At 66.3% G+C, this 42,327-nt stretch carries 35 protein-coding genes and 2 pseudogenes; 16 read left to right on the forward strand and 21 right to left on the reverse strand.

Annotation, left to right across the window (positions count from 1 at the left end):
• The 7 genes from J8I34_RS28445 to J8I34_RS28475 all read right to left on the reverse strand — a co-directional run.
• Window positions 1-317, reverse strand: a 317-nt coding sequence (locus J8I34_RS28445; RefSeq protein WP_209807576.1) for a porin, incomplete at its 3' end; no start/stop codon positions are given.
• Between the two features lie 257 nt (window positions 318-574).
• Window positions 575-805 (reverse strand): YMGG-like glycine zipper-containing protein, encoded by a 231-nt coding sequence (locus J8I34_RS28450; RefSeq protein WP_029049432.1) that lies wholly within the window; start codon window positions 803-805, stop codon window positions 575-577.
• A gap of 9 nt (window positions 806-814) precedes the next feature.
• On the reverse strand, window positions 815-1,195 hold the full coding sequence (locus J8I34_RS28455) for a hypothetical protein (RefSeq protein WP_209768546.1): 381 nt from the start codon (window positions 1,193-1,195) through the stop codon (window positions 815-817).
• 111 nt (window positions 1,196-1,306) lie between these two features.
• Window positions 1,307-1,465, reverse strand: coding sequence for a hypothetical protein (locus J8I34_RS28460; protein ID WP_245176199.1), 159 nt, complete (start codon window positions 1,463-1,465; stop codon window positions 1,307-1,309).
• A gap of 235 nt (window positions 1,466-1,700) precedes the next feature.
• Complete coding sequence (locus J8I34_RS28465) at window positions 1,701-3,044, reverse strand: nucleobase:cation symporter-2 family protein (protein WP_209807577.1); 1,344 nt, start codon at window positions 3,042-3,044, stop codon at window positions 1,701-1,703.
• A gap of 498 nt (window positions 3,045-3,542) precedes the next feature.
• Window positions 3,543-3,710, reverse strand: a complete 168-nt coding sequence (locus J8I34_RS28470) for a hypothetical protein (protein WP_198030868.1) — start codon at window positions 3,708-3,710, stop codon at window positions 3,543-3,545.
• A 211-nt stretch (window positions 3,711-3,921) separates the two neighbouring features.
• Window positions 3,922-5,880 (reverse strand): cytochrome-c peroxidase, encoded by a 1,959-nt coding sequence (locus J8I34_RS28475; RefSeq protein WP_209807578.1) that lies wholly within the window; start codon window positions 5,878-5,880, stop codon window positions 3,922-3,924.
• A gap of 624 nt (window positions 5,881-6,504) precedes the next feature.
• On the opposite strand from J8I34_RS28475, the gene J8I34_RS28480 reads away from it, so the two are divergent.
• Both J8I34_RS28480 and J8I34_RS28485 read left to right on the forward strand, forming a co-directional pair.
• Complete coding sequence (locus tag J8I34_RS28480; protein WP_209807579.1) at window positions 6,505-7,476, forward strand: Bug family tripartite tricarboxylate transporter substrate binding protein; 972 nt, start codon at window positions 6,505-6,507, stop codon at window positions 7,474-7,476.
• A 347-nt stretch (window positions 7,477-7,823) separates the two neighbouring features.
• On the forward strand, window positions 7,824-8,537 hold the full coding sequence (locus tag J8I34_RS28485; RefSeq protein WP_209768553.1) for a PA4824 family protein: 714 nt from the start codon (window positions 7,824-7,826) through the stop codon (window positions 8,535-8,537).
• On the opposite strand, the gene J8I34_RS28490 is transcribed toward J8I34_RS28485, so the two are convergent.
• The 7 genes from J8I34_RS28490 to J8I34_RS28520 form a co-directional block, all read right to left on the reverse strand.
• Entirely contained in the window at window positions 8,494-9,450 is a 957-nt protein-coding gene (locus J8I34_RS28490; protein WP_209807580.1) for a carbohydrate kinase family protein, read from the reverse strand. The two genes, J8I34_RS28485 and J8I34_RS28490, sit on opposite strands and share 44 nt — an antisense overlap.
• Window positions 9,451-9,471: 21 nt before the next feature.
• On the reverse strand, window positions 9,472-11,112 hold the full coding sequence (gene pgi, locus J8I34_RS28495) for a glucose-6-phosphate isomerase (RefSeq protein WP_209807581.1): 1,641 nt from the start codon (window positions 11,110-11,112) through the stop codon (window positions 9,472-9,474).
• Window positions 11,113-11,123: 11 nt separating this feature from the next.
• The gene (zwf, locus tag J8I34_RS28500) at window positions 11,124-12,614 is read right to left on the reverse strand and encodes a glucose-6-phosphate dehydrogenase (protein ID WP_051320647.1); all 1,491 of its coding nucleotides are present in this window, start codon (window positions 12,612-12,614) and stop codon (window positions 11,124-11,126) included.
• 56 nt (window positions 12,615-12,670) lie between these two features.
• Window positions 12,671-13,651 (reverse strand): ABC transporter substrate-binding protein, encoded by a 981-nt coding sequence (locus J8I34_RS28505; protein ID WP_084402578.1) that lies wholly within the window; start codon window positions 13,649-13,651, stop codon window positions 12,671-12,673.
• A 26-nt stretch (window positions 13,652-13,677) separates the two neighbouring features.
• Window positions 13,678-14,709 carry an ABC transporter permease subunit gene (locus tag J8I34_RS28510; RefSeq protein WP_029049443.1) on the reverse strand — a complete coding sequence of 344 codons (1,032 nt, stop codon included), beginning with the start codon at window positions 14,707-14,709 and terminating at the stop codon, window positions 13,678-13,680.
• Between the two features lie 142 nt (window positions 14,710-14,851).
• Window positions 14,852-16,450 carry a sugar ABC transporter ATP-binding protein gene (locus J8I34_RS28515; protein ID WP_245176200.1) on the reverse strand — a complete coding sequence of 533 codons (1,599 nt, stop codon included), beginning with the start codon at window positions 16,448-16,450 and terminating at the stop codon, window positions 14,852-14,854.
• Window positions 16,437-17,699 carry an ROK family protein gene (locus J8I34_RS28520; protein ID WP_209768574.1) on the reverse strand — a complete coding sequence of 421 codons (1,263 nt, stop codon included), beginning with the start codon at window positions 17,697-17,699 and terminating at the stop codon, window positions 16,437-16,439. Before J8I34_RS28520 ends, J8I34_RS28515 begins: the two co-directional genes overlap by 14 nt.
• Window positions 17,700-17,910: 211 nt before the next feature.
• On the opposite strand from J8I34_RS28520, the gene J8I34_RS28525 reads away from it, so the two are divergent.
• A complete protein-coding gene (locus tag J8I34_RS28525) occupies window positions 17,911-18,252 on the forward strand; it encodes a hypothetical protein (RefSeq protein WP_209807582.1) in 342 nt (113 codons plus the stop codon).
• Between the two features lie 15 nt (window positions 18,253-18,267).
• On the opposite strand, the gene blaOXA is transcribed toward J8I34_RS28525, so the two are convergent.
• Entirely contained in the window at window positions 18,268-19,131 is an 864-nt protein-coding gene (gene blaOXA / locus J8I34_RS28530; RefSeq protein ID WP_209807583.1) for an OXA-1206 family carbapenem-hydrolyzing class D beta-lactamase, read from the reverse strand.
• Between the two features lie 168 nt (window positions 19,132-19,299).
• On the opposite strand from blaOXA, the gene J8I34_RS28535 reads away from it, so the two are divergent.
• A complete protein-coding gene (locus tag J8I34_RS28535; RefSeq protein ID WP_209807584.1) occupies window positions 19,300-20,940 on the forward strand; it encodes a hypothetical protein in 1,641 nt (546 codons plus the stop codon).
• Between the two features lie 56 nt (window positions 20,941-20,996).
• Here the strand turns inward: J8I34_RS28535 and J8I34_RS28540 are convergent, their stop codons facing one another.
• On the reverse strand, window positions 20,997-21,311 hold the full coding sequence (locus J8I34_RS28540) for a TFIIB-type zinc ribbon-containing protein (protein ID WP_029049449.1): 315 nt from the start codon (window positions 21,309-21,311) through the stop codon (window positions 20,997-20,999).
• A gap of 148 nt (window positions 21,312-21,459) precedes the next feature.
• Here J8I34_RS28540 and J8I34_RS28545 point away from each other — a divergent pair, with 148 nt between their 5' ends.
• From J8I34_RS28545 to oxlT, 7 genes are all read left to right on the forward strand, one after another.
• Complete coding sequence (locus J8I34_RS28545) at window positions 21,460-22,125, forward strand: M23 family metallopeptidase (RefSeq protein ID WP_209807585.1); 666 nt, start codon at window positions 21,460-21,462, stop codon at window positions 22,123-22,125.
• A 78-nt stretch (window positions 22,126-22,203) separates the two neighbouring features.
• On the forward strand, window positions 22,204-22,761 hold the full coding sequence (locus J8I34_RS35535; RefSeq protein ID WP_209807586.1) for a hypothetical protein: 558 nt from the start codon (window positions 22,204-22,206) through the stop codon (window positions 22,759-22,761).
• A 238-nt stretch (window positions 22,762-22,999) separates the two neighbouring features.
• A complete protein-coding gene (gene pgaA, locus J8I34_RS28555; protein ID WP_232232515.1) occupies window positions 23,000-25,510 on the forward strand; it encodes a poly-beta-1,6 N-acetyl-D-glucosamine export porin PgaA in 2,511 nt (836 codons plus the stop codon).
• Window positions 25,511-25,523: 13 nt separating this feature from the next.
• Window positions 25,524-27,542, forward strand: a complete 2,019-nt coding sequence (gene pgaB, locus J8I34_RS28560; RefSeq protein WP_209807587.1) for a poly-beta-1,6-N-acetyl-D-glucosamine N-deacetylase PgaB — start codon at window positions 25,524-25,526, stop codon at window positions 27,540-27,542.
• A complete protein-coding gene (gene pgaC, locus J8I34_RS28565) occupies window positions 27,539-28,891 on the forward strand; it encodes a poly-beta-1,6-N-acetyl-D-glucosamine synthase (protein ID WP_209807588.1) in 1,353 nt (450 codons plus the stop codon). Before pgaB ends, pgaC begins: the two co-directional genes overlap by 4 nt.
• Window positions 28,873-29,367 carry a poly-beta-1,6-N-acetyl-D-glucosamine biosynthesis protein PgaD gene (gene pgaD / locus J8I34_RS28570; RefSeq protein ID WP_209807589.1) on the forward strand — a complete coding sequence of 165 codons (495 nt, stop codon included), beginning with the start codon at window positions 28,873-28,875 and terminating at the stop codon, window positions 29,365-29,367. The genes pgaC and pgaD overlap by 19 nt, the downstream gene beginning before the upstream one ends.
• A gap of 828 nt (window positions 29,368-30,195) precedes the next feature.
• A complete protein-coding gene (gene oxlT, locus J8I34_RS28575; protein ID WP_209768604.1) occupies window positions 30,196-31,518 on the forward strand; it encodes an oxalate/formate MFS antiporter in 1,323 nt (440 codons plus the stop codon).
• 297 nt (window positions 31,519-31,815) lie between these two features.
• On the opposite strand, the pseudogene J8I34_RS28580 reads toward oxlT, so the two are convergent.
• Window positions 31,816-32,064: pseudogene (locus J8I34_RS28580) on the reverse strand (integrase core domain-containing protein); the annotation flags it as partial.
• A gap of 165 nt (window positions 32,065-32,229) precedes the next feature.
• Here J8I34_RS28580 and J8I34_RS34905 point away from each other — a divergent pair.
• Window positions 32,230-32,652: a sensor histidine kinase gene (locus J8I34_RS34905; protein WP_256441874.1), complete on the forward strand. Its 423-nt coding sequence runs from the start codon at window positions 32,230-32,232 to the stop codon at window positions 32,650-32,652.
• 146 nt (window positions 32,653-32,798) lie between these two features.
• On the opposite strand, the gene J8I34_RS28590 is transcribed toward J8I34_RS34905, so the two are convergent.
• Together J8I34_RS28590 and J8I34_RS28595 are read right to left on the reverse strand one after the other, a co-directional pair.
• Window positions 32,799-33,260, reverse strand: coding sequence for a methyltransferase family protein (locus J8I34_RS28590; protein WP_029049019.1), 462 nt, complete (start codon window positions 33,258-33,260; stop codon window positions 32,799-32,801).
• Window positions 33,247-33,717: an anthrone oxygenase family protein gene (locus J8I34_RS28595; protein WP_209807590.1), complete on the reverse strand. Its 471-nt coding sequence runs from the start codon at window positions 33,715-33,717 to the stop codon at window positions 33,247-33,249. The genes J8I34_RS28590 and J8I34_RS28595 overlap by 14 nt, the downstream gene beginning before the upstream one ends.
• Before the next feature lie 253 nt (window positions 33,718-33,970).
• On the opposite strand from J8I34_RS28595, the gene J8I34_RS28600 reads away from it, so the two are divergent.
• The 4 genes from J8I34_RS28600 to J8I34_RS28615 all read left to right on the forward strand — a co-directional run bounded on the left by J8I34_RS28600 (window position 33,971) and on the right by J8I34_RS28615 (window position 41,135).
• Window positions 33,971-35,194: an efflux RND transporter periplasmic adaptor subunit gene (locus J8I34_RS28600; RefSeq protein WP_209807591.1), complete on the forward strand. Its 1,224-nt coding sequence runs from the start codon at window positions 33,971-33,973 to the stop codon at window positions 35,192-35,194.
• Window positions 35,195-35,221: 27 nt separating this feature from the next.
• Window positions 35,222-38,374, forward strand: a complete 3,153-nt coding sequence (locus J8I34_RS28605) for an efflux RND transporter permease subunit (RefSeq protein WP_209768611.1) — start codon at window positions 35,222-35,224, stop codon at window positions 38,372-38,374.
• A complete protein-coding gene (locus J8I34_RS28610) occupies window positions 38,371-39,831 on the forward strand; it encodes an AdeC/AdeK/OprM family multidrug efflux complex outer membrane factor (protein ID WP_209768612.1) in 1,461 nt (486 codons plus the stop codon). The genes J8I34_RS28605 and J8I34_RS28610 overlap by 4 nt, the downstream gene beginning before the upstream one ends.
• Window positions 39,832-39,989: 158 nt before the next feature.
• Window positions 39,990-41,135 (forward strand): zinc-binding dehydrogenase, encoded by a 1,146-nt coding sequence (locus tag J8I34_RS28615; RefSeq protein ID WP_209807592.1) that lies wholly within the window; start codon window positions 39,990-39,992, stop codon window positions 41,133-41,135.
• A gap of 261 nt (window positions 41,136-41,396) precedes the next feature.
• On the opposite strand, the gene J8I34_RS28620 is transcribed toward J8I34_RS28615, so the two are convergent.
• Entirely contained in the window at window positions 41,397-41,873 is a 477-nt protein-coding gene (locus J8I34_RS28620; RefSeq protein WP_245176201.1) for a DUF3455 domain-containing protein, read from the reverse strand.
• A gap of 337 nt (window positions 41,874-42,210) precedes the next feature.
• Window positions 42,211-42,327: pseudogene (locus J8I34_RS28625) on the reverse strand (LysR family transcriptional regulator); the annotation flags it as partial.

Raw genomic sequence — 42,327 nt, forward strand, 5'->3', positions numbered from 1 at the left:
AGCCGGCCGCTTTGCTGCGACAAGCCGTTGTCGATGCCGAAGCCGCTTTCGAGCACGAAGAGAGCCTTGATGCCGCCACCAAGGTCTTCGTTGCCGCGCAAGCCCCAGCGCGAGCCGGAGAGTCCGCCGGAAGTCAGCCGGTAGGCATCGTTGCCCTGTCCCGGGTTGAATCCGTTGGCGGCCGTCGGCACGACGCCCGCGTGGTTGACGTATTCCAAGTTGGCGTCGATCACGCCGTACAGCGTGACGCTTGACTGCGCAAGGGTCGCCAGCGGCCATCCCAGCAGAGACGCCAGGGCCGTCCTTTTCAGTGACATGCTGTTCTCCTCTCTTCTCTCTTTTCTTGGGTGCAGCCACAACTTCATGCTTTGCATGCCGGACCTTGCAGCATGCTGCCGGACAACCGTTCGAGCTTAGGAGCGCAGCCCGTTTCCCGCCAGCAACTGATGACCGGAAGCCGTGGGAAACACACAGTAATGTCGGCTAATTGCGACAGTCGCCGGCCGGGCGCCATCAAGAGCTGGCAGGGGAACGGGCTTGAACGCGATGGGCGCAGGCAGGGCGCCAGGGCGACTTACCACTGCTGCTGCTTGCTGCCCTTGATGTTGCCCGCTACGCCGCCAGCCACGGCGCCGATCGCCGCGCCGGTCCAGCCGCTACCTCCCGCTATGGCCGCAATGCCCGCACCCGCGGCGGCGCCGATGCCGGCACCGGTCACGGTGCCTTGCTGCTGCGGTGTCATATTCGTGCATCCGGCAGCACCTGCGACGACCAGCGCCGCACCAATCAGTTGGAGTCGTTTCATGGCGTCACCTTACTTCTTGGTCTGCAGACCGGGAACAACCATTTCGAACCAGATCGTTTCAATGACCGGCCGCTGCAACTGGTCAGGATGTGTCGCGTACCAGCGATCCACGCCCTGGCGCACGGAGTCGAGCGAATGGCCCCTGAGCCCTCTTGCAAAGCGCGGAACGATGCTTTGCGAGTCAGGCGGCGGCTTGCCTTCGTGATAGGCGATATCGACCTGGACCACATTGGCAATGCCTACGAGGTAGGCTTTTTTTGTCTGTTCGGAGGAATCTGTCCACTGCTTGCCGGTGATCAGCGGGACTTCATCCGCGCGGGAGCCAGTCGCCAATGTCAACGTCATCAGTGCCGCAGCCGTCACTGCGAGCCGGCTCAGTCTTCTCGCCATTGCAGTCTCCCTCAGCGGTTGCCGCTACCCCACGGGGCGGGTGCGTTTCTTCATATTAGTCTCTGTATGGTGTCTGCAGGGCCACCGTGTCTGCTGGGGGCGCCTGACGCTTCAGTACAACACGTCCAGCTCTTCGAACAACTCACTGTCCTTTTGCGCCGCCGAGCGCGCGCGGCGCCGGATCTCCTGCAGCAGGCAGTCGGTGAAACACTGCGCCGCGGGACTGCGTACCGCGTTGTGGCGCGGCTCGCAGCCAGTGCCGAGGTGCACTACGACCGCCGCTACCCGGTGCTGGTCAACGATCCGGCCACCACGGAGCTGGCCCGCGAGGTTGCCCGCGAGCCGCCGCTGCGGCGACGGGCCACGAACGCGCCGGCCTGACAGAGATTTGCCGCACGCACGGCCGCGTGGTGGTGGCTGGCGTCCTGTTGACGATTGGCGGAACCTCCGCCAGACTGACGCGGTCAGGCAAGGTCGCCCGACCGCGTCGCCGCAGCGCTTGCGTTCAGGCCAGTTCGCCCGAAGCCTGCGCCACCTCCGCGTGCTGCCCCTCCTCGGCATGTTCAGCCTTGCCACCCGGCAGCACCAGGTTCAGCGTCACCGCCACCAGCGATCCAACCGAGATACCCGAGCCGAATACTTCCTGCACGAACAGCGGTAGCTTCGACAGCAGCTCCGGCCGGAAGGTCACCGCCAGTCCGCAGCCGATCGACACGGCCACGATCAGCGTATTGCGCTGCGTGAACTCGATCCGGCTCAGCATGTTGATACCGCCCGAGACGATCATCGCGAACATCATCAGGCCGGCGCCGCCGAGCACAGGCTGGGGAATCGTCACCACCAGTGCGCCCAGCACCGGGAACAGCCCGGCCAGCAGCAGCATCACGCCGGTCAGCGCCACCACGTGGCGGCTGGCAACGCCGGTGAGCGACACCACGCCGACGTTCTGCGCGAAGGTCGACAGCGGCGGGCTCGAGATCAGCGCGGCAAAGGCGGAGCCGAAACCGTCGCACAGGATGCCGCGCGACAGCTTGTTGCCGGTGATCGGCGTCTGCGTGGCCGAGCCCAGTGCCATGAAGGTGCCGGTGGATTCCACCGTCGTGACCAGGTAGGCAATCGCCATCGCAACGATGCCCGACACCGGGAACGACAAGCCGAAATGCAGCGGTTGCGGCAGCGCCAGCACCGGCGCATTGCGCATCTGCGTGAAATCGACCAGTCCCAGCGCCAGGCAAAGCACGTAGCCGCCGAGGATGCCGATGACGATGGCCGAAGCCGAGATCATGCCCTTGCCCCACTGCACCATCGCGATCACCAGCGCCAGCACGAAGGCCGCAATCGCCAGGTTGCCGACCGCGCCATATTGCGGGCTGCCGCGGCCACCGGCGGCCCAGTCCACCGCGACCGGGATCAGCGACAGGCCGATCATGGTGACGACGACGCTGGTGACGGTATGGGGGAAGAGCTTGCGGATGGTCGGCATGAAATGGCTGCCGACGATCATCAGCAGAGAACCGACCAGCGCCGAGCCCAGGATGCCGGCGACGCCGTGCTCGGCGCCAACGCTGATGGCGGCGCCGACGAAGGAAAAGCTGGTGCCCATCACGCACGGCAGGCGAATGCCGACCGGCCCCACGCCCTTGCACTGGATAATGGTCACCACACCCGAGCCGATCAAGGCGGCATTCACCAGCGCAATGATTTCCGCGGTCGGCAGCTTTAATGCCCCGCCGATCACCAGCGGCACCGCAATAATGCCGCCAAGGGCGGCGAGCAAATGCTGAAGCGCCAGCAACACGGTAGTGATGCGCGGCGGACGGTCTTCCACCTTGAACAGCAAAGGTGCCATTAACGTCTCCTGTTTATGCGGGTGGATCTTTCCACCTTTTTCGTTTGTTCCGGGCCGGCCGGCATTTGCCGCCGGGAGGGGCAATGCGTGAGCGCGGAAGCATCGAAGCGGCTTCCGCGGCGCGCCCGGCATGCTATCCGGAAAGTAAATGAAAAATCAATCCGTTTGATTATTCTGGCGCCGTGATGCTATTGGGTTGCGAAATGGTGTATATAAGCTTCGTCCGGCAATATTTTGTCGGCCGATAATAACGGAAGCGGGCTCTTGTTGAAGGGAGACGGTAATCGCGAGTGACTGCGGCGGGCAATTCCGGCAGTCTTTCCTGTAGAATGAATAATCGGCGTGGATAATCGGCGCCGACATATATCTCCAGTGACAATGTCAGCGCCGCTTTGCCGGCATCGCGGCATTGGAGATCCTGCTACGACAATCTGTGTCGACAATGGTCCGGCCCGGAGAGTCAAGGCTTGCTTGCCGCTGTTGTCGCAGGCCGGCTGCTCAGAGCACGTCCGCCACCGCCATGGCGGCGGCGCAGCATGTGAGCGACAGAAGCGTCCACAATGCCAGCAGCAGGAAGTCGTCTGCTACCCGCGTGGCGCGATGCGGATGCTTGCCGGGGAAGGAGCGGGGTACGGCGTCGGCTGGCCGATAGCTGGTGATCTGCACGATGGGCTCCATGCGCTTTCGCGACGGTCGGGCTGGCCGCCGACTGCAGTCATTCACGGCAGTTGAGCGGCGCGGCTCCCGTTAGAGGAAGCATACGAAAGCGCCGCGCTCGCCGATCCCCGTTCGGCACTGATAGCCGCGTCGGCGTCCGTCTGACAGCAGTCCATCCCGCCCCAACCCACGGGATGGACCCCGCTATCAGCGCTCTCCGCTAGCGTTGGAACGGATCGAGATTGAGGAACGGCTTGAGGCCGCTGCTCGCGCCGCCCGCACCGACCGCGCCTATACATTCCGTGTTGTCCACGCCGTTCCCGGTGGTTCCGTCTTGCTCCAAGCCTCCGGTACCGTTGACCTTATGCCCTTGGGGGAAGCACAGCGAGGGGTGGTCGAACGGCGCTTTGCGATAGCGCACGCGGTCATCACCCAGGGCAAGCAGAAAAGCCACCAGGTCTAACTTTTGCTGCTCCGTCAGGCCGAGCGGTGCGATGCCACGATCCAGATTAGCCCTGTTCACGTCCGCGAAATCCCCACCGCGGTTGTAGAAGTCGACCACCTGCATCAGGGTAGATTTGCCGCCGTTATGGAAATACGGGCCGGTAAATTCCAGATTGCGCAGACCTGGTGTCTTGAAGGCACCGTCAACAGCCACACGCTGGGTTGGGTCGACTGCCGTCTCCTTAGCGGTATCGAAGCCGTTGCCCAGCAAATGGGTCTTGCCCTGCTGCGCCATCCGCGTTTCAGAGAGCGGATTGCCGAACGGATCTGTGCCGCCTACACCGAGATCTTCTGTGGTCGGTTGCACGCCGATGTTGTAGAAGCCGTTGTCATAGACAGCTTCCAGCCCATCCCCCATCGGCATCCGCCTGAGCCGCTGCCTGGTCACGCTGGAGAATGAGGCGGCAGTGAATTCAGAACCCGAGTGACAGAAGCCGCAACGCCCGGCCCCGGTGAAGACTCTTGCGCCGCGCAACTGCTGCTCATTCAGGGCTGTGGTCTGGCCCTCGAGGTAACGGTCCACCGGCGTGTCGTTGGCAATCAGGGTGGATTCGTAAAGATGAACGGCGAGGCCGAAGAAGAGCGCAAAGTTGGCCTCCATCTGGCTTACCTCGAATTTCCCGGTACTGCGCTTGAACTGGCGCGGAGGCAACAGATCCATCGAGGCGAACTTCGCCTCATCCGCACCCGACATCTTCAACAGCGTCGGCGAGTTCCAGTACTCGGAGCGGAACGCCTTCTTGATCATCTCGGAGTAGGTCGGTACCTGATCCTTGCTGCGCAGTAACACCAGCGGGCCAAGCACGCTGTCGTCAGCCGCGATGACCTGGCCGGACAACGGCCGCTGGCCAAGCAGCTTCTTGCCGAGCTTCATGAATGACCGTCCATTGCAACTCATTTCGACCGAACTCAGGGGAGGGCCGTCACTTTGCGACGCCAGGGAGGCGCCTGGAATGGCCAACTTGGCTTGCTTCACCACGCCGCCCTCATTCTTCCACACCAGGGCTTCCGGATTGCGCATGCCAAACGGGTCGCCGCCGTTGTACATGTTGTTGGCGCGTCCGTCCCAGAAGTTGCGGAAATTGAATACCGCATTGATGACAGTGGGGGTATTGCGTCCGGTCACCTGGCGAGTGTTGATGCCGTTGATGTTGAAGCCCGTACCGCCGTGGAAGATGTCGTCGGAAACATTAGCGCAGGCATCGCCCGTGCTGCCTGTACCGAATTCAACGAAGTTCGCCGTGAACACCCCTTGCGAGCCGGAAACCTCGTTGACGTTCGAGAGTTGCGGCTGCGACTGGTTCACATCCACATGCTTGGTGAATCCGAAGTCTTCCGGCCTGAAGGTGTAGTTCGGCCGGCCGAGCTGGAAAGTTTTATCGCCGCCCAGCAGGCCTGGAGACAGCTGGTTCGTGATGCGGTTGTCGACACCGGCATGGAAGTGGCAGCTTGCGCAAGAGGTCTTGTTGTCGCTGCCCACCTTCATGTCCCAGAACAGCGCCTTGCCGAGCTGGATGGCGGCCGCCTTGTCCTTGACGAAATCGTCCAGGACTTCGGCGGGCGGACCCGGAACCGTAACGGTCTTGAGCGAACGCAGACCCGCCAATGGATCTACCACCTGGGCGTGCGGTGTCCGCGACGTCAGGCTTAGTGCGGCAGCCAGGATGGCAGCCATTAGCACTGGCCTGGCTAGGCCATTGCTGTTGTCATTGTTGAGCATATCTCTCCCCTCACCGTAGGCAATTGCACCCCATGAATTCGAGCGGCCGTGTCGTGGTTCCCTTCCTCAACTGACCGCCTCCTGCCAGCATTGCTGTCGGTCTCTCCGGCATTGGCATGCAGCCTGCAAGAGGCCGCCGGGGGGATCCGTCGCTATTAATTTTTAGGGGCCGCGGGATGTTCCATGGATTGCGTTATGTGCGGTACCGCACATAACTTTGTTAGCCAATTGAAACGCTCGCCAGCTCGCTGGCATGGCATGGTCCCGCGCCGGAAAACGTTGTCGCAAAAGGCGAGACGGGGGGGTGCCTGGCGCTGCGCGATGGTTGCGATGGCCAGCGAGATGGGATTCAAACTGGGAGTAGGACGCGACACCCAGCTTGAATCAGACCAGAATGGCCTGGTTTTTGCTTTAGCTCTGCCGCGCTTCCATGCTGCGTGAGATTTGGGGCCGTCCACATCGTCCGTACATTCCCTCAGTTGACGAGTAAATTCATAGGCATAAAATCCGATTTATTATTGTGAATAACGGCGGAGCCATGCGATCTGCTGGCACAGCCCGCAAACCGGAGACAGCCCCATGACCCTCAACCTGCGCCGCCGCGTGCTGCTGTGCGCCGCCGTGCTGGGCACCCTGCCCACGCTGGCCTGGAGCGACACCTATCCCAGCAAGCCGATCCGCATGGTGGTACCGTTTTCGCCCGGTGGCGCCACGGATGTGGTGGCGCGGCTGATCTCGCAGAAGCTGGGTGAAGCACTGAAGCAGTCGGTGGTGGTGGAGAACCGGCCCGGTGCCAACGGCATCATCGGCACCGATATCGTTGCGCGCGCGGCGCCGGACGGCTACACGCTGCTGCTCAACACGGCCGGCGCGCAGACACTCAGCCCGCTGTTGTACAAGGCCGGCTACGAGCCGCTGAAGAGCTTTGCGCCGATCTCGCTGATCAGCAATATCGGCTTCGTGATGGTGGTGCACCCGTCGGTGCCGGCCAGGACGGTGCAGGAGTTCGTGGCGCTGGCCAAGTCCAAGACCCGGCCGCTGAGCCTGTCGGCAGGCAGCAGCATGATCGAGCTGATCGGCGCGAGCTTCAAGGCGAACGCGGGCATCCCTGATGTCGTCAGCGCCTCGTACAAGGGTACCGGTCCGCAGATGCAGGCGGTGGTGTCGGGCGAGGTCGATATGACCATCGATCCGTTCAACTCGATGGCGATGATCAAGGCGGGCAAGCTGCGTCCGCTGGCGGTGTTCTCCGCCAAACGGTCGCCGGCGCTGCCGCAGGTGCCGACCATGCAGGAGGCGGGCTTCGACGGCATGGTGTTCAACTCGTGGGCCGGCCTGCTGGCGCCTGCGGGGACGCCCAAGGAGATCGTCAACCGGCTGAACCAGGAGGTAACGCGCATCGTCGCGCTGCCGGAGATCAAGGAGAAGCTCGCGGCGATCGACTACGAGGCGGTCGGCAGCACGCCGGAGCAGTTCGCCACCACCATCGCCGAAGATACGGCGCGTTGGGCCCGCATCGTCAGGGAAACCAACTACAAGGCGGGTTCCTGAGCGGCCACGAAATCCGTGGCGCATGTGGGTTGACCCGCTTCCGGCGCAGGCACTACACTGCGCCCGGTTCTGATAAACGGAGCTATCCGTGGACAGTTGTTCCAGTCATTCTCGCGGAAGGGGATCGCCCCGGGCCGCCATGGCGCGCTGAGCAACTGCAGTCTGAGGCTGCAGGCGCGGCATCGCCGCCTGCAGGTTTCCATCGACGTCAATCCCGGTGAGCGCGCGTGCAGCGTGCGCGCGCTGTCGCTGAGCCGGCGGCGCCCCTTTCCTGTCCATCGAAATCGTGTCACGACCGTCGTGTATCGTCGTCGGCCGTGTCCCCGCATGTGTCCAGGAGGGTTGCCATGGCATGGCACCATGTCTTTGTCCGTCTCGCCGCGGTGGCCTTGCTGGCCGCAGCCTGCCGACCCGCGCTCGCCGCGCGGCCGCTGATCACCGACGATGCCCGCATTGTCGATCCCAAATCCTGCCAGCTTGAATCGTGGATGCAGCTCCAGTCCGCTGGCAATGAGTTCTGGGCGTTGCCGGGCTGCAATCCGACCGGAAATCTCGAACTGACACTGGGCGGCTCGCTGCAGCGCGTGGACGGTGGCACGGATTTCACCAACGTGCAGTTCCAGGGCAAGACGCTGCTGCGGCCGCTGGAAACCGGCGGCTACGGTGTCGCCTTTACGGCTGGCGTGATCCACCATCCGACTGCGGAGCAGCGCAAGCTGTTTGGCAACGTCTATGTCAATGTGCCGGTGTCGTTCTCGTTTGCTGAAGACCGCTTCCTGGCGCACCTCAACGTTGGTGCCAACCGCGATACCGAAGCGAAGCAGACGCGCATGACATGGGGTGTAGGCACGGAGACCCAGGTGCATGCGCGCGTGGCCATCGTGGCCGAGACCTTCGGCGAGAATCGCGGCAAGCCATCGTTCCAGGCGGGTCTGCGCTTCTGGGTCGTGCGGGACCGGGTTCAGCTCGACACCACCTATGGCAATGTATTCGGCGGCGGGACCGGCGAGCGGTTTTTTACGATCGGGCTGCGGTTGTTGCCGCCGGCGTTCTTGCCGTAGCGTTCTGCAACGCCTCGACTTCCTCGCGCGACGGCGGATACGCCCCGGCCCGCGTCGCGGCGACCGCCGCGGCAGCCGCAGCAAGCCGCGCCTGCGCCGCCAGATCGTGCGCGGCGCCCGACAACACACCGGCCATCCACCCACCCATCGCGGCATCGCCGCAGCCGACCGTGTCGGCGACCTCTACACGCAGCGCAGGCTGTTCGATGCTGGCGCTGCCTTTGAACAGCGTCATGCCCTGGGCACCGCGCGTCAGCATCACGGTAGCGTCGGGCGCCATGGCGCGTACCTGCGCGAGTGCAGTGGAGGTGTCGAGGCTGGGAAACAGTCCTGCCAGGTCTTCGTCGGAGATCTTGACGTAGCTGGCGAGGCGCAGCATATGCGCCAGCACCGCGGCGTAGTCCGGTGTGCGCATCAGGTCGCGAAAATTGGGATCGAAGGCGATGCGCTTGCCGGCCTGAGCGGCCTGGGTGGCCTCTTCGCACAGCCGTGCGGCCAGCGGCTGGCGCACCAGGCTGATCGAGCCGAAATGCACCACTTCCGCAGCCTGGCGCCAGCCGGCAGGCAGCGCGGCGGGATCGAAGTGCAGGTCGGCGCTGTCGTCGCCGACAAAGAAATACTGCGGCGGATGGCGCGAGGCAACGAAGGCAAGGAACGGCGAGCGCGGCACGCGCTGCAGGAAACGCGCATCGAGCCCGGCCGTGGCGCTGGCGTGCGCGAGGTCGTCGCCGAACAGGTCCTGGCTGACGGCGCCGGCGAACGCGGTGGCAATGCCCAGCCGCGCGCCGGTGCGCGCCACGTTCCAGCAAGAGCCGCCAGGCAGGCCCAGCCAGCTGCCGTCGGGCTGGCGCACCATGTCGGTCAGGGCTTCGCCAAAGACGACGTAGCGGGGCAGGGATGTAGGCGTGGACATCGGTTGTCTCCGGCGGAAAACTCAGGCAGCGGCGCTTTGCGCGGACTGAGCTGCCTGCGCGCGGCGGATCAGGGCGGCGGTTGATGCATCGTGCGGGGCCGCGGCCGCGGTGCCTTCCAGCTCGCGCTGGATCGGCGCGGCCAGCTTCTTGCCCAGCTCCACGCCCCACTGGTCGAAGGAATTGATCTGCCACAGCGCGCCCTGCACGAAGGTCCGGTGCTCGGCCAGGGCGAGCAGCGCACCAAGGTGCCAGGGATCCAGCCGCCGCAGCAGCAGCGTATTGCTGGGACGGTTGCCTTCGAACACCAGGTGCGGCACCAGCGCTTCATCGCTGACGCCTTCTGACCGCACTTCTGCCGCAGTGCGGCCGCGCAGCAGCGCCTCGCCCTGCGCGAAGCAGTTGGCCAGCAGCTTGGTATGGTGCCCGGGCAGGTCGCTGACCGGCTCCAGCGTGGCGATGAAGTCTACCGGCACCAGCTGCGAGCCCTGGTGCATCATCTGGAAATAGGCGTGCTGGCCGTTGGTGCCGGTCGTGCCCCACACCACCGGGGCCGAGCCCGCCTGGATGCTGCCGCCGTCGAGCCGTACCGACTTGCCATTGCTTTCCATCTCCAGCTGCTGCAGGAAAGCAGGCAACAGTTCCAGCGGTTCGCAGTAGGGGGCCACGCAGCGGCTGCCGGCGCCGAGGAAGCTGCGGTACCAGACATCGAGCAGCCCCAGCAGCATTGGCAGGTTCTGCGCTGCCGGTGCGCTGGCGAAATGCAGGTCCATCGCGCGCGCGCCGTCGAGCAGTTCGCGGAAGCGCGCGAAGCCCACCGCCACCGCGATCGACAGGCCCACCGCCGACCACAGCGAAAAGCGACCGCCCACCCAGTCCCAGAACGGGAACATATTGGCCGGATCGATGCCGAACGCGGCCACCGCGTCGCGGTTGGTCGAGACCGCCACGAAATGGCGCGCCAGGTCCGCGCGCGACGCACCCTGCTGCACGAACCAGTCGCGCGCGGTGCCGGCATTGGCCATGGTCTCCAGCGTGGTGAAGGTCTTGGAGCAGACGATCACCAGCGTGGTGGCGGCGTCCAGCGGCGCCAGCGTGCGCGCCAGGTCGCTGCCGTCGACATTGGCGACGAAATGCATGCGCGGCCGGGCGCTGTCGGCGCTACCCAATGCACGGCACACCATGCGCGGCCCCAGGTCAGAGCCGCCGATGCCGATGTTGACCACATCGGTGATCGCGCGGCCGTCAAAGCCGGTCCACGCACCGCTGCGCACGGCATCGGCAAATCGTTCCATCTGGCCCAGCACCGCGGCGACGTCCTCGCCTACCGGCATGCCAAGCGCGCGGTAGCCGTCCTCGGGGTAAGCGCGCAGCGCGACATGCAGCGCGGCGCGGTGCTCGGTAGTATTGACCGGCTCGCCGGCAAACATGGCATCGCGCCGCTCGCACACGCGTGCCTGTGCCGCCAGGTCGAGCAGCAGTTGCAGCGTCTCGCCGGTGATCCGGTTCTTGGCGTAGTCGAGCGTCAGGCCGCAGGCCTCGGCGATGAAGCGGTCGGCACGCGCCAGGCCATGCGGGCCGTCGAACCAGTAGCGCATATGGGTGTGGTGCATCGTCTCGGCATGGGCGCGCAGCGCTTGCCAGGCGGGAAGGGTGGTGGTCATGTCGATGGCTCCTACATTTCTTCGTGCCAGGCCTGGCCGTCGCGCGACAGCAGGGCGCTGGAGGCCGCCGGGCCCCAGGTGCCGGCGGTATATGGCTTGGGCGGCGCGGTGGTGTTCTCCCACGCCTGCAGGATCGGCGCGACCCAGCGCCATGCCTGCACCTGCTCGTCGCGGCGCACGAACAGGCCCAGCCGGCCGCGGATCACGTCGAGCAGCAGCCGCTCATAAGCGCCCACGCGCCGCACGCGCGGCGCGGCGCTGTTCAGCTGCAGGTCGAGCGAGGCGGGCTGCAGTGCCTGCGTGTCGCCCGGCTGCTTGGTCAGGAAATAGAGGCGGATGCTCTCCTCCGGCTGCAGCGTGATCACCAGCCGGTTGCCGGCCATGGTGCCCAGCGGATGCGGGAACAGGGGGTACGGCACGTCATGGAAATGGATCACGATCTCCGCCACGCGCGACTGCATGCGCTTGCCGGTACGCAGGTAGAACGGCACGCCGGCCCATCGCCAGTTGGCGATCTCGGCGCGGATGGCGACGAAGGTTTCGGTGCGGCTGTCGGGGGCAATGCCAGGCTCGCTGGCGTAGCCGGGCACCGGGTTGCCGCCCGCGGCGCCACGGCAATACTGGCCGCGTACCACTTTCTCGGCCACGTCCTCGGTGCGGATCGGGCGCAGCGCCTTCAGGATCTTGAGCTTCTCGTCGCGGATGGCGTCTTCCGACAGGCTGGTGGGCGGCTCCATCGCCACCATGCACAGCAGCTGCAGCAGGTGGTTCTGCACCATGTCGCGCAGCGCGCCGATGCCGTCGTAGAAGCCGCCGCGGCGCTCCACGCCCAGCTCCTCGGCAATGGTGATCTGCACCTGCCGCACCCATTCGCGCCGCCACAGCGGCTCGAACAGCACGTTGCCGAAGCGCATCGCCATCAGGTTCTGCACCGACTCCTTGCCGAGGTAGTGGTCGATGCGGTAGATGCGGTCCTCGGCGAAATGCCGCGCCACTTCGGCGTTGATGGCCTCGGACGAAGCCAGGTCATGGCCCAGCGGCTTCTCCAGTACCACCCGGCTGCGCTCGCCGGCCAGCCCCACGCGCGCCAGCTGGGCGCAGATAGTGGCGAACAGGTGTGGTGCCGTCGCCAGGTAACACACCACCACCGGCGCGGCGCGGGCGTTGACCAGTTCGGCCAGCGCGTCGAAGCCGGCATCGGCGTTGGCATCCACCTGCAGGTAGACGATACGGTCCAGGAAGCCTTGCCAAGCCGATACGTTGCCGGCCAGCGCCGGCAGCACCTCGTCGTTCAGCATGGCCACGTAGGCGTCGTGCGACAGCGGCTGGCTGCCCAGCGCCAGGATGCGCCCGCGCGCGTGCAGCGCCCCGGCGGCGTGCGCGTCGAACAGCGCCGGCAGCAGCTTGCGCCGCGCCAGGTCGCCGGTGGCGCCGAACAGGACGAAGTCGAATTCGGGCGCGTGGGCAGCGGCCGGAGCCGCGGCGGAAAGGCTGTCCATCATATCGGGAAGAAACGGTGCGTTCGGCAAAGAGATTGGAAAGGTGGCGGGCCTGTCGCTCATCGCGGCGTGGCCCAGCCCTTGTACTGGCCGACGTTGGCGCGCGTCACCAGCGTCGACGGCAGCAGCACGGTCGGGATGGCGGGACGCTGGCCGTTCATCATGCCGACGCCCAGTTGCACCGCCGTGCGGGCGATGGCCCACGGGTCCTGGCTGGCCGAGGCCTGCACCAGCGTATCGGCCTTGAGCGCGGCTTCGATATCGGGCGCGCCATCGACCGAAGCGATCAGGATGCCGCGGCGGTTCAGCTGGCGCGCTGCCAGGTCCGCGCCCACGGCCTGCGGATCGTTGATGGTGAAGACCGCGTCGACCTTGGGAAAGCGCGTCAGGTACAGCTGCATCACGTTCAGTCCGCCCTCGCGCGAGCCCTTGGCGTCCTGGTCGTCGGACAGGATGCGGATGTCGGGGTGCCGCGCCAGCACAGCCTTGCAGCCCTTGACGCGATCGAGCACCGCCGACACCGGCGGCCCGTTCTGGATGATCACGTTGCCACGCCCCTTGAGCCGCTCGGCGATAAAGCCGCAGGCCAGTTCGCCGGCCTGGGTGTTGTCGGTCTGCACCGTGGCATCGGCACCGGCGGCGGCCACGTCGACAGCTACCACCACGATGCCGGCCTTGCGCGCCTTGCGCACCGCGGGCTCGATCGCGCGCGCATCGGCCGCGTTGATCAGGATCAGGTCGACCTTGGCGACGATAAAGCTGTCGATATGGGTGAACTGCTTGTTCAGGTCATAGTCCGCCGACAGCACGGTGACCTTGACGTCAGGATTGGCCTGCCGGGCCGCGGCTTCGGCGCCGCGCGCCAGCGCGACGAAGTACGGGTTGCCGAGCGAGCCCAGCGTTACGCCGACCTTCTTGAGCTGGCGCTGCGGGGCTTGTGCGGCAGGCTGCGACGGCGTCTGCGCGGCGGCCGGCAGCGCGCTGAGCGCGGCCATTGCGCTTGCCGCCAGGGCGCAGAGGAAGGGAAAGGGCTTGATCATCGGTCTGTCTCCTGTCAGTGCATTGCTCAGGTCCGCGCCGAGCCCTTTTGCCGGTAGCGGTCCAGCGCCACCGCGCCGATGATCACCAGCCCCTTGATGATGTATTGCCAGATATCCGACACGCCCAGCAGGATCAGCCCGTTGGACAGCACCGCGATAATCAGCGCGCCCACCAGCGTGCCGGCAATCGAGCCGACCCCGCCGACGAAGCTGGTGCCGCCCAGGATCACCGCGGCGATGGCATCGAGCTCATAGGACTGGCCCAGCTGCAGGCCGTTGGCCGCGTACAGCCGCGACGCCGACATGACGCCACCCAGCCCCGACAGCAGCCCCGACACGGCATAGACGAACAGCAGCACCACCCAGACCTTGATGCCCGACAGGCGCGCCGCTTCGGCGTTGCCGCCGACGGCGTAGATCTGCAGGCCCAGCACCGTGCGGCGCAGCACCAGCCACGACACCGCCACCACCGCAGCCGCGATCACCACCAGCCAGGGCACGCCCAGCAGGTCGCCGTTGCCGATGAAGGCAAAGGAGATGTCGGGGTTGTAGACGGTGCTGTCATTGCCCACCAGCCGGGCCAGTCCGCGCACCGCGGTCAGGCTGCCCAGCGTCACGATAAAGGGGGGCAGTTTCATGAAGGCGATCAGCGCGCCGTTGACCAGGCCAAACAGCAACCCGCACAGCAGTGCCGCCGGCACGCTCAGCGCCGCCAGCTGCGGCATCAGCGAGACCAGCATCGCTACCACCGCGGACACCGACAGGATCGAGCCCACCGACAGGTCGATGCCGCCGGTCAGGATCACAAAGGTCATGCCCGCCGCCAGCACCAGGTTGATCGATGCCTGCTGCGCGATGATCGACAGGTTCTGCAGGCTGGCGAAGTTGTCGGTCAGCAGCGTGAAGCCGAAGCAGAGCAGCACCAGCACCGGCAGCATGCCGAGCGCGCGCAGGCGTTCCTGCGTGGTGGCGCGGCCGGCGGCGCCGGGCAGGGCGGGGCCGGTGGAGGGAGCGACCACGGCGGTGGCGTGGGCGGTGGGGTGGAAGGGGTTGCGCATGGTGTCTCCTTGTCGGAACGTCGTGCCTGCGTGGGCCAACGTGCCTATGTGCGTTTATGTTTTAGCGATTGGCGACTGCCGAACCGATTGTTTGCTCCCCTCTCCCACTTCGCGGAGGAGAGGGAGCAAACCGCCGGCCTCGTCAATGCAGTGTGGTGTGTGGAATGTCCCCACCCGCGCCTGTCGCCAGCGCAATGATCCGTTCCTGCATGCCGGCGGCATCGGCACAGCCGGCCACTTCGCCGACCAGCTCGCCTTCGCGCATCACCAGCACGCGGTCGCACAGGCCGACCACCTCAGGCAACTCGCTGGAAATCAGCAGCACGGCCACGCCCGAGCGGGCGAGTTCGTCCACCAGGCGGTAGATCTCCGCCTTGGCGCCGATATCCACGCCGCGCGTCGGCTCATCCAGGATCAGCACGCGCGGCCGCGTTTCCAGCAGCCGCGACAGCATCACCTTCTGCTGGTTGCCGCCCGACAGCGCGCCCACGTTGACTTGCGGGTGCGCCACGCGGATGCCGAGCGAGCGGATCGCCTGCGTGGTGCGCTGGCGTGCGCTGGCGCGGTTGAGCCGGCCGCCGCGCAGCGCGTCGCGGGCCGCCACGATCAGGTTGATGTTCTCGTGCACGCTCTGGTCCAGGAACAGCCCCTGCAGCTTGCGGTCCTCGGTCAGGTAGGCGATGCCGGCGTCGATCGCCTGGCGCGGGCTGGTGATCGCCAGCGGCGTGCCGGCGACGAACACCGCGCCATCGCTGCGCGCATCGGCGCCGAAGATCAGCCGCGCCAGCTCGGTACGGCCGGCGCCGACCAGGCCTGCCAGCCCCAGCACCTCGCCGGCGCGCAGGTCGAAGCTGCAAGGCCGCACGCGCCCGCCATCGGACATATTGCGCACCGACAGCATGATTTCGCCCTGGCGTGTCTCGCCATGGGTCTTGGTGTAGAAGCCGGACAGGTCGCGGCCCACCATCATCTTGACCAGCGCGGCCCGGGTCAGGTTGTCGCGCTCCAGCGTGCCGACGAAGCAGCCGTCGCGCAGCACCGTGACGCGGTCGGCCAGCTCGTCGATCTCTGCCATGCGATGGCTGATGTAGATGATCGCCATGCCTTCGGCGCGCAGCTGGCGGATCAGCGCGAACAGGCGGTCGGTCTCGCGGGTGGACAGCGGCGTGGTGGGCTCGTCCATCACCAGGATGCGCGTCTCGAAATGCACCGCGCGCGCAATCTCGACCAGCTGACGCTGCGCGATCGACAGCGTGTGCACCGGCGTGGCCGGCGTGAAATCGGCACCAAGCCGTGCCAGCGTGGCTTCGCACGCGCTGGCCATGGCGGCCCGGTCGACCATTCCGCGGCGGTGCAGGTGACGGCCGAGGTAGATGTTCTCGGCCACGCTCAGGTTCGGCGCCAGGCTCAGCTCCTGGTAGATCACCGCAATGCCGTGCTCGCGTGCCGCGGCCGGGCCGCCGAAAGCGACCGGCTCGCCGGCGATGCGGCACTCGGCGCCGGGATCGGCGGTGTAGGCGCCGGACAGGATCTTCATCAGGGTCGACTTGCCGGCGCCGTTCTCGCCCATCAGCGCATGGACTTCGCCTGCGTAGACGGTCAGCTGCACGTTGCTGAGCGCCTTCACGCCGGGAAAGGTCTTGGAGATATTGCGCAGCGCCAGCAGCGGCGCGGCAGCGGGGACGGCGTCATGGGGGCGCTGCGGCGTGGGCAGGGTGCGCGATGCTTCAGACCATGGCATGGCTGGCCTCCGGGACAATGGCCGAGGCGCCCTTGAGCAGCTCGGCACGCGGCGAAAAGTTCATGAACATCGGCAGCGACGCAGCGCCGACCGCGCCGGCATTGGCGCCGAAGCAGCCGCGCACCACGGTGGCGGGCGTGCGCGCTTCGGGGGCGCTGTCGTTCAGCGCCTGCTGCAGCCGTTCGATCAGGGCCGGCACCAGCCCACCGTCGATGTCGGCGTCGAAGATCACCAGCGGCACGTCCAGCACCGCCAGCGCCGATTGCAGCGCAGGCGCCAGCGCATCGACGCAATCGTCGATCCATTCCGCCACCGCCGGGTGGCCCAGCTCGGCCTGGCGCTGCAGGTCGGCATGACCGTTGACCGTCACGCCGTGGTAGCGCAGGTGGCGCGTCAGCGCGTTGAGCGATGCCCGCGACAGCAGCAGGTCGCGGCGCTTGCCGCCGGGGGGCGGCGCGGAGGGCAGGGCGCTGGGCGGCACCGGCATCATCGCGATATCGCCGGCATTGCCGGAAACGCCGCGCACGCAGTCGCCATTGAGCACCACGCCGCCGCCGATGGCCGGCCCCAGGAACACGTAGAGGAAATGCTGCGCATGGTGGCGCCCGTAGAACAGCTCGGCCACCGCGGCCGCGGTGCCGTCGTTCTCACCGAACACCGGCAGGCCGGTGGCGGCATTCAGCATCGCGGCGAAGTCGGCTTCGTCCCAGGCGCGGAAGCTCGCGTGGAAGTCCTCGCCTTGCACGTCCAGCTCGCGCAGCCACGCTCCCAGGTTGTAGGGCTGCGCCACGCCGATTCCCAGCAGCCGCTTCTGCTCGCCCGGGCCGAGCCGGGCGCGCATCGCCTCGATATCGCGCCGCACCAGCGCCAGCGCCTGCTCGGGGTGGGGCAGGACCAGCTGGTGAGCCTGGCTGGCGAGCAGCTCGCCGGCAAAGTCCACCATCACGGTCTCAATGCTGCCACGGTCGAGCCTCACGCCAATGCCGAAGGCGCCTTTGGCCTTGAGCCGGATCAGGCTGGCAGGCTGCCCGCGCTGGCCCTCGGTGCGGCGGCCGGCCTGCTCGACCAGGCCTTCGTCGGCCAGGGTTTGCACAATGCTGCCGACCGCGGTGTTGGTCAGCTGCGCCATCCGCGCCAGATCGGCCTTCGACGCCTCGCCGGCGCGGCGCAACGCCAGCAGCAGCGCGCGTTCGTTGTACAGGCGCAGGCTGGCGGAATTCACGCCACGGCCTGCCTTGGATGCGGTCATGTTGTCTCCGTCCTCTGGCCGACGCGGGGGGCGCCGGCTCGGTATTAATTAATTCAGACTGAATTAAAGAATACTCGACGTCAGAACTCAACCGCGGGAAAACCCGCAGGATGAAGCGTTGTCGCTGCCGTGAGGTAGCTCAAGGAGCACTTCGCTTGCGCGCAGGTCCTTGGCTGGCTAGCGTAGAGACCGGACTACCGAAGGGGAAACGATGAAGGCCCGCAGCGAAACTGGCCACTGGAGCCGCTACTTCGTGCTGGACTTGAAGAACCGGCCGGTGGAGGCGGCACGTGGGGAATGGGAACGCTGGATGGCCGAAAACGATCCGGTGTTCCGCCGCACGCTGCTGCAGGAAAGCGGCGGCGTGGTGACCACGCGCTTTCGCGGACTGGCGCAGGCATCAGGCGACGCGCGGCTGTTCGTGACCCGCGTGACTGGCATGGGCGAGGAGGACAACGAAAGCTACGGCGCGCCGACGCTCGCTGCCGCGCTTGCGCTGCACGATGAAATCGTGAAGAAGCTGTTGCGGCAGCTCGGCGGGACGGTGCCGTAGCGCGTCAGGTACCCTTCAATCCGGCAGCGCCCCCGCCTGCCGCAGCGCCGCGCGCGCAATCTCCATCCGCGCCTTGGCGTGCTCGGGCTTGAGCAGGTCGAGATTGAGCGCGAACAGGTAGTTGTCGCCGCCGCGCTCCACCCACCCCACCAGCCATCCCACCGCCGGCTGCGCGGAATCGGCCCAGCCGGTCTTGCTGTGCAGCGTATAGCCTGCGGTGCGTTCGATCACCGTCAGCCGGTCCACGCCATCGAACGCGGCCGGCGAGAACGGCAGCGTGCGCTGCACCAGCCCCTTGAGGAAATCGATTTGCTGGTAGGCGGAGATCTGCAGCCTGCCATTGAGCCAGAAGCGGTCGACCGGCCCCGAGCTGTCAGCATTGCCGTAATGCGAGGCGGTCAGGTAGCGCTGGTAGGCCTTGCTGCCGACCCGTCGCGCCAGCGCCTGGTAGGCGGGCACGCATGAGTTGGGGAAGGCCACGCGCAGCGGCACGTCGGCATTGCAGGCTTCGGGCAGGACAGCCTTGCCGCCGACCAGCCAGACCTTGCCGTCCCACGGCAGCTTGTCGTGGTCGATGTCGGCCACGGCGCCGCTGTCCAGGCCGATCAGCGAGTTCATGATCTTGAAGGTCGACGCAGGCGAGTACGGCGTGGCCGCGCGCGCAGCGTTGTAGGTCAGCACGCGGTCGCGGCGCAGGTCGTGGATGACGATGGTGCCGGTGGTGCCGGCCTGGCGGAACAGCGCGTCCGCATCGAGCGGAGCCGTTTTTGGTGCGGCTGGCGGTGCAGCTTGCGGTGCGGCGGTCGAGGGCAGCGCGGAAGAGAGCAGGGCGAGTCCCACGGCCATCGGGGACAGCAAACGGGCGATTCGGATAGGCATGGCAGTAGCGCGTTGGGTTGGATAGATATCTCTGGTGGCAATCCGGGCCCGGACCGTGGTGCGCAGCATAGGAGAGCTCCCCACGCACGCCAACCGCGCACGCTGTAACTTGCGTAACATGACGGCGCTGCACCGCCTCCGAGCCCCAGCCTGCTACCGCTTCAGCCCATGTCCGCCGCCTTGCTTTGCATCGACGTCTGCGCCCCCTATCGCGTCAATGGCGAGCCCGCCCGCTTCCAGTCGGTCTGGCTGCTGGCGCGCGCCTGGCATGCGCAGCGCAGCGGCGGTGACGTGACAGCGGCGGCCGTGCGCAGCGCCTTCCCGGCCGCCGCCAACCTGCGCATGCTGGTGTCGCGCGCCTTCGCGGACTTTGCCCGGTGGGGCGTGACGCTGGGCTGGGGCGCGGACCGGCAACGCGATCCGGCGACGGCCAACCCCGCGCAGCGCAGCCGCGGACCGTTCTGGATGACGGCGGCGCAGGCTCGGCGGCTGCGCTTCGTCGCGCACGGCCGCACGCTGGGCCCGGCGGCGCTGGCGCGGCAGCTGGGTTTTGGCGAGGCGGCGGCGCCAGTGTCCGGCATGCCGGATGGCGCCGCCTACGTGATGCGCGACATGGCCTTCTGGAGCGAACTGACGCAGGCCATGCGCAGCGCGCAGGACGGCTACGCCGGCGCGCACGGCACCGCCGTGGCCGAAGCGTTCCGCGCGGCGCAGCGCAGCGCCGGCGATCCGTTCCAGCAGGCGCTGTCGCTGCTGAAGGAGAGCCTCGCCTGGCGCCGCTGCGGAAGCCTTGAGCAGAGCCGTGCCGCGTTGGCCCGCTTTGACCGGCTGGCCCGCGCAGGCAGCCCCGGCGCAGCCATGCCCACCTTCGCGGCGATGGCACACGTGGTGCGCGCCTGGGCCCGCTACACGCGCGGCGACCAGGATGGCGCCGGCGCGGGCCTGGCCGCGCTGCGCGCGGATCCGGAGCTGTCCGCGGCGGTGCGCTACAACCCGCGCCTGCGCTTCGAGGTGCTGAACCTGGAGGGGCTGTTGTACAAGGCCGGTGCGATGGGCAAGGCCGGCGCCGGCAACGCTGCGCCGGCGCTGTCGGCGCAGCGTGCCCTCGATGCCTTCGCGGCAGCATTGCAAGCCGGTTACGAAGCCGATTCGGTCGACGCCGTACAGCACGCCGCGGCCAATATCGGCCTGAGCCTGTGGCTGTTCTGGCGCCATGGGCTGGTCGATCCCGGCCGCGTGCTCGATGCCGGCGCGGTGCAGCGGCAGGCGATGCGCTGGCTGGGATTGTCGGAATGGATCTGCGACCGCTTCGGGGTAGGCGGCGGCACCGCGTGGAACGCGATCTTCCTGTTGCGCATCGCGCGCGGAAGCTGCGGGCCGGATGCGCCCGGCGATGCCGGGGCCGGCGAGCTCAAGGGCGTGGAGAGCGTGGCCGCCTTTCGCCGACAGCGCCCCCTGTCCGTGGCGGACGCCATCGACGCGTTGCGCCCATTCCATGCGCCGTTCGCGCCGGCCAAGGGTTTTGTGCGCTGGTCAGCCGTGGCCGCCTTTGCGCTGGAGGACCACGACGCCGGCCATGTCAGCCTGGGGCCGTTGCAGCTGGCCAACCTGTTGCTGGAATCGGCCTGGTACCTGACACACGAGCAAGGCGCAACGGCGAAAGCCTGCGCGGCGGTGGAGCGGCTGGCAGCGCAGTTGCCGGCGCTGCGCGCAGCCGAGCGGGCGTTCTTTGCGGCAGAGATCCGCGCGCTGCCGCCGGAACTGCGCGACGCGGCGGCGGAGGTCAAGCGCCGGCGGCGCAAGGGATAGCGGGGCCGCCGGCGTTCCTGGGTATGGTGATGCGCGGTATTGCGCGCAGCCAGCGTTCAGTCGAACAGCTCGTGCCAGATGCTCTTCTTGCGATAGTGCTTCTGCTGGCGTTCGTCGTAATGGCGGTCCCCGTCATGATGACGAGCGCGGCCCCACTCATGGCCGCGGTCCCTGTCGCCGTAGCTTTGCTGGGGCGGCGCGACGGGCGCCGCGGCTTGCGTCGCGGGTGCTGCGGCGACGGAACGCTCCAGGATCTTGTCGAGTTCACCGCGGTCCAGCCAGACGCCGCGGCACTTCGGGCAATAGTCGATCTCGATGCCCTGCCTTTCGGACATCACCAGTTGCGTTTGCGGACACACCGGACAATCCATGCTTTCTCCTCGTTGCTGTCGATAAGTCGAGGTATGACCGGGCCGCCCGGCAATGGTTCGCCGATGTGCGCCAGCCGCAGGTTCAGTGACGCGCAGGGCACAGTGGCGGCGTGCGGAATTTGCCGGCTGCGCCGGCGTCGAAGCGGATATGCCTCAATTCGATCCCCATCGCGGACCGGCTCCGGAACTGCCCACTTCGCCCACTTCGCCCACTTCGCCCACTTCGCCCGCGTCGGCGCGGTACGTCGACGCGCCGCACCGCCGGCCGCTGCCCGGTCGCCTGGCCGGAGCGGTGGTGGTGGCGGTAATTCTCTGGGTCGCATGGCCATGGCTGCAGCCCCAGCTGGAGCGCGCCATCTATGCGGCGCGGCTGGCGGCCCGCCCGGCGCCGACGGCGCTGCCGGTCCGGGTGCAAGGTGTCGCGGCGCGCGCGCTGCGCGACACCTGGCATGGCGCGCGCTCCGGCGGGCGCAAGCATGAGGGCATCGACATCTTCGCGCCGCGCGGCCGGCAGGTGCTGTCGGCCACGGAAGGCATCGTCTCGCGCGTCGGCACCAATGCGCTCGGCGGCAAGGTGGTCTGGGTCATGGGACCGGGACGGCAGATGCATTACTACGCGCACCTCGACGGCTACGCGGCGATACGCGCGGGCGATATCGTTGCACCGGACACGGTACTTGGCTATGTCGGCACAACCGGCAACGCCCGCGGCACGCCGCCGCACCTGCACTACGGCATCTATGCCGCCGGCGGCGCGATCAATCCGTATCCGCTGCTGAAGGCGCCAGCGGCGGCGGGCGCGCCGCGGCGCTAGCCGGGCACCGCGAGCGCGCCGGAAGGGCCGGGGCTTTGCGGCAGCCGGGGCCGTCCGGATGGCCGCCTCGGTCCGGGCATGGTTGCCTTCGCCGAAGTGCTTGTAGATGACGTTGGCGCTGGCGTCTACGAGGTACAGCGCCGGCACCAGTACTGGTTGCCGCTGGCCGCGGCAGAGGCCGACCGCGTCCCTGGCCTGGAAACGAACGCCGGCGACCACGTGGTCAGGACGGGCCAGTGGTACTCCGCCCCCTGGACGACATTCAATCGATCATCAATCCTTCATTTGGCTGATTTATGGAATTCGGGGCCGCGGGCAGCCTGCGAATTCATAAAGATATTCGTGCGCAAGCGCTTATGTCTGACATTGCCGAAAGTCGCGGCAAAGCCCGGCCCGAGACTACTGCTTTATCCGGAAGTCCCTGCGGCGCTGAGCCCGCCGGGCAAGGCACTGCGTCCGGAGCTGTGTTTCCCCCGAACGGGTATTGTCCTGAGTCGCGCAGTGCGGCCAGAATTCGCACCGGGAATTCGATGCGAGTTGTTAAATGTGTTTGCGAATGTTCACGATTTGATTTTCGCGGCGCGATTACAATTTCTCCCGATTTGCGGCAACGCACCCCGCCACCGGCGGCGGTAGCGTCTGCACGACGCCATGCCCATCGCGGGCTGGCCATCCGGCGTGGTTCCTCGGTGCCCGCCGGATCCCGTAGGCCTGTCCTGCCGCCTCTCTCCTGCGGCCAGGCCTGAGCGGGTTCCGTGTCTCCGTGCCGCATGTCATCTGCCGATAACGGACCCCAGGCGCGCGCACGCTTCCAGCAGGCGGGCCGGCGCTCGGGCATTAGAAGAGACAGGCTGCGAATCCCATGGATTCACTGATGACGCAACCTTCGCGTGCCGGCACCGGTCCCGCACGGCGCAAGGCCTGGCGCCGGCGCATGCCGGCCGGGCTCGCGGCGGGCCTGGCGGCGGCACTTTGCTGCATGCCGGCACCCGCGCAGGCAGACGCTGAATACGATGCCCTGATCCAGCGCGCCCGCACCGGCGACTACGGCAGTGCGCTGGCGATGCTGCGCGAGCGCGTGGCCAGCGCACCCTCGGACCGGCGCGCGGCGCATGACCGGATCATCATCGCCGGTTGGGCCGGACATTCCGACGAGGTGCTTGCCGCTTACGGAGAACTGGAGCAGGCGGGCACCGCGCGCACCGCGCCGCCGCAGGTGCTGGCCGCGGCGGCGGGCGCGTTGCGCGACCAGAAGCGCTGGGACGAGGCGCTGGCGCGCTACCGCGAAGGACGCCAGCGCTTCCCCGCCGAGCCGGTGTTCGCGCTGGGCGAGGTTGGCGCGCTGGCCGACAGCGGCCAGGCCGCGCAAGCCGTCGCTGCGGGCCAGGCACTGGTGCGCAGGCAGCCGGATGATGTCGACAGCCGTCTCGCGCTGGCCTATGCGCAGTCCCGCGCCGGCGAACCATACGAGGCCCTGTTCGAGGCCGACCAGGCTTATTCCCGTGCACCCAAGCGCGCCGATGCCGTGCGCGCATACGTGGCCGCGCTGCAGCGCGCCGGCCTGCCCGACGCCGCGCTGCGCGTTGCAGGCGAGCATCAGACACTATTCGACACCGCGGCCCGGCAGGCGCTGGAACTGGATGCCGCCGCCGAACTGGTGCGGCTCGCCGACATGCCCACGCGGATGGAGGCCGAGCGCTTTGCCATCGCCGACCGCGCGCTGGCGCGCTACGATGCGCTGCTGCCCGCGCTGAAAGGCGCACAGGACAGCCAGGGCGAGGCGCTGTACCGCCGCGCCCGCATCGACCGCCTCGGCGCGCTGCATGCGCGCTTGCGCATGCAGGACGTGGTAGACAGCTACGAGGCGCTGCGCGCCGAGGGCGTCGCCGTGCCCGTCTACGCGCTGGGCGACGTCGCCTCGGCCTACCTCTACCTGCGCCACCCCGGGCAGGCCGCCGGACTGTTCCGGCAGGTGCGCGAAGCCTATCCGCTCGGCCTCGACCCCGAAACGCGCCTGAAGGCCCAGACCGGCCTGTACTACGCCAACGCCGAAGCCGAAGCCCTCGACCCCGCGGGCGAGGCGGTGAGCGAGGCCCGCGCCGAGCAACCGCAATGGCGCTGGGTGCGCGGCCAGCCGGCGCGCCGGCCCAACGACCTGTGGCTGTCCGCCGAGCAGACCGCCACGCTCGCGCGCCTGCAGGCCGACGACACCGCGCAGGCCCAGCAGCGCACGGAAGACCTGGTGCGCAACGCGCCCGGCCATTCCGGGCTGCGCGCGGGCCTGGCCAATGTCTACCTGGCGCGCGGCTGGCCGCGCGCCGCCGAGCAGGAACTGAAGGCCGCCGAAACGCTGGCGCCGCGCGCGCTCGCGGTGGAAGTGCAGCAGGGCCACGCCGCGCTCGGCCTGCAGGAATGGCGCCAGGCGGAGATGCTGCGCGACGATACCCTGGCGCGCTTCCCGGAAGACCTGACCGCGCGCCGCCTGGCGCGCGAGTGGGCCGTGCACAACAAGGCCGAATTGCGCATCGAAGGCTATCGCGGCCTGGCCAACGACAGCCCGGTGGTGGGCGACGGCAACTTCGGCATCGAGTCGGTGCTGTACACGCCGCCGATCCACTACGACTGGCGCGCCTTCGGTGGCGTGGGTTATGCCACCGGCCGTTTCGACGAAGGGCGTGTCGACTACCGCTGGGCCCGCGCCGGCGTGCAGCGGCGCGTGCGCGACCTGACCATCGAAGCCGAGCTGTCCATGCACGGGTATGGCTATGGCGCGCGCCAGGGCGGCCGCGTCGCGCTGGACTATGACCTGGATGACCGCTGGCGCATCGGCGCCTCGGCCGCGATGCGCTCGACCGCCACGCCGCTGCAGGCGCTGCTCAACGGCATTTACGCCAACAACGTACAGGTCTACGGCCGCTGGCGCGCCAGCGAGGCCAGCGAGTGGATGCTGACGGTGGCGCCGTCGCACTTCAGCGATGGCAATGACCGGCTCGAAGGCGGCATCTCCGGCATGCAGCGGGTCTACACCGCGCCGCACCTGAAGGCCGACCTGCTGGTGGACCTCTGGAGTTCGCGCAACAGCCGCACCGACGTGCCGTACTACAGCCCGCGCGCGGACCTGACGGTGCTGCCGTCGGCCCGGCTCACGCACACGCTGTACCGCCGCTATGAGACCGCCTGGGAGCAGCAGTTTCTGGCGGGCGCCGGCACGTACAGCCAGCAAGGCTTTGGCACCGGCGCGATCCTGCTGCTCGGCTACGGCCAGCGCTTCCGCACCAACGACGTATTCGACATGGGCGCGACCGTCACCGCCACCAGCCGGCCGTATGACGGCCAGCGCGAGCGCGAGCTGCGCATCGTGTTCGACCTGACCTATCGATTCTGACCCGGAGCCCGCCATGATTCGATTCCCGCAGCGCGCCTGGCGCCACCTGTTCTGGCTGCTGCTCGCCACGTGCCTGCTGGCCGGCTGCGCCAAGGACATCCCGGTGTTCACGCCGCCGGCGCAGCGCCCGCTCGCCGCCGCCGAACAGCCCTGGCCCACCAACCACCTGGTGGTGCTGGCCTACCACGACGTCGAAGACAAGGACCCCGACCAGGCCTACCTGAGCGTGCGTACCGACCACCTGATCGGCCAGCTGGCCTGGTTGCGCGAGAACGGCTACCAGGCGGTCTCGGTCGACCAGGTGCTGGCCGCGCGCCGCGGCGGCAAGCCTTTGCCGGCGCGCGCGGTGCTGCTGACCTTCGATGACGGCTACCGCAGCTTCCATGCGCGCGTGCTGCCGATCCTGAAGGCCTACCGCTGGCCCGCGGTGCTGGCGCCGGTTGGCGCATGGCTCGACACGCCGGCGGGCCAGCCGGTCGACTTCGGCGGCACGCCGACCGCGCGGGACCGTCTGCTGACCTGGCAGCAACTGCGCGAGATATCCGCCTCCGGGCTGGTCGAGATCGGCGCGCACACGGACGCCTTGCACTACGGCATCAACGCCAACCCGCAAGGCAATACCGAGCCGGCCGCTGCGGTGCGCGGCTTCGACGCCGGCACCGGCCGCTATGAGACCGACGCCGCCTACCAGGCGCGCGTGCGCGCCGACGTGCAGCGCATCTCCAAAAAAATCCATGCCGTCACCGGCAAGCCGGTGCGCGTGTGGATCTGGCCATATGGCGCCGAAGGCGGCACCGCGCTGCGCATCATCGGCGAGAACGGCTACGAGATGGCGCTGACGCTGGAAGACGGCCTGGCCAGGGTCGACAAGCTGATGTCCGGCGCGCGCATGCTGCTTGCCGACGACCCCGGCCTGCGCGCCTTCGCGCAGTCGGTGGCGACGATGGAAGAGCCGAGCGCCATGCGCGTCGCGCACGTCGACCTGGACTACGTCTATGACCAGGATCCGGCCCAGCTCAACCGCAACCTCGACCAGCTGGTGCAGCGCATCTACGACCTGAAGATCGACACGGTCTTCCTGCAGGCCTTCTCCGACGAAGACGGCGACGGCCTGGTCAGGTCGGTGTACTTCCCGAACCGCTGGCTGCCGATGCGCGCCGACCTGTTCAACCGCGTGGCATGGCAGCTCGGCAACCGCACCAGCGTCAAGGTCTACGCCTGGATGCCGGTGCTGAGCTTCGACATGGACCCATCGCTGCCGCGCGTGACGCGCTGGGATCCGGCCGCCAGCCGTGCCGAGGTCGACGCGAAGCAGTACCGCCGCCTGTCGCCGTTCGACCCGGTGGCGCGCCAGCGCATCGCCGAGGTCTATGAAGACCTGGCCCGCCACGCCTTATTCCAGGGCCTGCTGTTCCACGACGACGCCATCCTTGGCGACTTCGAGGACGCCAGCGCGCCGGCACTGGCCGCGTACCGCAAGGCAGGGCTGCCGGACAATGTTGCCGCGCTGCGCGCCGACCCGGAAACCATGCAGCGCTGGACGCGCATGAAGAGCCGTGCGTTGGTCGAGTTCACGCAGGAGCTGACGCAGCGCGTGCGCGCTATCCGCGGCCCGGCGATCAAGACCGCGCGCAACATCTTCGCCATGCCCATCCTGCAGCCGGAGAGCGAAGCCTGGTTCGCGCAGAACCTCGACGACTTCCTGGCCGCGTACGACTGGACCGCGCCGATGGCGATGCCGTACATGGAGCAGGTGCCGCGCGGCCAGGAGAACCAGTGGCTCGACCGCATCGTCGACGCGGTGGCACAGCGCCCCGGCGCGTTGCGGCGCACGGTGTTCGAGCTGCAGGCGCGCGACTGGCGCAAGCCAGAGACGCCGGTCGACAGCACGGTACTTGCCGGCTGGATACAGCGCCTGCAGCGGCGCGGCGCGCGCAGCTTCGGCTACTACCCCGACGACTTCCTGAACAACCAGCCCCGGCTCGACGTGATCCGCCCGGCGCTGTCTAACGCCTGGTACCCCGCACCATGATCGAAAGACTGTTTGCCCTGGTTATCTTGTGCCTGGCGCTGGCGCTTCCGTTCGCGCTGGCCGCGCTTGCCACCGGCGACCTGCTGCTGGCCTTCGTGTTCTTCTATCCGCTGTTCATGTCCGGCCTGTGGATGGCCGGCGGCGTGTACTTCTGGCTGCATTGGGAGCGCAAATGGCAGTGGGGCGAGCATCGCGTGGCGCCCGAAGTTCCCGGCACGCCGTTTATCTCGATCCTGGTGCCGTGCTACAACGAGGAGCATAGTGGCGAAGAGACGCTGCTGGCCGCGCTGGGGCAGCGCTATCCCAACTTCGAAGTGATCGCCATCAACGACGGTTCGCGCGACGGCACCGGCGCCGTGCTGGAAGCGCTGGCGCAGCGCCATGAACGGCTGCGCGTGGTGCACCTGGCACAGAACCAGGGCAAGGCAATGGCGCTGCGCATGGGCGCGCTGGCCGCGCGCGGCGAATACCTGGTCTGTATTGACGGCGACGCGGCGCTGGACCCCGACGCCGCGGCCTACCTTGTCGCGCCGATGGTGGCCAACCCGCGCGTGGGCGCGGTCACCGGCAACCCGCGCATCCGCACGCGCTCGACACTGGTGGGGCGCATCCAGGTTGGCGAATTCTCGTCGATCATCGGGCTGATCAAGCGCACCCAGCGCGTCTATGGCCAGGTCTTTACCGTATCCGGCGTGGTTGCCGCGTTCCGCCGCCGCGCGCTGGACCGCGTCGGCTACTGGAGCCTGGACATGATCACCGAGGACATCGATATCAGCTGGAAGCTGCAGCGCGACCACTGGTCGATCTTCTACGAGCCGCGCGCGCTGTGCTGGATCCTGATGCCAGAGACCGTGCGCGGCCTGTTCAAGCAGCGGCTGCGCTGGGCCCAGGGCGGCGCCGAAGTGTTCATGAAAAACGTGCGTTCGATCTGGATCTGGCGCCACCGCCGGCTGTGGCCGCTAATGGCGGAGTACTGCCTGTCGGCGGGCTGGGCCTTTGCCTTTGGCATGTCGATCGTACTGTGGGCGCTGGGCCACTTCATCGCGCTGCCGGAGCATATCCGCATCCAGAAGCTGATGCCGCCGGGCTTTACCGGCATGGTGCTGGCGGCCGTCTGCATCCTGCAGTTCATGATCAGCGTGGCGATCGACCGGCGCTATGAGCCGCGCCTGGCGCGCACGCTTTACTGGATCATCTGGTACCCGCTGGCGTACTGGCTGGTCGGCATGTTCACCACGCTGCTGGCCTTTCCCAAGGTCATGCTCAAGACCCGGCGCAAGCGTGCGCGCTGGGACAGTCCCGATCGCGGCATCCAATCGATGAAATCGTCATGCATCCCGAAAACATGATCATCCGCACCCGGCGCGCACCGCTGCGCCGGGCCTTCGACGCGGTGCTGACCGCACTGGCGTGGGCCGGCTTCTTCTACCTGTTCGCCAGCGGCATTCGTGACATCCTGGTAGGAGCGTCGACCGGCCTCGACGTGCCATTCTGGTCCGCGATGATGCCCACCATGGGCACGCTGTCGGTGTACGTGCTGGTGGGCGTGTTCAACGGCGTGCTGCTGCTGGTGTGGGCGCTGTACAACCAGATCCGCTTCGCCGGCATGGACCGCCGCAAGCCGCTGCCGCCGCTGGCCGACGACGAGCTGGTAGCCAGCTTCGGCCTGCCGGGACAGCGCGTCGATGCGCTGCAGCAGGCCCGGGTGGCGGTTATCGATCACGACCACGACGGCGGCATCGCCGGCGTCCGGCTGGGTTACGAATGGATTGCGGCTCCGGTCAAGCCTGCAGTGGCAGCTTCGGCAGAAGCTTGTGTGGCGTGATTGGATAGCTGGCAGCGCTTGTCCAGGCCACCAAACGCCAGCACGTCTCGCCGACAGGCTGTTTCGGGGCGCTGGCGGCGCCGCTTGCCAGTGGCACGTTGCGCCCGGCGGCGCACAGCGGGCTTCGTGGCAGCCGGGGGGAGGCCTTCGTGCCATCGGACACACAACGGGTAATCCACTAGTCGCGGCCTTGTTTATTTGCTCCGGATAATCGCTTATAAATACGGGACATGCTGCGGCTGATGTCCCGCATCATGACTCCGCCCGCCGGGACGCCTGCGGGCTTTTTTTTATCCTTGATTATTCATAATCGATATTAATCAGGAATCTTATTTCACCGCCTTCTGATTTTGGTTGGTAAAAACCCTGATTTTTCCCGGAACATTACAAAATCGCAATGTTTCGGGGTTGGTCAGCATTTGACATGCTTTCTGCCAAGTCGTCAATACTTCCCTAAAAGCCGCTCCGGCATTGGATTTCAGGGAATATGACGCACTTATTCATGCGTCTTGCTCACTGATGCGTGAATATCCTGAATCCGTTTTCCCATCCATATTCCTCATTAATCATCGGGCTAGTGAAAACCCTGCTGCCGGTCGACTTGTACTTACTTGATATATCACATACTGTGTATCCCATCGCATCTCGTAGTTTTGAAAACAGGTGAGTGCGGGAGACGTCGATATGGCGTCGCAATAAAAGGCAGTAAATGCCAACGAAACAGGAGACAGTAAATGCCAGGAGCCACCTGCAAGTTGACGCGCATGGCGTCCCCACCTTCGTCCATTCCCACGGATTTCCCGAAACACACGGTTCAAGGAGCGCGCTATGAGTAACGCAACGGCAGGGGCCCTGCGCCCCAATCAAGGGGCTTCGGAGTCCACGCGCTGGATCCAGCTGATCGTCGGCGTGGTCTGCATGATCGCCACCGCGAACATCCAGTACGCCTGGACGCTGTTCGTGCCCGAGATCCAGGAAACCTACGGCTGGTCACGCGCCAGCATCCAGATCGCCTTTACCGTGTTCGTGCTGGTGCAGACTTGGCTGGCGCCGATCGAGGGCTACTTCATCGACAAGTTCGGGCCACGCATGATGGTGGCTTTCGGCGCGCTCTTTATCGGCGCGGCGTGGGTCATCAACTCGCAGGCGACTACGCTGATGGGCTTTTACCTCGGCGCCGCGGTCGGCGGCCTGGGTGTGGGCTCCATCTACGCGACCTGCATCAACAACGCGCTCAAGTGGTTCCCGGACCGCCGCGGCCTCGCGGTCGGCCTGACCGCCGGCGGCTATGGCGCGGGCTCGGCGGCGACCATTCTGCCGATCGCGGCGATGATCGAGTCGCAGGGCTTCCAGCACACCTTCCTGTTCTTCGGCCTGCTGCAAGGTTCGCTGGCCTTCGTGGCGGCGTGGTTCCTGCGCTCGCCCAAGACCGGCGAGGTGCGGGCGTCGAAGAAGCTGGCCCAGGCCACGCGCGACTACACCCTCAAGGAAGCGCTGTGCACCAGGCTGTTCTGGCTGATGCTGGTGATGTTCGTGCTGGTGGTTACTGGCGGCATGATGGCCGTGGCCCAGCTCGGCGTCATCGCCAAGGACCTTGGCGTGAAGGAATTCCAGGTCGACCTGCACTTCTTCGTGATGGCCGCATTGCCGCTCGCCCTGATGCTTGACCGCATCATGAACGGCATCTCGCGTCCGCTGTTCGGCTGGATCTCGGACAACATCGGCCGCGAGAAGACGATGGTGATTGCCTTCTCGCTCGAAGGGCTGGGCATCATCGCGCTGGGCTACTTCGGCAGCGACCCGTACGCCTTCCTGATCCTGTCCGGCGTGGTGTTCCTGGCCTGGGGCGAAGTCTACTCGCTGTTCTCGGCACTGGCGGGCGATGCCTTCGGCACCAAGCACATCGGCAAGATCTACGGCGTGCTGTACACCGCCAAGGGCATTGGCGCACTGTTCGTGCCGATCGGCAACCTGCTGATGGAAGCCACCGGCACGTGGTCGACGGTGCTCTACACGGTGGCGGCGATGGACCTGACCGCTGCGTTCCTTGCCATCATGGTGCTGCGGCCGGTGCTTGCCTCGCACGTTGCGACATCGCGGCAGCAGTTTGCGAAGGAATCTGCCGCAGCCGGCGCGCAAGTGGCGGCCTGATCGACGCGCTGCGCTTCAGATAGACCGATCCACTGGTAGTTGGCTGGGCGGGCTTCTCCGGAAGCCCGCTTTTTTTGTGCGCCCGGCAGGGCGCACTCGCTTGGGGGTGAAAGTCCCCTACACACCCGGCAAGGGGAAGTGTTAGCCAGAGGCAAGGGTTCCCCGGGTGACCGGGGGTCTGAAGGAAGCCCGAGGCAAAGCGCTGGCCTGACGAACAGGAAGCGGATATGAGGCGACGCGTTGGGGTAGTGTCAAGTCCTGACATAGGTTGACAGGTTTGGTAGCTCCATTCGGCGCCTAGCGCTCCGCGGCAACAGACGCCCGATGAACATCATTGGGCGTTTTGTATTCCAGGGCCTGATGGGGTCGTTCCCGGTTATAGATGTGTACAGACTCCCTCACCATACGAGCAGCTTGCTGCAGATCGGCTGGACGGTTCAGGAGGAATTCACTTTTGAGGATGCCGTTGATGCGTTCTGCCATGGCGTTCTGGTAGCAGTCGTAGCCATCGGTCATGGAGCAGGTCAGCCCATGTCGCGTGTGAATCGCCCGGTTCGGCATGAACTGCGGCTGATCGATGAGCAGGTGCGACGCATCTACCTGCTGACCAACCGGCTGCTGCAGTTTGTCCGGCCAGAGGCATACGCCGGCAATACCGAGCGCCTGGATGTGGGCGAGGTCGCGGCCGGCTGCGTGGACCTGGTCCGGCATATGCTCAAGGACGCCGCCATCCGGGTCGAACTGGCCTGCCCGGCCACACGCCGCGTGCGCATCAGCCGCAGCGAACTGCAGCAGGTCATCGTCAACCTGCTGACCAATGCCATCCACGCCATGCCGGAGGGCGGCAACCTTACGCTGGCCACGCGCGACTGGGAAGGGCACGGCGTGACGCTGCATGTGCGCGACACGGGCCGCGGCATCCGCGAGGAAGACCTGCCCAATCTGTTCAATCCGTTTTTCACCACCAGGAAGCAGATGGGAACCGGCCTCGGCCTGTCCATCAGCTATGCGCTGGTGGAGCGCTATGGTGGCCGAATTACCGTGGAAAGCAAGGTGGGGCAGGGTGCGGAATTTATCGTCTGGCTGCGCGAAGACGGGTCTGCGGCGAAGCCAGAGACTGATGGATTGTCATGACGTGCTGAGGACTCGTCGGCGAGGCGACAGACTATCCTGACATGGAGGGAAGCGTTCCGCACGCAGCAGTAGTGCCAGATTGCCGACTCACGCCGCAGGACACAACTCCTCTGCCCATTGGACATTGCAAGCTCGATGGCCATGTGTCACAGCCACCGGCGGACTTTCCCTTTGTATGCGGCGTACTGTGCTTCGAAAAGCGATGAAAGCGTGCGCTCCTCGGGTGCGATCTGAAACCGGTTGATGTAGAGCACAAACGGAGGCAGGAATAGCAGGGGCAGCCAGTTTGATAAGTACACCGCCCACGCGAACAGGTACAGCAGCAGGCTCAGGTACATGGGATTGCGCGTGAAGCGAAACACCCCGTCAGTGACGAGCAACGACGCAGTACCGGGCTTGATCGGGTTCATTGTGGTCTTCGCCCGCCGGAATGAAACCATGGCCGAGACCCCGATAACCGCGCCAATGCAAGCAATGGCAACCGCGACACCTACGCGAAGTCCGAACGGAACTACAACCGGGGCAATCAGCTTGGATGCCAGCCACATGAGCAAGCCGGTCAGCAACGCCACGACTGGTGGCGGGATCTTCAGTTCAAGTGACTCCATTTCCAGCTCCACCCAACTGCCACACATCGATGGTGGACGCGACAAGACTCAATGTTGTGCGCACTCCATGGAGCCTGGCCCATTTTTGCAAGAGTTCTCGGGTCTCCACCGACGACAGATCGCGATCCGGCTCGAGAATCTTGTGGTTGATGGGCATTACGACGAGCAAGGTATACGGCACGACAGATCCGATCAGTAGCGCGGCAGCAAGCCACCAGGTACTGGCACCCAATAGCCATGCCATCACTCCGCTCAGTAAGCTGACCAGCGCCAATGGAGCCTGCATCAATGGAGCCTGCATGAGCGTGGCGCGCTTATAGCTGGGCGCCCACTGCCGGGCCGCAGACCTTGTCTCAAGCACCATTCTTGCGGGATGCTCAACCACGTTGACATACAAGGCGGCCCCGGCGAAGAGTATCGCAGTGAATGCAGCAATTATTTGCAGTGCCTGGTTCATCACATCCTCCGTGAAGCCTGCCTCCAATCATGGTGAAGAATTCGAGTAGGACCCACAGGGCCGGGCGTGGGGGTTTCTTTTGGATCGCGTAGTTTCTGCCGAGTCGCGCTAGACTTTGTCGGCTGCGCCTGCAACTGGCGCTGCAGCTGGACCCATTGCGGACATGGCGTTTGCGTTACCTGGATCTTTTCGCCGGCTAACCGGTTCGCCAGCGACATTCTGACTCGGCTTCAATCCTACGCGGGACATCGCAATGCAACGATCACGCGGCTGCAGCGCCCGGGTTCCGGTCACGCTGGCCATCGCCATGTCAATGCTTGCCGGATGCGGCAACAAGAAGGAGGCCGCAGGCCCGCCGCCACCGCAAGTGAGCGTGGTCACGCTCAAGGCCGAGCAACTGACGCTGGATACCCAGCTGCCGGGGCGCACCACGGCGTTCCGCATTGCCGAAGTCAGGCCGCAAGTGGATGGCATCATCTTGCGCCGCCTGTTCAAGGAAGGCAGCGACGTCACGCAGGGCCAGCAGCTCTACCAGATCGACGCGTCCACCTACGAGGCCACCTACAAGAGCGCGAGGGCGACGCTGGAATCCACCCGCCTGCTGGCAGAACGCTACGGGCGCCTGGTTGGTGACGAGGCGGTCAGCAAGCAACAGTATGACGAAGCCAGGGCCGCCTGGCTGCAGGCGCAGGCCGCGGTGGACCGCGCCGAAATCAACCTGCGCTATACCAGGGTGCTGGCGCCCATCTCCGGCCGCATCGGACGCTCGAATGTGACGGAAGGTGCGCTGGTGACCAACGGCCAGGCGACCGCGCTGTCAGTGGTGCAGCAGCTCGACCCGATCTACGTCGACGTGACCCAGGCCTCTTCGTCGCTGCTGCGGCTGCGGCGTGAACTGGCCAATGGTGCGCTGCAGAGTGCCGGCACCAACGCGGCCCAGGTTAGCCTGGTGCTCGAAGACGGTACCCGCTATCCCGAAACCGGCCGCCTGGAGTTCTCTGAAGTGGCCGTGGACCAGGGCACCGGCTCGGTGACGCTGCGCGCGGTGTTTCCCAACCCGCGCCATGAGCTGCTGCCGGGCATGTTTGTCCATGCCCGCCTGCGTGAAGGCGTCAAGACCGATGCGCTGCTCGTGCCGCAGCAGGGAGTGACCCGCGATCTCAAGGGCCAGGCGACGGCGCTGGTGGTCAATGCCAAGGACGAGGTGGAACTGCGCCAGATCCGCACCGAGCGCGCCGTTGGCGACAAGTGGCTGGTGTCTGAAGGCCTCAGTGCCGGCGACCGCGTCATCGTGGAGGGCCTTCAGTTCGTGCGGCCCGGGGCGAAAGTGCGCGTAGCCCAGGCCGGGAGCGGGGCGGGTGCGCCGGTGGCTGCTGCATCCGGCCCATCCGCACAATCCGCCCCATCCGCCCCATCCGCCCCATCCGCCCCATCCGCCCCATCCGCCCCATCCGCCCCATCCGCGGCCAAGCCCTGAGCGCACCGCCCGGGCGAGGGAGTAGCCATGTCCAACTTCTTTATCGATCGGCCCATCTTTGCGTGGGTGATCGCCCTGGTCATCATGCTGGCCGGCGTGCTGTCGATTCGTGCGCTGCCCATCAGCCAGTATCCGGCCATCGCGCCGCCCACCATCGCCATCTCGGTCAACTACCCCGGCGCCTCCGCCGAGACGGTGCAGGACACCGTGGTGCAGGTGATCGAGCAACAGCTCAACGGCCTGGACCGTCTGCGCTATATCTCTTCCGAAAGCAACGCCGACGGCAGCATGACGATCACGGTGACCTTCGAGCAGGGCACCAATCCGGATATTGCCCAGGTGCAGGTGCAGAACAAGCTGGCGCTGGCGCAGCCTTTGCTGCCGCAGGAAGTGCAGCAGCAAGGCATCCGCGTGACCAAGTCGGTGCGCAACTTCCTGGTCATCGTGGGCCTGATTTCCACGGATCCCAGGGTGACGCGCGAAGACCTGTCGAACTACATTGTCTCGAGTCTCCAGGACCCGCTGTCGCGCACCTACGGGGTGGGCGACTTCCAGGTGTTCGGCGCGCAGTATGCGATGCGGGTATGGATCGACCCGGCCCGGCTCAATAGCTACCAGCTCACGCCGCTGGACGTGAGCAATGCCATCCGGGCGCAGAACGTCCAGGTGGCCTCGGGCCAGCTGGGCGGCCTGCCGGCGGTGCGCGGCCAGCAGCTCAATGCCAGCGTAATCGGCAAGACCCGGCTGCAGACCAGCGAGCAGTTCGGCAACATCCTGCTTAAGGTCAATCCGGACGGCTCCCAGGTACGCCTGAAGGACGTGGCCGAGGTGGGACTGGGCGGGCAGGACTACAACATCAACGCGCAGTACAACGGCCAGGCGGCCTCGGGCATTGCCGTGCGGCTGGCCGCGGGGGCCAACGCGCTGGAAACCGTGCGCGCCATCCGCAAGACGCTGGATGGGCTCGAGCCGTTCTTCCCGCCCGGGATGAAGGTGGTCTTTCCATATGACACCTCGCCGGTGATCGCAGGCTCCATCCACGAAGTGGTGAAGACGCTGATGGAAGCCATCGTGCTGGTGTTCCTGGTGATGTACCTGTTCCTGCAGAACGTGCGCGCCACGCTGATTCCCACCATCGCCGTGCCGGTGGTGCTGCTGGGCACCTTTGGCGTGCTGGCGGCGTTCGGCTACACCATCAACACGCTGACCATGTTCGGCATGGTGCTGGCCATCGGGCTGCTGGTGGATGACGCCATCGTCGTGGTCGAGAACGTCGAACGCGTGATGGCCGAGGAAGGCCTGCCGCCAAGGGAGGCGGCGCGGCGCTCGATGGGCCAGATCCAGGGCGCGCTGGTGGGCATTGCCTTGGTGCTCTCGGCGGTGTTCCTGCCGATGGCGTTCTTCGGCGGCTCGACTGGCGTGATCTACCGGCAGTTCTCCATCACCATTGTCTCGTCCATGGTGCTGTCGGTGCTGGTCGCACTGATCCTGACGCCGGCCCTGTGCGCCACCATGCTCCAGCCCATCGAAAAGGGCGATCATGGCGAGAACAAGGGCGGCTTCTTTGGCTGGTTCAACCGCAAGTTCAGCGCGACCACCCAGGGCTACGAACGCAGCGTGTCGGGCATCCTGAAGCGCCGCCTGCCGTTCCTGCTGATCTACGTGGCCATCCTGGTGGTGATGGGGTTCCTGTTCACGCGCATCCCCACTTCATTCCTGCCCGAAGAAGACCAGGGCGTGCTGTACGCCCAGGTGCAGACGCCTGCCGGCGCCACCGCCGAGCGCACGCAGAAGGTGCTCGACCAGATGCGCGAATACCTGCTGAAGGAAGAGGGCGGGGTGGTGGCATCGCTGTTCACCGTCAACGGCTTCAACTTTGCCGGCCGCGGCCAGAACTCGGGCCTGGCATTCATTCTGCTCAAGCCATGGGCACAGCGCAGCGGGGACAGCACCAGCGTATTCGACCTGGCCGCGCGCGCACAGCGCAAGTTCATGAGTTTTCGCGATTCGATGTCGTTCGCTTTCGCCCCGCCCGCGGTGCAGGAGCTGGGCAATGCCACCGGCTTTGACCTCTACCTGCAGGACCAGGCGGGCATTGGCCACGTGGCGCTGATGAACGCGCGTGACAAGTTCCTGGCGCTGGCCTCGCAAAGCCCGGTGCTGCAGCGCGTGCGTCCCAACGGCCTGAATGACCAGCCGCAGTACCAGTTGGTTATCGACGATGAGAAGGCGCGCGCGCTCGGCATTTCGCTGGCTGACATCAACAGCACGGTGTCGATCGCCTGGGGTTCCAGCTACGTCAACGACTTTATCGACCGCGGCCGGGTCAAGCGCGTCTACGTGCAGGGCCGCCCGGATTCCCGCATGAAGCCGGACGACATCGACAAATGGTTCGTGCGCAATGGCAAGGGCGAAATGGTGCCGTTCTCGGCCTTTGCCGACGGCAAGTGGGGCTATGGCTCGCCCAAGCTGCAGCGCTACAACGGCGTGGCCGCGGTGGAAGTGCTCGGCGAGCCCGCGCCGGGGCGCAGTTCCGGCGAGGCCATGAACGCAATCGAGGAGATCATGAAGCAGATGCCGCCAGGCGTGGGTTATGCCTGGACCGGCCTGTCCTACGAGGAACGGCTGTCGGGCTCGCAGGCGCCGGCGCTCTATGCGCTCTCGCTGCTGGTGGTGTTCCTGTGCCTGGCCGCGCTGTACGAAAGCTGGTCGATCCCGTTCTCGGTGATGCTGGTGGTGCCGCTCGGCGTGATCGGCGCACTGCTTGCCACACTGGGGCGCGGCTTGTCGAATGACGTTTTCTTCCAGGTGGGCCTGCTGACCACCATCGGCCTGTCAGCCAAGAACGCCATCCTGATCGTGGAATTCGCCAGGAGCGAGTACGAACAGGGCAAGGGCCTGGTCGAGGCCGCCGTGGAGGCGTGCCGCTTGCGCCTGCGCCCCATCGTGATGACTTCGCTGGCCTTCATGCTCGGCGTGTTCCCGCTGGCCGTGTCGACCGGGGCCGGTGCCGGCAGCCAGCACGCCATTGGAACTGGCGTGATCGGCGGCATGATCACTGCCACGGTGCTGGCGATCTTCTGGGTGCCGCTGTTCTTTGTCGCTGTCACCTCCATGTTCGGACGCAAGCGCAGGCCGCGGCCGCATGGCGCCTCCGTGGAAAAAGGCGCGCTCGAATGAAGAAGACCTTGTTTTGCGCTGCCGCCATGGCCATGCTGGCGGGCTGCAGCCTGATTCCCAGGTACGAGCGCCCGGCCTCGCCGGTGGCGGCAGCGTACCCGCAGGGCCCGGCCTACCTGTCCGCCGATGCCGCCGGCGAAGCCGGCCAGGTGCCTGCGGTCGAGTTGGGCTGGCGCGAATTCTTCGCCGATGCGCGCCTGCGCCGTCTGATCGAGCTGGCGCTGGAGAACAACCGCGATCTGCGCGTGGCCGTCCTTAACGTGGAGGCGTTCGGGGCACAGTACCGCATCCAGCGCGCCGACCTGTTTCCCGCCATCGGCGCGGCCGCACAGGGCACGCGCCAGCGCATTCCCGCCGACTTGTCCGCCACCGGACGGCGCCTGATCGGCAGCCAGTATGGCGTGTCGCTGGGCACCACGGCGTGGGAGATCGACCTGTTCGGCCGCCTGCGCAGCCTCAGCGAAGCCGCGCTCGAACAGTATTTCGCCAGCGACGAGGTACGCCGCAGTGCCCAGATCTCGCTGGTGGCGGGCGTTGCCAGCGCCTACCTGACCCAGCGCGCCGATGAAACCCTGCTGCGGCTCACCCGGGAAACCCTGGCCAACTATGAGCGCAGCTATGGCCTGACCCGGCGCAGTTACGAGGAAGGGATCGCTTCCCGGCTGGACCTGCGCCAGGCGCAGACCGCCGTGGAAACCGCCCGCGCGAGCCTTGCGCGTTACACCCGGCTGGTCGCCCAGGATGAGAATGCCCTGGTGCTGCTGCTCGGCATGTCCCTGCCAGCGGACCTGCCGGAAGGCCTGCCGCTGGAGCAGAAGCTGTTCGCCGATGTGCCGGCCGGGCTGCCCTCAGACCTGCTGCAGAACCGTCCGGACGTGCTCGCGGCCGAGCACCGGCTGCGCTCCGCCAACGCCGATATCGGCGCCGCGCGGGCGGCGTTCTTCCCCAGTATCAGCCTGACCGCATCGGCGGGCACCGCCAGCAGCCAGCTTTCCGGCCTGTTCGGGGCCGGCTCCGGCACGTGGTTGTTCCAGCCGCGCATCGATCTGCCGCTGTTTACCGCCGGCAGCCTGCGGGCCAGTCTGGACTACGCCACCATCCAGAAGGACGTCAACGTTGCCCAGTACGAGCGAACGGTGCAGACCGCCTTCCGCGAAGTGGCCGATGGGCTGGCGGCGCGGGGCACCTACACCAGCCAGCTCCAGGCCCAGGTCCGCTTCGTGGAAGCTGCCCAGGACGCCTATGGCCTGGCCGACCGGCGCTACCGCACGGGTGTCGACAGCTACCTTGCCGTGCTGGACGCGCAGCGCTCGCTTTACAACGCGCAACAATTGCTGATCGAAGCCCGGCTCGAGCAACTCTCCAGTGAAGTCAACCTGTACAAGGCCCTGGGCGGCGGCTGGCACGACCAGACCGGCAAGCGCACCGATACGAAAGTTGGCCGGGGGGATTCGTAAGTATGTGGAGCTTGCATGATGGCCTGTTGGTTGACGCATGACTGAATTTCCGGCCCAGTACGGGATTCGCAGGAACTTGCTACATTGCTGACTGCTGACGAACGCAGCCCCACGCTGCCGTCCCGCTCATCGCAAACCACAGACCAAGGAGACATCGAATGCGCACCGCACTTCAACTTCGTTCGCAAATCAAGAGCAGCGGTGAACTCGAGCTGTCGCTAGCCAGCATCGACACGCCGAGCCTCGGCCCGGATGAAGTGCTCATCCGCATTGAAGCCTCTCCCCTCAACCCGTCCGATCTCGGCCTGCTGTTCGGTGCGGCCGACATGAGCACGGCCAAGGCCAGCGGCACGGCCGAGCGCCCCATCGTCACCGCGCGCGTTCCGGAAGGCGCGATGCGCAGCATGGCGGGCCGCCTGGATGTGTCCATGCCGGTTGGCAATGAGGGCGCGGGCGTGGTCGTCGATGCAGGCTCTTCCCCTGCGGCGCAAGCCTTGATGGGCAAGACCGTGGCTGCCATCGGCGGCGCGATGTACTCGCAGTACCGCTGCATTCCCGCGGACCAGTGCCTGGTCCTGCCCGAAGGCGCCACGCCTGCTGACGGCGCGTCGTCATTCGTCAACCCGCTCACCGCACTGGGCATGGTCGAGACCATGCGGCTCGAAGGACATAGTGCCCTGGTGCACACCGCCGCGGCCTCCAACCTGGGCCAGATGCTCAATCAGATCTGTCTCAAGGATGGCATCAAGCTGGTGAACATCGTGCGCAAGCAAGAGCAGGCGGACCTGCTCAAGGCACAAGGCGCGGTCTACGTCTGTAACGCCACGTCGCCCACGTTCATGCAGGACCTCACCGAGGCACTCGTCGCTACTGGCGCGACAATCGCGTTCGACGCCACGGGCGGCGGCAAGCTCGGCGGCCAGATCCTCACCTGCATGGAAGCGGCCTTGAACACCTTGAACAAGACGGCCCGCGAATACAGCCGCTATGGCTCGACCACCCACAAGCAGGTCTACCTCTACGGCGGCCTGGACACAAGCCCGACCGAGTTCAACCGCAACTTCGGCATGGCGTGGGGCATGGGCGGCTGGCTGCTGTTCCCGTTCCTGCAAAAGATCGGGCGCGAGCGGGCCAACGCGCTGAAGCAACGCGTGGTGGCGGAGCTGAAGACCACCTTTGCCAGCCACTACGCGAAGGAGATCTCGCTGGCCGAGGTGCTGGACCTGGACGTGATCGCCGTCTACAACAAGCGTGCGACGGGGGAGAAGTACCTGATCAACCCGAACAAAGGCCTGGCCGGGTAAATCAGCCCGGGGCGCCTTGCGCGCCCACCGTGTCAAGAATCCGCCGCTGCGCCGCAGCCAGCGGCGCGCTGCCGACTGGCCGGCCGGCAATGGGGGAGCGCTTTCCAGTTCCGCCGCGGTGTGGAAGCTCGCCCAGGCGCTGGCCTGGCAGTCATTGCGCACCAGCACGCGCTGGGCCAAGAAGAGCTCAAAGATGTGCCCTCCGTCGTCGCTGGTTTCAAAAGTCCTCGCATTGGGTAGCTCTGCTTCTGAATCGCATAGCTATTCCAGGAAGACGTAGTCCGCCCGATACGGCATGCGATTCTCCTGTCCCTCCTGTGTGCAAGCCTGATGGAGGGCCAGTCCGCCTTGGGTATTCAGCCGTTGCACGTAACGCGCCCTCGAAAGCAGGCCAGTTCCGCCGGTGCTCGTTGCCTGCAACAGCAAGAGTGGAATGCTCTCCGGCTCCTGCGCATTGGGCGTCTGCCGCAATACCTTGCCGGTCACCTTGCTGCCATCAGGCGCTTCCCAGGTCGGACCAGAGTAATGCTTGACGGCGAGTTGTCCGGTGTCATCCTTCAGAGTGGCTTCCGGAGCAGAAAAGATCCATAACAACCGGCCGTCGTTCGCACGCTTGCACTGATAAATCTGTACACCGGATGCATGCAGCACCGCGATCGTTCCACGCGCGTCGGTGGGCTGGAGTTCGGGCGGAGCCGATATCCTCGGTGTGGTACACGAAACGAGCACGCCTGCCATGCTGAGTACAGCGAAACTCGCTTTGCAAAAATGCCGAGAACATTGCGACATTTTGCCTCCTTACCTTAACCCATGAAGGAGGATAGTACTTCCCGAGCCACGTTGCCAGTTGCGTCCGCGCGGGTCCGATCGCCTCGGCGCATCTGGATGCGGGGGGAAGGCTTGCCGGCTTCAGTTGCCCGTCAGAAATGTGAGACTTCCCTGGTGAACGATCCTTCGCGAATCGATCGCGAAGGATCGTTCGGGGCCCGTATGGCATCTCGGCCCGCGGCTACCCGGTAAAACCGGCCATTCATTCGCCGTAGCGAGAACGAACCGAAGCTGCGACTGGCAACTACTACACCAATCGCAGATCCCACAGCACATCAAGAACGTGCTGGGTGGAGCGTTCAACGTACCCCGCACGATGCGCGATGCCGAGCCGACGCCATAACGCCGGGCGCAGCGGACGCAT

Source organism: Cupriavidus phytohabitans (genome assembly GCF_017815025.1).
Lineage (GTDB): Bacteria > Pseudomonadota > Gammaproteobacteria > Burkholderiales > Burkholderiaceae > Cupriavidus.

Coding starts and splice junctions, on each gene's coding strand:
- J8I34_RS28605 (WP_209768611.1), top strand. CDS start 35,222: ATGTCCAACTTCTTTATCGATCGGCCCATCTTTGCGTGGGTGATCGCC.
- J8I34_RS28520 (WP_209768574.1), bottom strand. CDS start 17,699: ATGACCGCATCCAAGGCAGGCCGTGGCGTGAATTCCGCCAGCCTGCGC.
- J8I34_RS28490 (WP_209807580.1), bottom strand. CDS start 9,450: ATGTCCACGCCTACATCCCTGCCCCGCTACGTCGTCTTTGGCGAAGCC.
- J8I34_RS28620 (WP_245176201.1), bottom strand. CDS start 41,873: ATGGCAGGCGTGCTCGTTTCGTGTACCACACCGAGGATATCGGCTCCG.
- J8I34_RS28540 (WP_029049449.1), bottom strand. CDS start 21,311: ATGGATTGTCCGGTGTGTCCGCAAACGCAACTGGTGATGTCCGAAAGG.
- J8I34_RS28595 (WP_209807590.1), bottom strand. CDS start 33,717: ATGAACCAGGCACTGCAAATAATTGCTGCATTCACTGCGATACTCTTC.
- oxlT (WP_209768604.1), top strand. CDS start 30,196: ATGAGTAACGCAACGGCAGGGGCCCTGCGCCCCAATCAAGGGGCTTCG.
- J8I34_RS28480 (WP_209807579.1), top strand. CDS start 6,505: ATGACCCTCAACCTGCGCCGCCGCGTGCTGCTGTGCGCCGCCGTGCTG.
- J8I34_RS28615 (WP_209807592.1), top strand. CDS start 39,990: ATGCGCACCGCACTTCAACTTCGTTCGCAAATCAAGAGCAGCGGTGAA.
- pgaD (WP_209807589.1), top strand. CDS start 28,873: ATGCATCCCGAAAACATGATCATCCGCACCCGGCGCGCACCGCTGCGC.
- J8I34_RS28600 (WP_209807591.1), top strand. CDS start 33,971: ATGCAACGATCACGCGGCTGCAGCGCCCGGGTTCCGGTCACGCTGGCC.
- J8I34_RS28590 (WP_029049019.1), bottom strand. CDS start 33,260: ATGGAGTCACTTGAACTGAAGATCCCGCCACCAGTCGTGGCGTTGCTG.
- J8I34_RS28465 (WP_209807577.1), bottom strand. CDS start 3,044: ATGGCACCTTTGCTGTTCAAGGTGGAAGACCGTCCGCCGCGCATCACT.
- J8I34_RS34905 (WP_256441874.1), top strand. CDS start 32,230: ATGCTCAAGGACGCCGCCATCCGGGTCGAACTGGCCTGCCCGGCCACA.
- J8I34_RS28475 (WP_209807578.1), bottom strand. CDS start 5,880: ATGGCTGCCATCCTGGCTGCCGCACTAAGCCTGACGTCGCGGACACCG.
- J8I34_RS28455 (WP_209768546.1), bottom strand. CDS start 1,195: ATGGCGAGAAGACTGAGCCGGCTCGCAGTGACGGCTGCGGCACTGATG.
- J8I34_RS28510 (WP_029049443.1), bottom strand. CDS start 14,709: ATGCGCAACCCCTTCCACCCCACCGCCCACGCCACCGCCGTGGTCGCT.
- pgaB (WP_209807587.1), top strand. CDS start 25,524: ATGATTCGATTCCCGCAGCGCGCCTGGCGCCACCTGTTCTGGCTGCTG.
- J8I34_RS28450 (WP_029049432.1), bottom strand. CDS start 805: ATGAAACGACTCCAACTGATTGGTGCGGCGCTGGTCGTCGCAGGTGCT.
- J8I34_RS28525 (WP_209807582.1), top strand. CDS start 17,911: ATGAAGGCCCGCAGCGAAACTGGCCACTGGAGCCGCTACTTCGTGCTG.
- J8I34_RS28505 (WP_084402578.1), bottom strand. CDS start 13,651: ATGATCAAGCCCTTTCCCTTCCTCTGCGCCCTGGCGGCAAGCGCAATG.
- J8I34_RS28515 (WP_245176200.1), bottom strand. CDS start 16,450: ATGCCATGGTCTGAAGCATCGCGCACCCTGCCCACGCCGCAGCGCCCC.
- J8I34_RS28535 (WP_209807584.1), top strand. CDS start 19,300: ATGTCCGCCGCCTTGCTTTGCATCGACGTCTGCGCCCCCTATCGCGTC.
- pgaA (WP_232232515.1), top strand. CDS start 23,000: ATGACGCAACCTTCGCGTGCCGGCACCGGTCCCGCACGGCGCAAGGCC.
- pgaC (WP_209807588.1), top strand. CDS start 27,539: ATGATCGAAAGACTGTTTGCCCTGGTTATCTTGTGCCTGGCGCTGGCG.
- blaOXA (WP_209807583.1), bottom strand. CDS start 19,131: ATGCCTATCCGAATCGCCCGTTTGCTGTCCCCGATGGCCGTGGGACTC.
- J8I34_RS35535 (WP_209807586.1), top strand. CDS start 22,204: ATGGTTGCCTTCGCCGAAGTGCTTGTAGATGACGTTGGCGCTGGCGTC.
- zwf (WP_051320647.1), bottom strand. CDS start 12,614: ATGATGGACAGCCTTTCCGCCGCGGCTCCGGCCGCTGCCCACGCGCCC.
- J8I34_RS28545 (WP_209807585.1), top strand. CDS start 21,460: ATGCCTCAATTCGATCCCCATCGCGGACCGGCTCCGGAACTGCCCACT.
- pgi (WP_209807581.1), bottom strand. CDS start 11,112: ATGACCACCACCCTTCCCGCCTGGCAAGCGCTGCGCGCCCATGCCGAG.
- J8I34_RS28485 (WP_209768553.1), top strand. CDS start 7,824: ATGGCATGGCACCATGTCTTTGTCCGTCTCGCCGCGGTGGCCTTGCTG.
- J8I34_RS28610 (WP_209768612.1), top strand. CDS start 38,371: ATGAAGAAGACCTTGTTTTGCGCTGCCGCCATGGCCATGCTGGCGGGC.